Source organism: Streptomyces sp. GS7, assembly GCF_009834125.1.
Taxonomy (GTDB): Bacteria; Actinomycetota; Actinomycetes; order Streptomycetales; family Streptomycetaceae; genus Streptomyces.
In genome coordinates this window covers 7,107,700-7,157,500 of sequence record NZ_CP047146.1, presented here as the reverse complement: position 1 = coordinate 7,157,500, position 49,801 = coordinate 7,107,700, and the positions used below count along the sequence as shown (strand labels likewise).

Sequence of the window (49,801 nt, the reverse complement as noted above, 5' to 3'; positions counted from 1 at the left end):
AACTCTTGCGCCGATTGACTAAGGGTTCCTGGGTCAAGCTGATCTGCCCAGGGTAAGTCGGGACCTAAGGCGAGGCCGACAGGCGTAGTCGATGGACAACCGGTTGATATTCCGGTACCCGCTTTGGAGCGCCCAATACTGAATCAGGCGATGCTAAGTCCGTGAAGCCGCCCTGATCTCTTCGGAGTTGAGGGGAGTGGTGGAGCCGACGGACCAGACTTGTAGTAGGTAAGCGATGGGGTGACGCAGGAAGGTAGTCCAGCCCGGGCGGTGGTTGTCCCGGGGTAAGGGTGTAGCCCGAGAGATAGGCAAATCCGTCTCTCGCATAAGGGTGAGACCTGATGCCGAGCCGATTGTGGTGAAGTGGATGATCCTATGCTGTCGAGAAAAGCCTCTAGCGAGCTTCATGGCGGCCCGTACCCTAAACCGACTCAGGTGGTCAGGTAGAGAATACCGAGGCGTTCGGGTGAACTATGGTTAAGGAACTCGGCAAAATGCCCCCGTAACTTCGGGAGAAGGGGGGCCATTTCCGGTGAGGGAACTTGCTTCCTGAGCTGGGGGTGGCCGCAGAGACCAGCGAGAAGCGACTGTTTACTAAAAACACAGGTCCGTGCGAAGCCGTAAGGCGATGTATACGGACTGACGCCTGCCCGGTGCTGGAACGTTAAGGGGACCGGTTAGTCAATCTTCGGGTTGGCGAAGCTGAGAACTTAAGCGCCAGTAAACGGCGGTGGTAACTATAACCATCCTAAGGTAGCGAAATTCCTTGTCGGGTAAGTTCCGACCTGCACGAATGGCGTAACGACTTCTCGACTGTCTCAACCATAGGCCCGGTGAAATTGCATTACGAGTAAAGATGCTCGTTTCGCGCAGCAGGACGGAAAGACCCCGGGACCTTTACTATAGCTTGATATTGGTGTTCGGTTCGGCTTGTGTAGGATAGGTGGGAGACTTTGAAGCGCCAACGCCAGTTGGTGTGGAGTCGTTGTTGAAATACCACTCTGGTCGTGCTGGATGTCTAACCTGGGTCCGTGATCCGGATCAGGGACAGTGTCTGGTGGGTAGTTTAACTGGGGCGGTTGCCTCCTAAAGGGTAACGGAGGCGCCCAAAGGTTCCCTCAGCCTGGTTGGCAATCAGGTGTTGAGTGTAAGTGCACAAGGGAGCTTGACTGTGAGACTGACGGGTCGAGCAGGTACGAAAGTAGGGACTAGTGATCCGGCGGTGGCTTGTGGAAGCGCCGTCGCTCAACGGATAAAAGGTACCCCGGGGATAACAGGCTGATCTTCCCCAAGAGTCCATATCGACGGGATGGTTTGGCACCTCGATGTCGGCTCGTCGCATCCTGGGGCTGGAGTCGGTCCCAAGGGTTGGGCTGTTCGCCCATTAAAGCGGTACGCGAGCTGGGTTTAGAACGTCGTGAGACAGTTCGGTCCCTATCCGCTGTGCGCGTAGGAGTCTTGAGAAGGGCTGTCCCTAGTACGAGAGGACCGGGACGGACGAACCTCTGGTGTGCCAGTTGTCCTGCCAAGGGCATGGCTGGTTGGCTACGTTCGGAAAGGATAACCGCTGAAAGCATCTAAGCGGGAAGCCTGCTTCGAGATGAGGGCTCCCTCCCACTTGATGGGGTAAGGCTCCCAGTAGACGACTGGGTTGATAGGCCAGATATGGAAGCATCGTAAGGTGTGGAGTTGACTGGTACTAATAGGCCGAGGGCTTGTCCTCAGTTGCTCGCGTCCACTGTGTAGGTTCTGAAGTAACGAACTCGCCTTGTCGGCTGGAGTTTGTTTTCTTCATAGTGTTTCGGTGGTTATTGCGTTAGGGAAACGCCCGGTTACATTTCGAACCCGGAAGCTAAGCCTTTCAGCGCCGATGGTACTGCAGGGGGGACCCTGTGGGAGAGTAGGACGCCGCCGAACAATCATTCAGCTCCGGCCCCTGAACCTTCTGGTTCAGGGGCCGGAGCTTTTTTGTTCGGAAGGTGAGGTGACGGGCGTAACGTGCCGTTCAACTCCCGTGGACATGCTCCGCGGCATGGGGACAGTGGGAACGCTCAGGTCGGCCGGTGTCCGTGCAGGTGACGAGGTGGTGGTGCCGGCCTACGGCAACGCCGAAGTCGCCCAGGCCGTGGTGGAGTTGGGAGCGGTGCCGGTGTTCGCCGATGTGGATGCCGGGAGCTACTGTCTCGATCCGGCGGCCGTGTCGGATGTGGTGACCGGGCAGACGGCCGCGGTGGTGGCGATACACCGGTTCGGGCGGCAGGCGGATGCCGCGTGGATCCGTGAAGTCGGCCAGCGGTACGGGCTGTTGGTGCTGGTCGAGGACGAGCCCGGGGCGCGGCCGGACGGAGTGGAACAGCGGCGGGCGCATGCCACGTACCTCGACGGGCGGCTGAACGGGGTGGCGACGCCGACGCCCGCGGTGGGGCATACCTACCAGCAGTACGTGGTGCGGGTGCCGGGGAACGGGCGGCCGGACCGGGATGCGTTCGCGCGGGCGTTGCGGGCCAAGGGAGTTGCCTGCAAGGTGCCCGTACAGGCGCCGGTGTACCGGTTGCCGGGGCTGCGGCGGGACGTGTTCCTGCCGCAGACCGAGCGGGCCGTGGACGAGACCCTGGCGCTGCCGCTGCATGCCGCCATGACGCGGCGGGAGCTGCACCGGATGGTGGGGGCGTGCAATGCGCTCGGGGGATTGCTGCAGCCGGCCTTTTAGGCGGTGCGGGTGGGCGGTGTGGACGGTTCGGAAACGGCGCGGAGTTGGGGTAGTATTTATCTCGTTGCCGCGCCCCAATAGCTCAGTCGGCAGAGCGTCTCCATGGTAAGGAGAAGGTCTACGGTTCGATTCCGTATTGGGGCTCAGGAAAGGGAAAGTCCCCCACCAGATGGTGGGGGACTTTTTCGTATGTGGTGGGCGGGGGAGTGGTGGGGGCGGAGTGGTGTCTCCGCCCCCAACGGGGGCTAGTCGGCAGGGACTTCGGGGACGCGCATGGCGAGGATGGCCATGTCGTCGGAGGCCGGTTCGGCGGCGAAGCGCTCGACGGCGCGCAGCACGCGGGCGGCCACCGCGCCGGCGGTCAGGCCCGTACATGTCGTGAGAACGTCGGTGAGGCCGTCGTCGCCGAGCATGCGGGTGCCCTCGCGGCGTTCGGTGACGCCGTCGGTGACGCACAGCAGGACGTCACCGGGGTCGAGGGTGACGGTCTGTTCGTACAGTTCGAGGTCGTCCAGGACGCCGAGGAGGGGCTGGGGTTCGGCGGCCGGCTCGACGGAGCCGTCCTGGCGGAGGCGGAGCGGGAGGGGGTGGCCGGCGCAGACGACCTTGAGCCGCGCGCTGCCGTCCTCCTGCGGCCACAGCTCGCCGTAAAGGAGGGTCAGGAAGCGGCTGCGGGCGCCCTCGTCGAGGATGGCGGCGTTCAGGCGCTCCAGGACGGCGGGGCCGCCGAAGCCCTCGCGGGCGAGCAGGCGGAGCGCGTGCCGGGCGAGGCCGGTGACGGCGGCGGCCTCCGGGCCGGTGCCGCAGACGTCGCCGATGGCGAAGCCGTAGGCGCCGTCGCGGATCGGGAAGAGGTCGTAGAAGTCGCCGCCGACCTCGTTGCCCTCGCCGGCCGCGCGGTAGATGACCTCGACCTCGACGCCCGGGATGTCGGGCAGCTCCGGGGGCAGCAGGCTGCGCTGGAGGGACTGGCTGATGGCGGTGCGCTCGCTGTACAGGCGGGCGTTGTCCAGGGCGAGGGCGGCGCGGCGGGAGAGGTCCTCGGCGAGTTCGAGGATCTCCTGGCGGAAGTGCTCCTCGGTGGGTTTGCCCAGGGTGAGCATGCCGATGACGCGGTTGCGGGCGACCAGCGGGAGGACGACGGTCTCGCCGCCGACGGCGGAGGCGGTGGCGAGAGTGGCGCCGGGGCCCGTGGACGGGCGGGCGGACTCCTCCAGGCCCAGGCTGCGCAGGGAGGTGCGCAGCGCGGCGTCGTGGGCGGCGTCGGCGGGGGCGGTCCAGACGCGGGCGCCGGGGGTGGGCACCGGCTCGGGCGGGTCGACCTTCATCAGCAGGGTCTTGAGGCCGTCGATGCGGTCCTCGTCCTCATGGAGGACGTAGGAGAGTTCCGGTTCCGAGGCCTGGTCGGCGACGGTGTAGACGGCGCACCAGGTGGCGAGGGTGGGGACCGTCATCTGGGCCATCAGGGCCAGGGTCTGGTCGCGGTCGAGGGTGCCGGCGAGGAGGTCGGACGCCTCGACGAGGAAGGAGAGGGAGCCGCGGCGCAGCTTCTCCAGTTCGGTGAGGCGGGCGCGTTCGACGGCGAGGGCGATGCGGTCGGCGGCGAACTGGAGGCGCAGGGCCTCTTCGTTGGTGTAACGGGAGGGGCTCTCGGCGGCGACGCCCAGCGAACCGGTGAGCCGGCCCTCGACCTTGAGCGGGACGGTGACGACCGAGCGCATGCCCGTACCGGCGAGGAGCGGGACGGCGCCGGGGACGGCGGTGAGGTCTTCGTGGACGGCGGGCATCCGGGCGGAGCCGTAGCGTCCGGATCCGGCTTCCACGGGGACGCGGGCGAACCGCTGGCGGGCGGAGGGCAGGCCGGTGGAGGCGCGCACCTCCAGCTCGGTCTCGTCGTCGGTGGCCAGGAGCAGGTAGGCGGCGTCGCCGTCGAGCATGTCGCGGGCGCGTTCGACGGTGCGCTGGAGCAGTCCGTCGAGGTCGTCCGGTGCCGGGGAGCCGATGAAGACCTCGAACGGGTCGGACGGGCGGCCCTCGGGCGGGGTGGTGGCGTCGGCGGCGGGGGTGCGCTGCGGGCTCTGGAGGATGGCGCGTTCGTGGTCGCGGACCAGGAGGCAGACGGTGGACGCCTCGCCGTCGGCGTCGCGCACCCGCAGATGGGAGGCGTAGACGGGGATGACCCGGCCGTCGGCGCCCCTTATGCCGTAGGAGCCCTCCCAGCGGGAGAGCTGGAGCGCCTCGGCGATGCCGGTGCCGGTGCCGGGGGTGTGCGGCCAGGCGGCGAAGTCGGTGAGGGGCTTGCCGATGACCTGTTCGGCGTCGTACGCGAAGAGGTCCTGGGCGTCCTCGTTCCAGAAGCTGACGCAGCCGCCGCGGTCGATCTGGATCACCGCGACGCGGACCCGCGTGTCGGCGACCGGGAGGGCGTCCACGGGGAGGGCGGGGCCGGCCGCGCGGGTGCCGGCCGGGCGCTCGGGGAGTTCGAGGTGGAACCAGACGTGCTTCTGGGCGGCGGTGTACTCCACGCCCCAGCGGGCGGCCAGCGCGCCGCACAGCAGCAGGCCGCGTCCGCCCTCGCGGTCGGGGTGGACCATGGCCTGGCCGGCGCTCTGGAGTGGAATCTCGCGTTCGGGGTAGCGGTCGGCGACGGAGACGCGGACGCCGCCGTCGGTGCGCAGGCACAGCACATCGGCGGCGGTGCCGGCGTGCACCACGGCATTGGTGACCAGTTCGCTGGTGAGGACCACGGCGTCGTCGACGATGTCGACGCAGCCCCAACCCTGGAGAGTGTCCCTGACGAACGCACGGGCAGTGGCGACGGAGCGCCCGACCGGCTCGAAGGTGGCGGCGGCCCGCGCGGTGATCACAGCACTCCCCATTGGTCTTTCGTCGCTCCCCAGGGTCCTGTGCCCGTTTCTCGTGGCATCGATGCGCATGCCAGGCTAGACGGTCGACGCGAGCAGTGGGAACGAAGGCGTGCTTTCCGGCATGAGACGTACCTCGGCGGCCGTGCACATTCCCGTGAGGAACGTCCATGGCCGCCGGGTTATGGTCGGCAAGCGCTGCATCCCGTGTGTGGATGCTGCCGAACTGTTGTGACTCCGCCCCGTATCGGGGTTTCTCGCCGCCGCCAGGGGTGACGAAGGACAAGCCCTGCCCGTCTGCCTCAACGTATCTCCGGTGGTGTGGTTACGTTGCGACTCCTTGCCGCTTCCGTGCGGTGGGGTGAAACACTGGGCAGGCTCCGACAGAGAGCCCGGAGAGAACGGTCGACCCTGCGGGAGGGACACGGTGGAGTCTGGCGTAGCGGCGCGGGGCGCAAGCACGCGCGCGAAAGGCGGACGATCCCGGAGTAATGGGACGACCGAGGTCGATACGGCGGCGCTGAATCGCCTGCTGGTCGCTCTCGTCGCCATGCGGGACGGAAACTTCCGCAAGCGGCTCACGGTCTCCGGTGACGGCGTCATGTCGGAGATCGCGGCGGTGTTCAACGAGGTCGCGGACCGCAACCTGCATCTGACGGGTGAGCTGGCCCGGGTGCGCCGTGTCGTGGGGCGTGAGGGAAAACTCACGGAGCGGCTGGAGGTCGGCGCCGCCGAGGGCTCCTGGGCCGCGGCGATCGACGCCTCGAACGCGCTGGTGGACGACCTCGTGCGGCCGGTGTCCGAGGTGGGGCGGGTGCTGTCGGCGGTGTCCGAGGGCGACCTGGAACAGCGGATGGATCTGCGGTCGCGTAGTTCGGACAGTTCTTCGGAGCATCCCCTGCGGGGTGAGTTCCTGAAGGTGGGCCGGACGGTCAACGGGCTCGTGGACCAGCTCTCGGCCTTCACCGACGAGGTCACGCGGGTGGCCAGCGAGGTCGGTACGGAGGGCAAGCTCGGCGGTCAGGCGCGCGTGCGCGGAATGTCGGGTTCGTGGAAGGATCTGACGGAATCCGTCAATACGATGGCTTCCCGGCTGACGGCCCAGGTACGTGACATCGCTCTCGTCACCACCGCGGTGGCCAAGGGCGATCTGTCGCGCAAGGTGACGGTCCATGTCGCCGGCGAGATGCTGGAGCTGAAGAACACCGTCAACACGATGGTCGACCAGCTCTCCTCGTTCGCCTCCGAGGTGACGCGGGTGGCCCGCGAGGTCGGCACGGAGGGCGAACTCGGCGGTCAGGCGCAGGTCCCCGGTGTGGCCGGCGTGTGGAAGGACCTGACCGACTCGGTCAACCTGATGGCCGGCAACCTCACCGCGCAGGTGCGGGGGATCGCCCAGGTCACCACCGCCGTCGCGAACGGCGACCTGTCCCAGAAGGTCACGGTCAGCGCGCGCGGCGAGGTGGCGCAGCTGGCCGACACCATCAACACCATGACCGAGACGCTGCGCACCTTCGCGGACGAGGTGACGCGGGTCGCCAACGAGGTCGGCGCCGAGGGGCAGCTGGGCGGTCAGGCGCAGGTGCCGGGCGCGGCGGGTACGTGGAAGGACCTCACCGACTCGGTGAACAACGCCTTCCGCAACCTGACCGGGCAGGTGCGGGACATCGCCCAGGTGACCACCGCGGTCGCCAACGGCGACCTCTCGCAGAAGGTCACCGTCGATGTGGCCGGCGAGATGCTGGAGTTGAAGAACACCGTCAACACGATGGTGGACCAGCTCTCCTCGTTCGGTGCCGAAGTCACGCGGGTGGCGCGGGAGATCGGCGTCGAGGGCGAGCTGGGCGGCCAGGCCGCGGTGCCCGGCGCGGCGGGTACGTGGAAGGACCTGACGGACTCCGTCAACACCGCCTTCCGGAACCTGACCGGGCAGGTCCGCAACATCGCGCAGGTGACCACGGCGGTCGCCAACGGCGACCTGTCGCAGAAGGTCACCGTCGACGTCTCCGGCGAGATGCTCCAGCTGAAGAACACCGTGAACACCATGGTGGACCAGCTGTCGTCGTTCGCGGACCAGGTCACGCGGATGGCCAGGGACGTGGGCACGGAGGGCCGGCTGGGCGGCCAGGCGCGGGTGGACGGCGTCAGCGGTACGTGGAAGGAACTCACCGACTCCGTCAACTTCATGGCGGGGAACCTGACCTCGCAGGTGCGGCAGATCGCGCAGGTGACGACGGCGGTGGCGCGCGGCGACCTGTCGCAGAAGATCGACGTCGACGCGCGCGGCGAGATCCTGGAGCTGAAGAACACCATCAACACGATGGTCGACCAGCTGTCCGCGTTCGCCGAGCAGGTGACGCGGGTGGCCCGGGAGGTCGGTACGGACGGCCGGCTGGGCGGTCAGGCGCAGGTGCCCGGCGTCGCCGGCGTGTGGCGCGATCTGACCGACTCGGTGAACGGCATGGCCGGCAACCTGACGGCCCAGGTCCGCAACATCGCCCAGGTCGCGACCGCGGTCGCGCGCGGCGACCTGTCGCAGAAGATCGACGTGGACGCCCGGGGCGAGATCCTGGAGTTGAAGAACACCCTGAACACCATGGTCGACCAGCTCTCGTCCTTCGCGGAGCAGGTCACCCGGGTCGCCCGCGAGGTGGGCACCGAGGGCATCCTCGGGGGGCAGGCCGAGGTGCAGGGCGTCAGCGGTACGTGGAAGGACCTCACCCAGTCCGTCAACTTCATGGCGAACAACCTGACGTCGCAGGTGCGCAACATCGGCGAGGTGACCACCGCGGTCGCCCGCGGTGACCTCTCCAAGAAGATCACCGTCGACGCCAAGGGCGAGATCCTCGAACTCGTCACCACCGTGAACACGATGGTCGACCAGCTTTCGCTGTTCGCGGAGCAGGTGACGCGGGTCGCCCGCGAGGTCGGCACCGAAGGCCAACTGGGCGGCCAGGCACGGGTTCCGGGCGTCACCGGCATCTGGAAGGACCTCAGCGACAACGTCAACCTGATGGCCAACAACCTGACCATCCAGGTGCGGAACATCTCGCAGGTCTCGGCGGCGGTCGCCAACGGCGACCTGACGAAGAAGGTCACGGTCGAGGCGCGCGGCGAGGTCGCGCAGCTGGCCGACACCGTCAACACCATGGTCACCACGCTCTCGTCGTTCGCCGACGAGGTCACCCGCGTGGCCCGTGAGGTGGGCACCGACGGCATCCTGGGCGGCCAGGCCCGCGTTCCCGGCGTCGCCGGCACGTGGAAGGACCTCACCGAGTCGGTGAACTCCATGGCCAACAACCTCACCGGCCAGGTCCGCAACATCGCGATGGTCACCACCGCGGTCGCCAAGGGCGACCTGACCAAGAAGATCGACGTGGACGCGCGGGGCGAGATCCTGGCGCTGAAGACCACCATCAACACGATGGTCGACCAGCTGTCCTCGTTCGCCGAGCAGGTCACCAGGGTGGCCCGCGAGGTGGGAACGGAGGGCCAGCTCGGCGGTCAGGCGCAGGTGCGGGGCGTGGCCGGCACCTGGAAGGACCTGACGGAGTCGGTGAACGAGATGGCCGGCAACCTGACCCGTCAGGTGCGCGCCATCGCCGCGGTCGCCGCGGCCGTGACCCTCGGCGACCACAACGTCCGGATCGACGTGGACGCGGCCGGCGAGATCCTGGAACTCCAGGACAACGTCAACACCATGATCTCCACCCTCCGGGAGACCACCCTCGCCAACGAGGAACAGGACTGGCTCAAGGGCAACCTGGCCCGCATCTCCGGTCTGATGCAGGGCCGCCGCGACCTCAAGGACGTCGCCACCCTCATCATGAGCGAGCTGTCGCCCGCGGTCTCCGCGCAGCACGGCGCGTTCTTCCTCGCGGCGCAGCCCGACACCCGGGAGATCGGGGCGGACGGCGGCGAGCCGGGCGCGTACGAGCTGCGGCTGATGGGCTCGTACGGCTACGCCATGGGCGGCATGCCGACGACGTTCAAGCCCGGTGAGACGCTGATCGGGACGGCGGCGGAGGAGGGCCGCACGATCCTGGTGGAGAACGTGCCGTCCGGGTACCTCAAGATCGCCTCGGGTCTCGGGGAGGCGCCGCCGGCGAACATCATCGTGCTGCCGGTGCTCTTCGAGGACAAGGTGCTCGGTGTGATCGAGCTGGCGTCGTTCCAGCCGTTCACCCAGATCCAGAAGGACTTCCTCAGCCAGATCGCCGAGATGATCGCGACCAGCGTCAACACCATCTCGGTCAACACCAAGACCGAGGTGCTGCTCAAGCAGTCGCAGGAGCTGACCGAGCAACTGCGCGAGCGTTCCGCGGAGTTGGAGAGCCGGCAGAAGGCGCTGGAGCTGTCCAACTCCGAACTGGAGGAGAAGGCCGAGCAACTGCGGGCGCAGAACCGCGACATCGAGGTGAAGAACACCGAGATCGAGGAGGCGCGGCAGGTCCTGGAGGAGCGCGCCGAGCAGCTCGCGGTCTCGATGCGCTACAAGTCGGAGTTCCTGGCGAACATGTCGCACGAGCTGCGGACGCCGCTGAACTCGCTGCTGATCCTCGCCAAGCTGCTGGCCGACAACGCCGAGGGGAACCTCTCCCCGAAGCAGGTGGAGTTCGCCGAGACCATCCACGGCGCCGGCTCCGACCTGCTCCAGCTGATCAACGACATCCTCGACCTGTCCAAGGTGGAGGCCGGCAAGATGGACGTCAGCCCGACCCGCATCGCGTTGGTCCAGCTCGTCGACTACGTCGAGGCGACCTTCCGGCCGCTGACCGCCGAGAAGGGGCTGGACTTCTCCGTACGGGTCTCCCCGGAGCTGCCCGCGACGCTGCACACCGACGAGCAGCGGCTCCTCCAGGTGCTGCGCAACCTGCTGTCGAACGCGGTGAAGTTCACCGACAGCGGCGCCGTGGAGCTGGTGATCCGGCCGGCCGGCGCGGACGTCCCGGTGGCCATCCGCGAGCAGTTGCTGGAGCACGGCTCGCTGCGCGACCCGGATGCCGACATGATCGCGTTCTCGGTGACCGACACCGGCATCGGCATCGCGTCCAGCAAGATGCGGGTCATCTTCGAGGCGTTCAAGCAGGCGGACGGCACCACCAGCCGCAAGTACGGCGGTACCGGACTGGGCCTGTCCATCAGCCGGGAGATCGCCCGGCTGCTGGGTGGCGAGATCCACGCCCAGAGCGAGCCCAACCGCGGCTCCACCTTCACGCTGTACCTGCCGCACAACCCCGGCGGGCTGCCTCCGCAGGGCTACCCGCAGCTGGTCGCCGGGGGACTGGCGATGGACGCGGAGGCGCGGGAGACCGAGGCCGGGAGCCAGGACGGCGAGGAGCCGCAGCGCGACCGGGGCCACGGCGGCAGCCTGGGCAGGCGGCGGCGCCGGGCGGTGTCCGGTACGCCACGGCGGTTCGCGCTGCCCGGCCAGCCCTCGTCCGCGGGGCAGCAGCCGCACCAGACGGCGCCGCAGCCCGCCCAGCAGCCGGCCGAGGAGCCCTGGCTCGGCAACGGCCAGGACCTGGTCGACCCGGGCTTCGGTGGCGGCTTCCACGGCGAGAAGGTGCTGATCGTCGACGACGACATCCGCAACGTCTTCGCGCTCACCAGCGTCCTGGAGCAGCACGGGCTCTCGGTGCTGTACGCGGAGAACGGCCGCGAGGGCATCGAGGTGCTGGAGCAGCACGACGACATCGTGCTGGTCCTGATGGACATCATGATGCCGGAGATGGACGGCTATGCGACGACCGCCGCGATCCGGCGGATGCCGCAGTTCGCCGGGCTGCCGATCATCGCCCTGACCGCGAAGGCGATGAAGGGCGACCGGGAGAAGAGCATCGACTCCGGGGCCTCCGACTACGTGACCAAGCCGGTGGATACCGATCATCTGTTGTCGGTCATGGAGCAATGGATGCGCGCGAGGTGACGGGGCGTCCAGTATGGAGCCGGAAGAGGATCAACGCGTTGCTGACTGAGTGTGGCCGTAGACGTGTGGGACCGCGGGATTCGGGGAACCTTCTCGTCTCTCGCTGCGTTTCTGCTACGTGCACAGTGACATCGCGGTGACAGGGTGTGGCGACAGGCGGGGTGCAGCTACCATGACCGGCACAAGGACGGGCGGCGTGACGGAGCCGTCCCCTGGGGCGGCGTCCGGTTCGATGCCGGGGCGAGGAGGACGGGCCATGGTGCAGAAGGCCAAGATCCTCCTGGTCGATGACCGGCCGGAGAATCTGCTGGCGCTGGAGGCGATCCTCTCTGCGCTCGATCAGACACTGGTGCGGGCATCGTCCGGGGAGGAAGCGCTCAAGGCACTGCTCACCGACGACTTCGCGGTGATTCTGCTCGATGTGCAGATGCCGGGGATGGACGGATTCGAGACCGCCGCGCACATCAAGCGGCGGGAGCGCACCCGGGACATCCCGATCATCTTCCTCACGGCCATCAACCACGGTCCGCACCACACCTTCCGCGGCTATGCGGCCGGTGCGGTCGACTACATCTCCAAGCCGTTCGACCCGTGGGTGCTGCGCGCCAAGGTCTCGGTCTTCGTCGAGCTGTACATGAAGAACTGCCAACTCCGCGAGCAGGCTTCGCTGCTGAGGCTCCAGCTGGAGGGCGGCCGGCAGAGCGTCGGCGAGACCAAGGAGTCCGCGGGGCTGCTCGCCGAGCTCTCCGCGCGGCTGGCGGCCGTCGAGGAGCAGGCCGAGGCGCTCTCCAAACAGTTGGACGAGACCGCGGACGCCGCGGCGGTGGCCACCGCCGCACATCTGGAGCGCAAGCTGACCGGGCTGCGCCGGGCCCTGGACGCCCTGGAGCCGGGCTCGGGGGTGGCGGCGGGCTGACGGGCCGTACGGACGCGCTCTGACGGCCCTTCAGGAGACTGGCGCGCGACACGAATGGGTGAAGCGCCGTGCGCTCGTGCCACGCCGGTCGGCGCCTGTAACCTCGTCGCCATGGCCTCACGCACGTCCGGCAAGGGAACCCAGCGCACGGCAGGCCCCTCGAAGCCGCGCGCCGGACAGTCCGGGGGCGCCGCGAGGAAGACCGCCGCCAAGAAGGCATCCGCGAAGCAGCCGCCGGCCAGGAAGACCGCGGCGGCGAAGAAGGCCCCGGCCAGGAAGGCGCCCGCCAAGAAGGCCGCGCCGAGGCCGGCGCCGTCGCCGACCGGCGGTGTCTACCGCCTCGCCCGCGCCTGCTGGCTCGGTGCCGCGCACGGTGTCGGGGCGGTGTTCCGCGGCTTCGGGCGCGGCGCCAAGAACCTCGACCCGGCGCACCGCAAGGACGGGCTGGCGCTGCTGCTGCTCGGACTGGCGCTGGTCATCGCGGCCGGTACGTGGTCCAACCTCTCCGGGCCGGTCGGCCATCTCGTCGAGCTGCTGGTGACCGGCGCCTTCGGGCGGCTCGACCTGGTCGTACCGATCCTGCTCGGCGGCATCGCGGTACGGCTGATCCGCCATCCCGAGCGGCCGGAGGCCAACGGCCGGATCGTCATCGGGCTGTCCGCGCTGGTCATCGGCGTGCTCGGGCAGGTCGCGATGGCGTGCGGGTCCCCGGGGCGGGGCGACGGGCTCGCCGCCATACAGGACGCCGGCGGCTATGTCGGCTGGGCCGCGTCCAAGCCGCTGATCTTCACCGTCGGGCAGACCCTGGCGGTGGCGCTGCTGGTGCTGCTGACCGTCTTCGGGCTGCTGGTGGTGACCGCGACGCCGGTGAACGCCATTCCGCAGCGGCTGAAGGCGCTCGCCGTCCGGCTGGGCGTGCTGGAGACCGCGGACGGCGGGGAGGCCGGGCCGTACGGCGAGGAGCCGGCGGAGTACGCCGAGGAGTGGCGCGAGCAGCCGGCCCGCAAGCCGCGGCGCGGCGCCGCGGACGGCTCGCCGGACCCGGACGTCATGGAGGAGGCGGCGCTGGCCCGCCGCCGCCCGCGCCGGGCCGCCGCACCGCCCGCCGACCGGGAGCCGGACGCGGTGGACGTCGCCGCCGCGGCCGCCGCCGCGCTGGACGGCGCGGTGCTGCACGGTGTCCAGCCCTCGCCGCTGGTCGCGGACCTCAGCAGTGGGATCTCCGGCGAGCGCGGCACGGACACCGGCGCGGACAGCGGCTCGGTGCCGCCGGCGCGGGGCGCGGAGCCGTCCCCTTCCGAGGAGCCGGGACGGTACGTGCCGGACCTGACCAAGGCGCCGGTGGACTTCACGAAGGCCGCGCCGGAGCCGTCCGGCGATCTGCCGCCGCGCGCCGAACAGCTCCAGCTCTCCGGCGACATCACCTACTCCCTGCCGTCCCTCGACCTGCTGTCGCGGGGCGGCCCCGGCAAGACCCGCAGCGCCGCGAACGACGCGATAGTGGCCGCACTGACCAACGTCTTCCAGGAGTTCAAGGTCGACGCCTCGGTCACCGGCTTCACCCGCGGCCCGACGGTCACCCGCTACGAGGTCGAACTCGGCCCGGCCGTCAAGGTCGAGAAGATCACCGCGCTGGCCAAGAACATCGCGTACGCGGTGGCCAGTCCGGACGTCCGCATCATCAGCCCGATCCCCGGCAAGTCCGCGGTCGGCATCGAGATCCCCAACACCGACCGCGAGATGGTCAACCTCGGCGACGTGCTGCGGCTGGCCGACGCGGCGGGCGACGAGCACCCGATGCTGGTGGCGCTCGGCAAGGACGTCGAGGGCGGCTACGTCATGGCCAACATGGCGAAGATGCCGCACATCCTCGTCGCCGGTGCGACCGGTTCCGGCAAGTCCTCCTGCATCAACTGCCTGATCACCTCGGTCATGGTGCGGGCCACGCCGGAGGACGTGCGGATGGTGCTGGTCGACCCCAAGCGGGTCGAGCTGACCGCGTACGAGGGCATCCCGCACCTGATCACGCCGATCATCACCAACCCCAAGCGGGCCGCCGAGGCGCTCCAGTGGGTGGTGCGCGAGATGGACCTGCGCTACGACGACCTCGCCGCGTACGGCTACCGGCACATCGACGACTTCAACGAGGCGGTGCGCAACGGCAAGGTCAGCCCGCCCGCGGGCAGCGAGCGGGAGCTGGCGCCGTACCCGTACCTGCTGGTGATCGTGGACGAGCTGGCCGACCTGATGATGGTGGCGCCGCGCGACGTGGAGGACTCCATCGTCCGCATCACCCAGCTGGCGCGCGCGGCCGGTATCCATCTGGTGCTGGCCACCCAGCGCCCGTCCGTCGACGTCGTGACCGGCCTGATCAAAGCGAACGTGCCGTCCCGGCTGGCGTTCGCGACGTCCTCGCTCGCCGACAGCCGGGTCATCCTCGACCAGCCGGGCGCCGAGAAGCTGATCGGCAAGGGCGACGGGCTGTTCCTGCCGATGGGCGCCAACAAGCCGGTGCGGATGCAGGGCGCGTTCGTCACCGAGGCCGAGGTGTCGGCCATCGTCCAGCACTGCAAGGACCAGATGGCGCCGGTCTTCCGGGACGACGTCACCGTCGGCAGCGCGAAGAAGAAGGAGATCGACGAGGACATCGGCGACGACCTCGATCTGCTGTGCCAGGCCGCGGAGCTGGTGGTGTCCACCCAGTTCGGGTCGACGTCCATGCTCCAGCGCAAGCTGCGGGTGGGCTTCGCCAAGGCCGGGCGGCTGATGGACCTGATGGAGTCGCGGAACATCGTCGGCCCGAGCGAGGGCTCCAAGGCGCGCGACGTGTTGGTGAAGCCGGATGAATTGGACGGCGTGCTGGCGGTCATCCGCGGGGAGGCTACCGAGTAGCACGCGCGTACGGGTTCACCCGTACGTGGCGGCAGGCAACCGTTTCTTCTGCCGATACGTCAAGGTGAGGGAGGCGTGGGAACGATGCTTCATCCTCCGGCCCCGGGGCAGTGTGGCGGGGCGTTCTGATGGCGTACAAACCCGGCTCTCCCGCTTGCCCGACCCTTTCGCTCCACCCCTAGACTGAACTTCCAGCAGGTGGCTACACGCTCGAAAGGCGCCCCCGTGTCCATCGGCAACTCCCCCGAAGACGACCGGCCTTCCGCTGGTCCTCCCGAAGAGGACCGGCCGTCCGCCGGCCAGGACCGGCCTTCGGTCGGTCGAGCCCTCCAGCAGGCCCGTATCGGACTGGGACTGACCGTCGAAGAGGTCAGTACGACGACACGGGTGCGGATCCCCATCGTGCATGCGATCGAGCAGGACGACTTCTCGCGCTGCGGTGGTGACGTCTACGCACGCGGACACATCAGAACACTCGCCCGCGCCGTCTCCCTCGACCCCCAACCCCTGATCGCCCGCTACGACGCCGAGCACGGCGGCCGGCCCGCGCCGACGGCCGCCGCCCCGCTCTTCGAGGCGGAGCGGATCCGCTCGGAGCCACGGCGCCCCAACTGGACCGCCGCGATGGTCGCGGCGATCGTCGCCGTCGTCGGCTTCGTCGGCTTCACGCTCTTCAGCGGCGGCGACAAGCACGGCGGCGGTCCGATCGCGGCCGACACCGCCAAGGCCGACCGGCCCGGACCGTCGCGCACCATCCACCCCTCCCAGCCCCAGCCCGCGCGGCCCCGCCCGCAGCCGTCCGACAGCGCCATCGCCGGACTGCCCAAGGACCAGGTCACGATCAAGGTGACCGCCAAGGACGGCCAGAGCTGGATCTCCGCCAAGGACGCCGACGGCAACCTCCTGCAGGACGGGCTGCTCAAGCAGGGCGAGTCGAAGACGCTCACCGACAAGAAGCGGATCGATCTCGTCGTCGGCAACGCCGGGGCCGTACAGCTGTACGTCAACGGCAAGGAGGTCAAGAAGGTCGGCGACGAGGGCTCCGTGGAGCGTCTGAGCTACACACCGGGAGACCCGCAGGCAGGCTGAGGCCGACCGCACGCGGGGGTGTCCGCCGCACGGCCCGGGCGTCCGGTGCCGGCGGCGGAGACCTGCGCGCCATAGGGGTGGCCGGGACGAAGTAGGCTGAGCCCTATGCCCGAACGCCGTACCGTCGCCCTTGTCACTCTTGGCTGCGCCCGTAACGAGGTGGACTCGGAGGAGCTCGCAGGCCGCTTGGCAGCGGACGGCTGGGAGCTCGTCGAGGAAGCCGCCGACGCGGATGTGGCCGTCGTCAACACCTGCGGCTTCGTCGAGGCCGCCAAGAAGGACTCCGTCGACGCCCTGCTGGAAGCCAACGATCTCAAGGACCACGGCCGGACCCAGGCCGTCGTCGCCGTCGGCTGCATGGCCGAGCGTTACGGCAAGGAGCTCGCCGAGGCGCTGCCGGAGGCGGACGGCGTGCTCGGCTTCGACGACTACAGCAACATCTCCGACCGGCTCCAGACGATCCTCAGCGGCGGCGTCCACGCCGCGCACACCCCGCGCGACCGCCGCAAGCTGCTGCCGATCAGCCCGGCCGAGCGCCAGGACGCCGCCGGGGTCGCGCTGCCCGGCCACGCCCAGGCGGATGCCGAGGAGCCGGCGGCTCCGCCGCAGGACCTGCCCGAGGGCGTCGCGCCGGCCTCCGGGCCGCGGGCGCCGCTGCGCCGCAGGCTGGGCAGCGAGCCGGTCGCCTCGGTGAAGCTGGCCTCGGGCTGCGACCGGCGCTGCTCGTTCTGCGCGATCCCGTCCTTCCGCGGCTCGTTCATCTCCCGCCGGCCCTCCGACGTGCTCGGCGAGACCCGCTGGCTGGCTGAGCAGGGCGTCAAGGAGGTCATGCTGGTCTCCGAGAACAACACCTCGTACGGCAAGGACCTCGGCGACATCCGGCTGCTGGAGACGCTGCTGCCGGAGCTGGCCGCGGTGGACGGCATCGAGCGGATCCGGGTCAGCTACCTGCAGCCCGCCGAGATGCGGCCCGGTCTGATCGACGTGCTGACCGGCACCGACAAGGTGGCGCCCTACTTCGACCTGTCCTTCCAGCACTCGGCGCCCGGGGTGCTGCGCGCGATGCGCCGCTTCGGCGACACCGACCGCTTCCTGGAGCTGCTGGAGACCATCCGCACGAAGGCGCCGCAGGCCGGGGCCCGGTCCAACTTCATCGTCGGCTTCCCGGGCGAGTCCGAGAGCGACCTGGCGGAGCTGGAGCGGTTCCTCGGCGAGGCCCGGCTGGATGCCGTCGGCGTCTTCGGCTACTCCGACGAGGACGGCACCGAGGCCGCCTCCTACGAGGACAAGGTCGACCCGGACGTGGTCGCCGAGCGGCTGTCGCGGGTGTCCCGGCTCGCCGAGGAGCTGACCGCGCAGCGGGCGGCCGAGCGGGTCGGCGAGACGGTGCGGGTACTGGTGGACCGGATCGACGACGAGGACGACGGCGTCGTCGGGCGGGCCGCGCACCAGGCGCCGGAGACCGACGGGGTCACGCTGCTCACGGGCGGCCGGGACCTGCGGCCCGGTCGTATGGTCGAAGCAAAGGTGGTCGCGAGCGAGGGTGTGGACCTCGTGGCGGAGGTGCTGTCGGTGGACGGTACAGGGTGTACCGAGGAGGCGGGCAGATGAGCGGGGCCTCGGCTTCCGCCGCCGGGGGGCCGCGCACCGCGCCGGCCGTCCGGCAGGCCGGGCTGTGGAACATCGCCAACGTCCTGACGATGCTGCGGCTGCTGCTGGTCCCGGCGTTCGTCCTGCTGCTGGTGCACGACGGCGGCGCGAACCCGGCCTGGCGCGCGTTCGCCTGGGCGGCCTTCGCCATCGCCATGATCACCGATGTCTTCGACGGGCATCTGGCGCGCACGTACAACCTGGTCACGGACTTCGGCAAGATCGCCGACCCGATCGCGGACAAGGCGATCATGGGTGCGGCGCTGATCTGCCTCTCGGTGCTGGGGGACCTGTCCTGGTGGGTGACGGGCGTGATCCTCTTCCGGGAGCTGGGCATCACGCTGATGAGGTTCTGGGTGATCAAGCACGGTGTGATCCCGGCCAGCCGCGGCGGCAAGATCAAGACATTGGCGCAGGGCACGGCCGTGGGCATGTACGTCCTGGTGCTGACCGGTCCACTGGCGACCTTCCGCTGGTGGGTGATGGCGGTGGCCGTGGTGCTGACGGTCGTCACCGGGCTCGACTACGTACGGCAGGCCGTGGTGCTGCGCCGGGCCGGGCTGGCCAGGGAGCGGGCCGAGAGGGCCGAGCGGGCCGAGAGGAACACCGGGCGGTGAGCGGGCCGGGTTCTGTGGCGGCCGGGGCGCTGGAGGTGCTCGCCGGGCGGCGGCAGAGCCTGGCCGTGGCCGAATCGCTGACCGGCGGACTGGTCGCCGGCGAGCTGACCGCGGTGCCCGGGGCGTCGCGGGTGGTGCGCGGCTCGGTGACGGCGTACGCCACCGAGGTCAAGCGGGAGCTGCTGGGCGTGGACGGTGCGCTGCTGGCCGCGCGCGGAGCCGTGGACGGCGAGGTCGCGCGGCAGATGGCGCGCGGGGTGCGGCGGGTGCTCGGCGCCGACTGGGGCATCGCCACCACGGGCGTCGCCGGGCCCGAGCCCCAGGACGGGCAGCCCGTGGGCACGGTGTACGTAGCCGTTCAGGGGCCGGACGGTGACGGAGAGGTACGACGGCTGGCACTGGCGGGGGATCGCGACCGGATCCGTCGTGACAGTGTCCAAGCCGTGCTCGCACTGCTGTTGAGCGAACTCACAGAAAATGCGCGGGCACAGGATACGGAACAACACGGGGGGAATGGATGTTTGCAGCCCTGAGTGAACACGAACTCGCTCCCGGCACGGCCACGGCCCGAGGCGGTACGGTGGGGCGAGAAGGATCCGGATCCGAGGTCCGAGGAGGGAGCCAGCGATGATTCTGCTTCGTCGCCTGCTGGGTGACGTGCTGCGCCGACAGCGTCAGCGCCAAGGCCGCACCCTGCGCGAGGTCTCGTCCTCCGCCCGGGTGTCGCTCGGCTATTTGTCCGAGGTCGAGAGGGGGCAGAAGGAGGCGTCCTCCGAGCTGCTCTCGGCGATCTGTGACGCACTGGATGTGCGCATGTCCGAGCTCATGCGAGAGGTCAGCGACGAGCTGGCGCTCGCCGAGCTGGCGGCGTCCGCGGCTGCGAGTGACACGGTGCCGGCACCGGTGCGGCCGAAGCTCAACTCGGTGTCCGTCGCGTCCCTGGCCGGTGTGCCCGAGGAGCGCGTGACCATCAAGCCCCCGGCCGACGTCGTGGATGTCGTTGCGGCCTGACACCGCAGTTCGTACGTGATCGGAGCCCCGGCGGGCAGCGGCCCGCCGGGGCTCCGTGCTGTCCGGGCGGGCCGCTGCCGGGTGCCCGGGCGGACCCGCTGGGCTGCTCGGAGCAGCGGCTTGGCCCGTACGATGGGCTAAATCGGTTTTTTTCGGAACATTCGCCTGAATGTCGTTGAATGCGTCTGAAAAGGAGTAGCTGGATGTCTGTCGTCACGAGCACCCTCTCCGTCGAAGCCCGTACCGTCGTCGGGAACGCCCTCCAGGGAGCCCTGGTCGACCTGGTGGACCTCGGCCTCGTCGCCAAGCAGGTGCACTGGAACGTCGTCGGGCCGCGGTTCCGCCCCGTCCATCTTCAGCTCGACGAGGTCGTCGACACCGCGCGGCAGCACGCGGACACGGTGGCAGAGCGGGCCTCGGCGATCGGGGTGTCCCCGGACGGCCGGTCGGCCACGGTCTCCAAGACCAGCGGCATCGAGGAGGTCGGGGACGGCTGGATCAAGGACGGTGACGCGGTCCGGACGCTGGTGGACGCGCTCGGCGCGGTCATCGGGCGGATGCGGGAGCGGATCACCGCCACCGCCGAGCCCGACCCCGTCAGCCAGGACATTCTCATCGGGCTGACCGCCGACCTGGAGAAGCACCATTGGATGTTCCAGGCCGAGGCCCACTGACCTTGTCCGCCGTGGGTCGTGTCGTGCGCCCTGGGGCTTGCGGCACGGTGTGCGCGCCGGGCGCGCGACGGTGCGCTCTGCCGCCGGGCCGCGGGCCCGTCTAACGTCGGCCCCTGAGGAGGCAGGCATGGCGTGGCGCGACTTCATGGCGCGCGGACCGGACGGGCGGGTGCCGGCCCGCAGTCCGGGGCCGCGGTTCGCGCCGGGCCGCCGGATATCCGCGGCCCTCGTCGGGGGGCTGTGGTGGTGGGCGGCGGTCCGGCTGGCGCTGTGGCCGCACTCGGCCGGGCCGGTGGAGGGCGCCGTGGTCATGGGCGGCTGGGGGCTGAGCCTGCTGCCGGTGCACTGCGTGCCGTGGGCGGGACGGCGCGAGAGGGCGAAGCGGGGCCCGGGGGCGGACAGGGGGCGGATCACCAGGGCATGGCGACGCCGCTGTTGGGGCGGAGGATCTGGCCGGTCGTGAAGGACGAGGCGTCCGAAGCCGGGTGGAGCACGGCATGGGCGATCTCGTCGGGCTCGCCGAGCCTGCCCAGCGGGGACATCCGGGCCATGGGGGCCTCGGTCCGCTCCTGGTCCTCGGCGGTGTGGCGCTCGGTCATCGGCGTACGGATCCAGCCCGGGCAGGCGCGGCCGATGCCCCCGGCGGCGCCGGTGACGATCACGGTGCGGCCCGTGAGGTCGTATGCGGCGAGGGGCATGGGGTGAGGGTGGGGAAGCATCTGACGATGCGTCAATTGGCGTGCGGGGGCGGGCTGTCGGGTCGGTCGTAGGCTTCCGGGGGGATCGGCTGGCAGGTGGGGCACCAGTACGTGACGCGCTCCTCGGCGGTGCGGCCCTGTTCGGCGGTGCGGACCGGCGTACCGCAGCGCAGGCAGGGGCGGCCGGCGCGGCCGTAGACCCACAGGCGGCGGTCGGGGCGCGGGCTCGGGGTGGTGACCCGGGCCGGGCGGTGCTTGTTGGCTTCCAGGAGCTTCTTGGCGAGCGCCGGGGCGCGCTCGGGGTCGGCGAGGTCGCCGACCGGGAGCCAGGGCGAGGCGCGGAGCAGGAAGCAGAGTTCGGACTTGTAGACGTTGCCGATGCCGGCGAGGGTGCGCTGGTCCAGCAGCGCCTCGCCGAGGGGGCGTTCCGGCGCCGCGAGCAGCCGGCGCAGGGCTTCGGCGGGGTCCCAGTCGGGGCCGAGGAGGTCGGGGCCCAGATGGCCGGTGACCCGGGACTCGTCGGCGGTGCGCAGCAGGTCGAGGACGGGGAGGCGGTAGCCGACGGCGGTGTGCGCGGCGGTGCCGAGGACGGCCCGGATCTGGTGGGCGGGGCCGCCGCGCCAGCGTTCGGCGGGGGCGTAGATCTTCCAGGCGCCGTCCATCCGCAGATGGGAGTGCAGGGTGAGGCCGCCCTCGAAGCGGGTGAGCAGATGCTTGCCGCGGGGCACCACCTCCAGTACCTCGCGGCCGGTCAGATCCACCGTCGCGAGCCGGGGGACGCGCAGGTCGCAGCGGGTCAGCCGGCTGCCGGCCAGGGCCTCCTGGAGGCGCCGGGCCAGCCGCCAGACGGTGTCACCTTCGGGCATGGGGCCATCATGCACGCTGCGGCGGGAGGGCGGCGGCCCGCGCCCGGCCGCTGGGCCGCCGCGGGTCAGCCGCGCAGCCGCAGGCCGCGCGGGGTCGGGTGGAAGCCGGCGGCCTCCAATATCGGGGCGAAGGGGGAGGTGAGGGCGGCGGTGCCGTTGATGCGCTCGGTGGTGATCGTGCCGAGCGCGCCGGCCCGGGCCGCGTCGGTGAGGGCGGCGACGGCGGGCTGGAGGCGAGGGTCGGTGGCGGCGTCGGCCGGGTCGCCGAGCGGCCAGAGGAGCAGGGTCTTGCCGCCGCGCTCCATATAGAGCGCCAGCTCCCCGTCGACCAGCACGACCAGGGAACCCGCCTTGCGGCCCGGCTTGTGGGTGGAGCCCTCGGGCGGATCGGGCCAGGGCAGCGCGGCGCCGTACGCGTTGGCGGGGTCGGCGGCGGCCAGGACGAGGGCGCGCGGCGGGCCGTCGCGGCGGTCGGGCGCCGGTGCGCCGTCCGGGAGGGCGGCGTCGGCGGTGCGCTCCCGCCGGCTGCTGACCGCGCGCAGCCGGTCCACCGCACCGTCCATCGCGAACTGGGCGGCGCCCAGCCCCTCGACGACATAGCCGCGGCGGGCCTGCCCGGACTCCTCGAAGGCGGACAGGACGCGGTAGGCGGCGGAGAAGCCGCCCGCGACGCCCTCGGCGGCGACCGCGCCGCGGGTGACGATGCCGTGCCGGTCCAGGAGGGTACGGGCCAGGGCGTGGGCCCGGTGGGTGGGGTCGGGCTCGGGGGCGGGCAGCAGCGACCACCGGCCGCCGACCGTGGGCGGGCCGGAGCGGGAGGCGGTGGGCCGGCCGGCCGCCGCGGTCAGCGAACCGTACCGCCCCCGGGGGACGGCGCGGCGGGCGCGGTGGGCGGTGGAGCCCGCCGTGCGGCCGGAGCCGAGGAGGGCGCGGAGCGGGGCGAGGGTGTCGTTGGTGAGCCGCCCCGACCAGGCCAGGTCCCAGATGGCGTCGGCGAGTTGGGGATCCGTGGCGTCGGGGTGGGTGGTGGCACGGACCTGGTCGGCGATCTGCCGGAAGAACAGGCCGTAACCGGGGGCGAGGGCGGCCAGCACGGAGTCGTGCAGCGCGGTCGGCTCCAGGGGGAGCGGCGGCGGGAGCAACAGGGGCGCGGAGTCGGCGAGATGGAGGGAGAGCCAGCCGTCCTTGCCCGGGAGGGCGCCGACCCCGGCCCACAACACCTCGCCGGTGGCGGTGAGTTCGTCCAGCAGAGCCGGGGAATATCCGCCGACGCGGGACGGCAGCACCAGCTTCTCCAGGGCGGAGGCGGGCACCGGCGCGCCCTGGAGCTGCTCGACGGCGCGCACCAGGCCGTCGATACCGCGCAGGCCGTACGCACCGGCGGGCGCGGCGGCGGGCGCACCGGAGGCCGGTGCCGGGCGCGGCGGGCCGACCTGCTGCCACTGCGGGAGGAAGGCGGCGAGCGCGGCCGGCGGCACCGGCTCCAATTCCTCGCGCAGCGCGGCCAGCGAGCGGCGGCGCAGCCGGCGCAGCACCTGGGCGTCGCACCACTCCTGGCCGATGCCGGCGGGGTGGAACTCGCCCTGGACGACCCGGCCGGCGGCGGCGAGGCGGTGCAGCGCGCCGTCCGTGACGGCCGGGCCGAGGCCGAAGCGGGCGGCGGCCTGCTCGGACGTGAACGGGCCGTGGGTGCGGGCGTAACGGGACAGCAGATCGCCCAGCGGGTCCTTGACCGGCTCGGTGAAGGACTCCGGGACGCCGACCGGCAGCGCCGTGCCCAGCGCGTCCCGCAGCCGCCCGGCGTCCTCGACGGCGGCCCAGTGGTCGGCGCCGGCGATCCGCACCCGGATGGCGCGGCGGGCGGCGGCCAGCTCCCGCGGCCAGGCCGGATCCGCGCCGCGCTCGGCCAGCTCCCCGTCGGTCAGCGGCCCCAGCAGCCGCAGCAGGTCGGCGACGCCCTCGGCGTCCTTGGCGCGCCGGTCCTCCGTACGCCACTGCAGCTCGCGCTCCAGCTCGGCCAGCACCTCCGCGTCCAGCAGCTCGCGCAGCTCGGCCTGGCCCAGCAGCTCGGCCAGCAGCCGGGAATCCAGCGAGAGCGCGGCGGCGCGGCGCTCGGCCAGGGGGGAGTCGCCCTCGTACAGGAACTGGGCGACATAGCCGAAGAGCAGCGAGCGGGCGAACGGGGACGGCTCGGGGGTGGTCACCTCGACCAGGCGGACCCGGCGGGCCTCGATGTCGCCCATCAGCTCCGCCAGGCCCGGCACGTCGAAGACGTCCTGGAGGCATTCGCGGACCGCCTCCAGCACGATGGGGAAGGACCCGAACTCGCTTGCCACCTGGAGGAGCTGGGCGGCGCGCTGGCGCTGCTGCCACAGCGGCGTGCGCTTGCCGGGGCTGCGGCGGGGCAGCAGCAGGGCGCGTGCCGCGCACTCCCGGAAGCGGGAGGCGAACAGCGCGGAGCCGCCGACCTGGTCCGTGACGAGCTGGTCGACCTCGCCACGGTCGAAGACGACGTCGGCGGCCCCCACGGGGGACCGCTCCGGGTCGTACTCCGGGCGGTCGGCCGAACCGCCGAAGCCGGTGTCGCCGTCGAGGAGGTCGAGGCCCATCAGATCGGCGTCCGGCAGCCGCAGCACGATGCCGTCGTCGGCGTGCATCACCTGGGCGTCCATGCCGTGGCGCTCGGCGAGTCGGGCGCCGAGGGCCAGCGCCCACGGGGCGTGCACCTGCGCGCCGAAGGGGGAGTGGACGACGATCCGCCAGTCGCCCAGCTCGTCGCGGAAGCGCTCGACGACGATCGTGCGGTCGTCCGGGACATGGCCGCAGGACTGCCGCTGCTCGGCGAGATAGCCCAGGACGTTGGAGACAGCCCAGTCGTCGAGTCCGGCGGCGGCCAGCCGGGCGCCGGCGTCCTGTGGGGGCAGCGAGCCGATCTCCCGGAGGAACGCGCCCAGCGCACGGCCCAGTTCGAGCGGACGGCCGAGCTGGTCGCCCTTCCAGAAGGGCAGCCGGCCGGGGACTCCGGGAGCGGGGGTGACCAGGACCCGGTCGCGGGTGATGTCCTCGATGCGCCAGGACGTCGTGCCGAGCGTGAAGACGTCGCCGACGCGGGATTCGTAGACCATCTCCTCGTCCAGCTCGCCCACCCGTCGCCCGCCCCCCTTGGCGGAGCTCTCGCCCGCCAGGAAGACGCCGAACAGGCCGCGGTCGGGGATCGTGCCGCCGGACGTCACGGCCAGGCGCTGGGCGCCGGGGCGGCCGGTGACCGTCTGCGCGACGCGGTCCCAGACGACGCGCGGGCGCAACTCGGCGAAGGCGTCGGAGGGATAGCGTCCGGCGAGCATGTCCAGGACGGCGGTGAACGCGGACTCCGGGAGGGACGCGAACGGGGCCGCCCGGCGGATCACGGCCAGCAGCTCCCCGACATCCCAGGTGTCCATCGCGGCCATCGCGACCAGCTGCTGGGCCAGCACGTCCAGCGGATTGGCGGGCACCCGCAGCGCCTCGATGGCGCCCGTGCGCATCCGCTCCGTCACCACGGCCGCCTGGACCAGATCGCCCCGGTACTTGGGGAAGACGATGCCCGTCGACACCGCGCCGACCTGGTGGCCGGCCCGGCCGACCCGCTGGAGCCCGGAGGCGACCGACGGCGGCGACTCCACCTGGACGACCAGATCGACCGCGCCCATGTCGATGCCCAGCTCCAGACTGGAGGTGGCGACCACGGCCGGCAGCCGGCCGGCCTTCAAGTCCTCCTCCACCTGGGCGCGTTGCTCCTTGGAGACGGAACCGTGGTGGGCGCGGGCCAGCAGGGGCGGCGCGCCCTTGGCGGCACCGGACTCGGCCATCAGCTCCGCGGGGGAGTGGTGCTCGGGCAGCGCCGCTCCGACCGTGCGCTCGTACGCGATCTCGTTGAGGCGGTTGCACAGCCGCTCGGCCAGGCGGCGGGAGTTGGCGAAGACGATCGTGGAGCGGTGCGCCTGGACAAGGTCGGCGATCCGCTCCTCCACCTGGGGCCAGATGGACGGCTTCTCGCCCGTGTCGCCCTCCTGGACGGGGGAGCCGCCCAGCTCTCCCATGTCCTCCACCGGGACGACCACGGACAGGTCGAACCGCTTCCCGGACGGCGGCTGGACGATCTCCACCCGGCGCCGCGGGGAGAGATAGCGGGCCACCTCCTGCACCGGGCGGACCGTCGCCGACAGCCCGATCCGGCGGGCCGGGCGGGCGAGCAGCTCGTCCAGCCGCTCCAGGGAGAGCGCCAGATGCGCACCGCGCTTCGTGCCGGCGACGGCGTGCACCTCGTCCAGGATGACCGTCTCGACGCCGGCCAGCGCCTCCCGGGCCGAGGAGGTCAGCATCAGGAACAGCGACTCGGGGGTCGTGATGAGGATGTCCGGCGGGCGGCTCGCCAGCGAGCGCCGCTCGGCGGGCGGGGTGTCCCCGGAGCGGATGCCCACCCGGATGTCCGGCTCCGGCAGCCCGAGGCGGACCGACTCCTGGCGGATCCCGGTCAGCGGGCTGCGCAGATTGCGCTCCACGTCGACGGCGAGTGCCTTGAGGGGGGAGACGTACAGCACCCGGCAGCGCTTCTTGGGCTCGGCGGGCGGCGGGCTGCTCGCCAGCGCGTCCAGCGACGCGAGGAAGGCGGCGAGGGTCTTGCCGGAGCCCGTCGGCGCCACCACGAGGACGTCGGAGCCGGCGCCGATCGCCTGCCAGGCGCCCTCCTGCGCGGGGGTGGGCGCGCTGAAGGCCCCGGTGAACCATCCGCGGGTCGCCGGCGAGAACGAATCGAGCGCTGCCTCGGTCATGTCCCCCATCGTGCACCGGACCACTGACAATCCGGTCCGGCGCCCGCCGCGGACGGCCCGCCCGGGTTGCGCCGCCGCACCGTGTCCGCCCGCTCCCGCCGCAGTCCGTCCGCGGCCGCCGCCGCCCGTCGCCGCCCGTCCACGGTGCGGACGCCCCGGTCCGCGGCGGCCCGGCGGGCGCAGAATGGGGTGCATGGCCATGATCAACGGGGGCGGGGCGGGCGCCGGGGCCGTCCCCCGCTGCGCGGCCGGGGCGCGGGCGGTGCCGCGGGCCCGCGGCGAATGGGCGCGCCACTGGCGCTACGCCGGACTGCCCGGCCTCGACCTGCTGCGCGCCCGCTATGTGGAGCACTCCTTCCCCCGGCATGCCCACGACGGCTATGTGATCTGCGTGGTCACCTCCGGGATCGAGGAGGTCGGTCTCCAGGACGGCGCGGTCCGGGCCGGGCACGGCGGCATCGTGATGATCAATCCGGAGGTGCCGCACACCGCGCGGGCCGGCGCCCCCGAAGGCTGGACCTACGCCACGCTCTACCCGTCGGCGGACCTCGTCGCCGGTATCGCCCGGGAGACCACCGCCCTGCGCGGCACCGCGGGCTTCGTCCGCACCGTCGCCGACGAACCGCGCATCGGCCGCATGATCGCCGGGATACACGGGGCGGCCGAGGCCGGCAACGCACTGGCCGCCGACAGCCTGCTGCGGGTCGCCCTCGCCCACCTGCTGAGCCGCCACGGAGGCCCGCTGCCGCCCCTGGCACCCCGTACGGCGGGCGCCCGCACCGCCGCCCGCGCCCGCGCCGTCCTGGAGGAGCGGATGGCCGACCCGCCCACCCTGGAACAGCTCGCCCGGGAACTGGACACCGGACCGTTCGCGCTGCTGCGGGCCTTCAAGAGCACCTACGGCATGCCGCCGCACACCTGGCTGACCGATGCCCGGGTCCGCCGCGCCCGCCGGCTCCTGGAGGAGGGCCGGGCGCCCGCCGAGACGGCGGTGGCGGTCGGCTTCACCGACCAGCCCCATCTGAACCGGCACTTCACCCGGATCGTCGGGGTCCCACCGGGCGCCTACCGCCGGGAGCACGCGGCGGCGGACCGGCCGGACGGCGGCGGCACCCCCGCGTGACCACGGCGCGGCCGCGGGCGTACGGGCGCGGGAGCGCCGCGTCCGTGGGCGCAAGAACGTACAAGACCGCCCGGGACGCGTCCTCTTAGGGTCCGGGACGTGGCAGACCAGGCAGAACACACAGCGCGGGCGGCAGGGCGGGAACCGGCGGTACCCGCGGGGACAGCGGGGGAATCCGGGGCGGCAGCGGCCGCAGGGGCGGCATCGGCACCCGCCACCGGACCGGCCGCGCCGCCGGCCCAACCGGCCGCGGACCGGCCCCACTCCGCCGTCGTCAGGGACGCGCTGGGGGTCGGCGTCGCCGTCGGCCTCTCCGGCTTCGCGTTCGGGGTGACCGCCGCCGGCGCCGGGCTCGACGTCTGGCAGACCTGCGCGCTGAGCCTGCTGGTCTTCACGGGGGCCTCGCAGTTCGCGCTGGTCGGTGCCCTCGCCGCGGGCGGCAATCCGCTCACCGCCGCCGCCGGGGCGTTCTTCCTCGGCGTCCGCAACGCCTTCTACGGGCTGCGGCTGTCCGCCCTCCTCGGCTACCGGGGCGCGGTCCGGCCGCTCGCCGCCCACTGGGTCATCGACGAGACCTCGGCCGTCGCCCTCGCCCAGCCCGACCGGCATCGCGCCCGGCTCGGCTTCACCGTCACCGGACTGACCCTGTACGTCCTGTGGAACCTCACCACCCTCGGCGGCGCCCTGGGGGCCGAGGCACTCGGAGACACCGCCGCCTGGGGCCTGGACGCGGCCGGCCCCGCGGTCTTCCTGGCGCTGCTCGCGCCGATGCTGAAGACCGCCGTCGAACGGGCCGCGGCCGGCGTCGCCGTCCTGCTGCTGATGGCGACGCTCCCGGTACTGCCCGCGGGCGTGCCGGTGCTGCTGTCGGCGCTGGCCGCGCCCGCCGTCCTCGCCGTCCAGGGGTGGCGCGGGCGCGCGGCCACCGGCCGACACGGCACCGCGCACCACCGCACCACCGGGGAGGACCGGGCATGAACATCTGGATCGCGATCGGCGTCACCGCCGCCGGCTGCTACCTGGTCAAGCTCCTCGGCCTGTCGGCGCCCGCCGGCGTCCTGGAACGCCCGCTGGTGCGGCGGCTGGCCGCGCTGCTCCCGGTGGCGCTGCTGGCCGCCCTCACCGCTCAGCAGACCTTCGGCGACGGGCAGCACCTGGTGCTCGACGCCAGGGCCGCCGGGGTGGCCGCGGCGGCCGTCGCGCTCGTCCTGCGGGCGCCGTTCCTGCTCGTCGTCGGCGTGGCGGTCGCAGTGACCGCCGGGGTGCGGGCGCTCGGCGGGTGACCGCACCCCGGTGCACGCCCGGCGCCTCAGGCCGTCGGCCGCCCGTATGCCCGGAGGGTGTGCAGCGCCTCCAGCGTCACCATCGGGCGGCCCTCCAGGGCCGTACACGGCGCCCACACCCGCCAGTTGACGGGCCAGCCGCCGTCCTCCTCCTGGAGGGAGACGAGGTGGTCCAGCGCCACGTCCATCTCCTTGTCGGTGAACCAGCCGCGGGCCAGCGAGCCGGGAGAGGGGGCGAAGTGGTACGCGAAGTGGTGCTCCCCGGGGGCGTACCCCGCCGCCACCGGGACGTCCGCCGCCCGCTCCGGATCCAGCAGGACCAGTCCCTGCTCCCGGACGATCCGGCCCAGCCGCCGTGCCGCCGCCGCGGCCCGGGGCCGGTCCGGGGCGCCGTCCAGGAAGGCCACCGCCGCCTCGGCCTCGTAGGGGTGCGTCTCCTCCAGGGACTCCACGGCCGCCCAGCAGTAGTCGGTGGCCCGGAACAGCCAGGCGTGCCACACCTGATTGCGGTGCAGCACCCCCACCACCGGGCCGGTCGCCAGCAGTGCGCTCGGCGGATCGTCCACCACCGGGATCCACGGCGCGGCCGGATAGCCGCGCAACGAGGGATGCACCGCCGGCAGCGCTCCGTCCGCCGTCGAGATCCGGGTCAGATAGCGGCAGATCCGCTCCACCTGGCGGCCGTCGCAGCGCCCGATGCGGTCGAGGACCTTCAGCGCGTGCGCCGTGTGCAGCGGCTGGCTCACCGGGCCGCGCAGATCGGGCTCCAGGGCGTGGCCGTAGCCGTCGTCGTCGTTGCGGTAGGCGGCGAGCGCGGTCTCGACCGGGTCCGCGGCGCCGCCGAGGAAGTGGTATGCGAAGAGCCGCTGCTCCAGCACCCGGGCGGTCAGCCAGACGAAGCGCTCGGCGCGCGCCAGGAGGGTCGATGAGGGGCTTACATTTTCGGCCATGGCCTGACCGTAGGGCTGAATTCCTCCGCTGGCACGGGCCCGCGGCCCGCTGCCCTCCGAGGGCGGGATCCTCAGGGCATGCGGTTGACGGTGATCCGGCCGCTCCAGGGTGTCTCCAGGGGTGGGACGGGGATTGCGGGTTGCCGGCGAGCGTGCTGCAATGCGGCGCGTGATGGGCCAACTCCCGCTCCGCAGACGCCTCTTCCCGGACCTCGCGCGGATCGCCTCCGCGGTGTGTCGTCCGGCGGGCAGCTGACCCCGCGTCATATCGCCCTTTTCCGCGCGATTTCCCGCTTTCCGGCGCCGCCTCGCACGCCGAGTGCCGGCGCAGCCCTCGTGCCCCCGCGTGTGCGCCGTCCCGCCCGCGCTCCCGTTTGCGCATTCCCGCTTCCGACTCCTGGAGCCGACCCGTGCCCGCTCGCAGAACCCGCGCACTCGCCCTCGCCGCCGCCCTGGCCGCCGTCCTCGGCACCGCGGCCGCGGCACAGGCCGCGCCGCCGCCCGCCAACCCCTATCTGGCCGCCGGCGGCGCGGGGGCCATGCACGGCGACAGCGCCTCGTCGGACACCACACCCCGGGTCGGTCCGGGCACCGGCGGGGTCGCCACTCACCGCACGGCACTGCGATCCGCCTGCCCGACCGTGGTGGCGGGCTCCGACGGCTATCCGGTGGCGGTCTGCACCGGCATGTTCGACCGGGCGCCGCACGTGCATCTGCTCGACCCCGCGACCGGCGCCTCGCTGACCGAGCTGACACTCGCCAAGTCGAGCATCCTGGGCGGCATTTACAGCTACCTGGACGAACGGGACCGGCTGGTCGTCGCCGACGGCTCCGGCGACCTGCTGCGGATCGCCCACGTCCGTACCGCGGGTGGCGGCCGGCAGCTCAAGGTGGTCGAGCGGACGCCGCTGGCCGGGGCCGTGGCCGCCGGGGACAGCGTCGTGGGGCTCGCGCCGGACTGGCGGGGCCGGGTGTGGTTCGCGACCGCGCACGGCGTCGTGGGCACGGTGGACACCGCGACGAAGGCGGTCCGCACCGCGAACCTCGGCGAGGGCGTGGCCAACTCCATCTCCACCGCGCCCGAGGGCACCGCGGTGGCCACCGACCATGCGCTGTACCTGCTGCGCGCGGGCGCGGACGGGACGCCGCGGACCACCTGGCGGCGGGCGTACGACCGCGGGCCGGCCCGCAAGCCGGGGCAGCTCAGCCACGGTACGGGCGCCACGCCGACGTTCTTCGGGCCGCGCACCGGCTCCGAATACCTGGCGATCACCGACAACGCCGCCCCGCAGGAGAACCTGATCGTGGTGTCCACGAAGGACGACCGCACGGTCTGCCGCATACCGGTGCTGGACCCCAACGGCAGCGGGACGGAGAACTCGCCCATCGGGGCGGGCGACAGCGTCTACGTGGCGAGCACCTACGGCTACCCCTACCCGGCGGTCCCGGACGGCGCCGGCCCCGCCGTACCCGCCACCGCCCCCTTCAACGGGGGACTGACCCGCGTCGACGTCGACCGCGGCGGCAGCGGCTGCGCGGTCCGCTGGGACGCCCGGATCCGCTCCGCGGCGGTGCCCAAGCTGTCCGTGGCCGACGGGAAGATCTACACCGTCGAGCGCACCGGCGTCCTGGACCCGGCGAAGACCGGCATCCTGGACCGCTACGACTTCCTGGCGGTGGACGCGGAGACCGGCCGGGTGGCGAGCCGCCGCCACCTGGGCACCGGCTTCCTCTTCGACACGCTCCAGATGGCGGGCAACGCCACGCCCGGCGGCGTCTGGTGGCAGGGCACCCTCACCGGCGTCGTACGGATCGCGCCGAAGTGAGCCGCGGGTGAGCGGCCGGCCGGGCGCTCACCCGGAACGCGCCGGCGCCCGGCCGCCCGCCGAGGGGCGGGGCCGGGCGCCGGGGGAACGGTCACGGGGACCGGCGGGTCACTCGTACCCGTCGCCGTACTCGTCGCCCTCGTAGATGTAGTTGTTGACGACCTCGACCTGGGGCTCGTCGTCGCTGAAGGCTTCGTTGAGCAGCGCACCGCCCACCAGGCCGGCCGCACCGGCACCGAGGAGCGCGCCGGTGCCGAAGCGCCGGCCGCCCTGCTGGGGGCCTCCCTGCTGCGGGTAGCCCTGCTGCGGGTACCCCTGCGGGGCGGCCTGCTGGGGGTAGCCCTGCTGAGCCGCCTGAGGGTAGCCCTGCTGCGCCGGGGTGTAGAACGGCGGGGTGGTGGTCTGGATCCGCTGCGCGCAGCCGCCGCAGGTCTGGATCTGACGGGCCACGCCCCACTGCGGGGACCACATCACGGGCGTCATACCCGGGCCGTGGTTGGGGTCGAAGAAGCAGGTCATGTCGGAACTTCCTGTCGATTGCGGTGATGAGGCGGCGGTGAGGCCGGATCCGGACGGCTCCGCGCCGACGGCGGACGCCACGGGAAGGGACGCCACGGTGGGCGCGGGCGTTCCCGCGGGGGCGGACCGTCCGGAAGCTGGGGGATGCGCGGGGCCGGCTCCGGCCGCCGGGGCGGGGCGCAGGACGTCGACGCCGAAGTCCTGGGCGATCCCGGCGAGCCCGGAGGCGTAGCCCTGGCCGATGGCGCGGAACTTCCAGTCCGCGCCGTGGCGGTAGAGCTCGCCGAAGACCATGGCGGTCTCCGTGGCGGCCTCGCCGGCCAGGTCGTAGCGGGCGAGCTCGGTGCCGCTGTCCTGGTCGAGCACCCGGATGTACGCGCTGCGGAGCTGGCCGAAACTGTGCCGGCGCTGCTCGGCTTCGTAGAGGGAGACCGGGAAGACGATCCTGGCGACCTCGGGCGGGACCGAGGCGAGGCGGACCTCGATCTGCTCGTTGTCACCGCCGTCGGCCGGGCCGTTGCCGGAGTGCCGCACCGAACCGTCGGGGCTGGTGAGGTTGTTGAAGAAGACGAAGTGCCGGTCCGAGAGGACCTTGCCGGAGGCGTCGCACAGCAGCGCGCTGGCGTCCAGGTCGTGGTCGACCCCGGCGGCGGTGCCCACCTGCCAGCCCAGCCCCACCTTCACGGCGGTCAGACCGGGAGCCTGCTTGCTGAGCGACATATTGCCGCCCTTGGTGAGGGCCACGCCCATGAGCTTCCTCCACAACTGTCCCGGCTTCCGGCGTCCTTCGGCTACAACGCGAGGGCGATCGGCGGGGTTCCCCGCCTTGCGCAATGCCTAAAGTATGCGGCTGAGCCCGCATCAGACGATCGCCGCCACCCTGTTTTGGCGCACCGCCTACGCGACCGGGGGCCGCCGAGGGACCCGGACCTGGGCATACGGGCCCCGCACCGGCACCGGGCCGCCGTCACGGTGCGACGGCCTTCCCCGCCTTGTCCCAGTTGTCGTGCAGCCGGTCCAGATAGGACTGCGCCTGGCTCCCCGGCGGCACACCGCGGGCGAACGCGAGCATGTTGCCCGCCCCGGCGTTGTACCCGAGCGCCAGCAACTCGTCCCGGGAGTACGAGGCGGACCAGTGGCCCGGCAACTGCCTCGCCAGATCGTGCAGATACCACGCCGCAGCCTCGATGGCGAGGTTCCGGTCATCGGGCAGTTCGTCCCACTTCCGGCCGGCGAAGTCGCGCCCCCGCCTGACCTCGTCGAAGGTGGCCCGGTGCATGTTCGCGATGCCGAAGGCGGCATCGGCCTTGTACCGCTGCCAGGCGCGCTCGAAGGCGGGATCGTGCGGCTTGTACGCCTCGTTGTAGAGGATCGCCATCACCAGCCGCGGTGCCACACCGGCCTGGGCCGCGTACCTGCGCACCGCCGCCGCGCAGTCCGCCGGGTCGTACGCCGGGCCGGGCCGTGTCGTGGCCGGACCGCCGCCGGGCGGCGGCGACGGTGCGGCGCTCGGCGGCGCCGCCGGGGTCGGCGCGGAGCCCTGGGGGGAACCGCGGTCGGTGTGCGCCATGGCCCATACGGCCAGGGCGACGCCCGGCAGGACGAGCCATCGCCACCGCACCCGGGAATCAGCCATACCTCACTCTCTCAGGTACGGGGAGCAGGCCGGGCGCCGTGCCTCAGCCGACGTTCACCCCGAAGTCCTGGGCGATCCCGCGCAGGCCCGAGGCGTAGCCCTGGCCGATGGCGCGGAACTTCCACTCCGGGCCGTGGCGGTAGACCTCGCCGAAGACCATGGCGGTCTCCGTCGACGCGTCCTCCGTGAGGTCGTAGCGGGCTATCTCCTGGCCGTTGGCGTGGTTGACCACCCGGATGAAGGCGTTGCGGACCTGGCCGAAGCTCTGGCCGCGCTGTTCGGCGTCGTAGATGGAGACCGGGAAGACGATCTTGGCGACCTCGGCCGGGACCGAGCCGAGGTTGATCTCGATCTGCTCGTCGTCGCCGTGGCTGCCGCCGGTGAGGTTGTCGCCGGAGTGCACCACGGAACCGTCGGGGCTGCTGAGGTTGTTGAAGAAGACGAAGTGCTGGTCGGAGACGACCTTGCCCGACTGCGCGCAGAGCAGTGCGGAGGCGTCCAGGTCGTAGTCCGCGCCCGTGGTGGTGCGGACGGCCCAGCCCAGGCCGATCGTCACGGCGCTGAGGCCCGGGGCCTCCTTGCTGAGCGAAACATTGCCGCCCTTGGACAGGGTCACACCCATGAAAAACCCTCCAGCAGTCCTGTGCCTGTGTGCTGTCGTTGCTGAGAACGAGAGGGAACCCCTCCTTGGTTCCATGATTGCGCAACCACTAAAATGACTCGACGGCAGGCGGCGCACCGTGGGCGCGACGGGATCGGGCAGGGAGCGGCAGGATGTTCTTCGGTATGAGCACCCCCGATCTACTGGTGATCGGTCTGATCGCGGTGCTGCTCTTCGGCCCGGACAAACTGCCGGAGTTCATCCGGAGCGCCACCGGATTCCTGCGCAAGGTACGGGAGTACTCGGAGAGCGCGAAACAGGAAGTGCGCTCCGAACTCGGCCCGGAATTCAAGGACTTCGAGTTCGAGGACCTGCACCCCAAGAACTTCGTCCGCAAGCAGCTGCTCCAGGGCGACGACCTCGGGCTCGGCGAACTCCGCGACGCCCTCGACCTGCAGCGGGAGCCGGCCGCGGCGGAGCGCGGTGCGCGCGACACCGGTGCCGCCCCGGTCGGGGCGGACCTCAAGAAGGGGGACGGCGCGGACGCGCCCCGCGGGGAACGCCCGCCCTTCGACGCCGACGCGACCTGACGGCCGCCCGTAAGGGGGGCTCAGGCGCCGATGTGCCGCAGACGGGCCGGCGATTCCTGCCCCGGGCGGGCGGCCAGCTGCCGGAACAGGAGCCGCACCACCGCCACCGCGTCGGGGTCGTCGACGAGGTAGACCACGCGCCGGCCCTCGCGGCGCGAGCGCACCAGTCCGGCCAGTTTCAGCTTGGACAGGTGCTGGCTCACCGCCGGCAGGGCGCCGCCGACCCGCTCGGCGAGCCCGCTGACGTCGCTCTCGCCCTGGGCCAGTGCCCAGACGATGCGCAGGCGCGGGGGAGAGGCCAGCAGCCCGAACATCGCCGCCGCCTCGGCCAGCACCTCGGCGGACGGATCGGCGACGGAGCCCGGACCACTGCCCACGCGTTCGACGCTCTTCACCACTGCGGCTCTCCCCCTGTCATGGCCCCCGGACCGCCCAGTCTAGGCGCCGCGCCGTACGGCCTTCCGGTCGCGGACGGACGTATGCCCCCATAGTGGATCAAAGGGGTCATTAGCTGATGCGGCGTCAGATATGGACGTCGGAAGCGGATGCCGGACAGGGCCTCCGCCGCGGCCGGCGGGACGCGGACTCCCGCCCCACCGGCCGCACCGGGTGCGTCAGTTGACGCAGGGGATGCCGCCCTCCTTGACGGATTCGCCCGCGAAGGCATTCGACGGGACCTGGGACGCCGCGCCGCCCGAGTCCTTGCTGTCGTCGGAGCTCCCGGAGCCCCCGGAGGAGCTGTCCGAGCCGGTCGAGGGCGGTCCGGTGTAGTCCTTGCCGAGGACGACATGGACGTGTCCGGCGGGGACGGCCGACGAGGAGACGGCCGAGCCCGTGCCCAGCTTCGAGGCGATCTGCTGCCCGGCCTCCTGGGCGCCCGCGCCGTAGACCACGGCGGTCTTCTGCCGGGGCGCGAAGTTGATCGCCTTGCCCGCCGTGTAGCCCATGTCGGTCAGCGCCTTGAGCTCCTCGGCCGCGCCGCCGGTCTTGCCGGAACCGTTGAGGACGTCGACGGTGCCCGCCGCGGCCTTCGCCGACGGGGACGGCTTGGCGCCGTCCGAGCCGCCCGAGGACCCGGACTTGCCGCCGATCATCGACTGCACGATGGCCTGGATCTTCGGGACGTCGACGAGGTTGACGGACTCGCGGTTGCGGGTGCCGAAGCCGGCGATGGGCAGGGTGTGGAACTCGACGTTCCCGCCCGTGAGGTTGGTGGCCTGCTGCGCGAAGTCCAGGACGTCGAACTTGCTGTCGATGACCAGGTCCTTCTTCACCACGTCGAACAGCCCCTGGAGCTTGCCCAGGTCGCCGAACACCCCCTCGCTCTTCAGCTTGTGGGTCACCGACGAGATGAACGCCTGCTGGCGGTGGGTACGGTCCAGGTCGCCGCCGTCGAGGCCGTGCCGCTGCCGTACGAACGCGAGCGCCTGCTTGGGGTTGAGCTGCTGGTGGCCCGCGGGGAAGTCGGCGCCGGAGTAGTGGTCCTTGACCGGGTGCTTGAGGCACACCTCGATCGGCTGGAGCACCTTGGCGATGTCGTAGAAGCCGAGCAGGTTGACCTCGGCGAAGTGGTCGATCGGCACCTGGAGGAAGTTCTGGACGGTCGCCAGCGTCGCCTCCCGGCCGGCCTCCCGGCTCTTGCCCTCCAGGTCGGCGCCCTTCACACCCTGCGCGGAGAGCTTGTCGTGGGCGACCGTGTAGGCGTTGCCGTACGCCTCCTTGATCTTGAAGTGCCCCTGGGAGCTGCCGTCGCCGTTGAACGTCTGCACATAGTCGTCACGCGGAACGGAGAACGCGGTGACCTTCCCGCCGTCCGCGGGAATGTGCATCAGGATCAGGGTGTTGGTGTTGTAGTACCCGATGTCGCTGGAGCCGGCGTGCAGCTGGTCCTTGACGAACTCCCGCGGCAGGTCGTTGCCGTTCATGTCCTTGCGGGAATCCAGGCCGATCAGCAGCAGGTTGACCGAGTTGTCCAGGTGCTTGGGTGCGTTCTTGCCGCCGATGGCGCTGAGCGCGTCGGAGGTGTTCAGCCCGCTGCTCACCCAGTTGTACGCCGCCCAGGACACCCCGCTCGCCAGCAGGATGAGCCCCGAGGAGAGCGCGAGCGCGGTCCGTCCCACGACGACCAGCGGCGAGCGCCGCGGTCCGCGGCGCGCCGCACCGCCGGCCGACTGGCGCCGGGCGGCCCGCCCGCCCGTTCCGCCGCGCTCCTCGGGCTCCTGCCCGTAGGGGCTCGACCCGTACGGACTCCGCCCGTACGGATTCTGCTCGTCACGCACCGCTGCTCCTCCTGCTCCCGTTCCGCCCGCTTCGCCGCCTGGTCCCGACGAGCCGTACCACCAGCACGACGATCAGTGCGACCTCCGCCGCCGCCATGGCGGGGAAGCCGTCCACGGCCCAGCGCACCGCGGCGGTTGTCAGTCCCTTGCCCTGCGCGGTGGTGGTCCCCGCGACCTGCTCGCAGGTCACTGTGATCAACGCCACCACCAGCGGGGGAGCGGATATCAGCCACCAGGCGCCCGGGCGCGTGCACGCCTTCGCCGCCAGGGCCGCCCCGATCGCCGCGGCGATGGCGAACACCCATCCCGGCCGCGAGCCGATCGCCGTGTCAACCAGTGCACCCGCGACCGCCAGCACCAGCGCCACCAGCGCCGCTCTGCCCCCTCGGCCCTTTCTGGCCGCTCTGTCCGTCCGCGACGAACGGGTGCCGTCCTGGCCGGCGTACCGGCCGTCATCCGGTCCCGGGTACTGCGTTCCCCGGCGTCGTGGGCCCGGGACCTGGCGTGAAGCCTGTCTCGGGTCTCGCGCCAGGTCGTCGTACCCGTTAGGGGTCTCGGTGCGCTGACCTGTCATTCGCATCCCTCATACGGCCGACCGACGTGTCGGTCGCGTGTGCCTCCTGCCGCGGTGGCAGAAGATGGCGATTCCGGCGGGAAAGACGCTGGACGCGCCGGGCCGGTTGCTATTTTGACTGCTTAATTGCGCAATCTAGCAAGTGTGGAGTCCGGCCTGAAAAGGTACCTGACCACGAGCCGCCCGCCTCCGGTGCCCGTCGGCCGCCCGCTCCGACCGGCGGAGAGGCGGTGCCGGACCCCGGTGGGAACCGGGCGTACGGACCGGGTGAGCGGCGCCGGGCAGAGCCCATACCGCACCTCCTTCCGTCCCGCGGTCTGTCCGGTGTACCCGGTCAACCTGTGAGGACGGTCGAGCACGGGTCAAGAAACCCGTGCAGGATCGTAGAGATACCCGACCTGGCGCACGGTGGCAATGGCCGCGCGGTATGCCGGGCCCAGCTTCCGCCGCAACCGGGCGATATGGACGTCCACGGTCCGTATGTCGCCGACCGCCGGCTGTCGCCACACCTGCACCATCAGCTGCCGGCGGCTGTGCACCTGCCGGGGATGCGCGGCCAGGTGGGCCAGGAGCTCGAACTCCAGATACGTCAGCTTGAGGGGCCGCCCGTCGACCGAGGCGGTCCGCAGGTCGCGGTCGACCGTCAGACCGCCCCCGGCCCGGGGCGCGGCAGGGGGCTGGGGGCAGAGGGTGCGGAGTGCGATGGCCCTGGGGTAGCGCACGGGCATGGATCTGCTCCTTGGGTTCGGCGGCTGCGGCGGTGCGCGCGCTCACTGCGCGAGCGCAACCTGAACGATCTTGACGACGACCAGGACCATCGCGATGAGCAGATACGTCCGCAGGGCACCCATACCGATCCTGCGGGCGGAGGACATCACCGGCCTGCTCAGCGTCTCCAGCGGCGGCATCCGCCAACTGTCCCGGCCCGTACGGTCGATGGGGTCCTCCTTGGTGCCCGTACGGCGCCTGGTGAACGCGTACCCGGCGACCAGCACCCCGGCGATGCCGCAGGCGGCCATGATGTCGAGGATCGCGGTGGCGCTGATGTCCGGGAAGAGGACGGAGGCGGTCAGGATGATCGAGAGGGTGACCAGGACGCCGACGACGGTGGCGGTGAAGGCGTTGGTTTTGGGGCCGTTGGTCCAGGGGCCGAGGACGGTGCGGTCGTTGCAGAGCAGGAGGAGGAAGACGGTGGCGGAGGGGAGGAGGACGCCGGCGAGGGTCTGGACGCCTTCGGTGAGCAGGCCGAGGGGGGAGCCGGGGATCAGGACGATGGTGGCGGCGACGGCCACCACTCCGGCGTAGATGGCGTAGAAGCCCTTGGCGCCTTTGATGCCGCGGTGGAGGGAGTGCTTGATGCCGAAGACGTCGCCGATGGCGTAGGCGGTGGAGAGGGAGACGGCGAAGGCGCCGATGATGGAGGCGTCGAGGAGGGCGATGGCGAAGAGGATGCCGGCGAGTTTGCCGGCGTGGGCTTCGAGGCCGGTGGCGATGCCTGCCGCGTCGGTGAAGTTGCCGAAGCCTTTGGTTGCGGTGAAGGCGGTGGCGGTGAAGCCCATGATGGCGGCGGCGCCGATGACGACGATGGCGATGCCGATCCACAGGTCGGCCTTCTCGTAGCGCATGAAGCGGGGGGTGATGCGCTTGTCGATGACGTAGGACTGCTGGAAGAACAGCTGCCAGGGGGCGACGGTGGTGCCGACGATGCCGATGATCAGCAGCATGACGGTGGCCAGCTGACCCGATCCGCCGGGCATGGTGGGTACGACGAAGTCGTGGGCCATCTGCGAGGTCTTGGGGTGGATCATGAAGTACAGCGGGATGAGCAGCAGTGAACCCGCGCACAGGAAGATGGCCACGCGCTCGAACCGGCGGAAGGAGCCGGTGAAGGCGGCGGAGACGATGACCACGGCGGCCAGGATCACCGAACCGGCCTTGGGCAGCCCCAGGTAGCCGGCGGCGAGGGTGATGCCGATGAACTCGGTGACCAGGGTGAGGGCGTTGAGGAGGAAGAGGTCGATGACGGAGAAGGCGCCCCAGAATTTGCCGAAGCGTTCGAGGATGAGGCGGGCGTGGCCGACGCCGGTGACGGCGCCGAGGCGCAGGACCATTTCCTGGTTGACGTAGAGGACGGGGATGAGCAGGAGGAGGGTCCACAGCAGGTGGGTGCTGTAGTTCTGGCCGGCTTGGCCGTAGGTGGCGAAGGCGCCGGCGTCGTTGTCGCCGACCATGACGATCAGGCCGGGGCCGACGATGGCCAGGAGGGTCTTGAGCTTGGCTGACAGGCCGGTGCGGGGTGCGGTGTCGTCGAGCTTGATGGTGCCCAGTGCACCGCGGATGTCGCCTACGTGCGCGTCATCGAGAACGGCGGTGCGCGACGCGGTGGCCGCGGAGCTGCCGTTGAGTGTGGTGTGGGTCATGGCGTACCTCCCAAGTCCCCCCGGAGGGAGAGGTATTGGGGGCACGCGGCAGTCATCCCCCCTGCGCGGGAGCGCAGCACGGCGACCCGTCACGGCTCGGGGCCGTGCGGGCGCGGGGAGCGGCGGGGAAGCCGCGCAGGGGAGGTGGTTACCGCGTGCCGGAAGAGTGCGAGGACAGGCGGACGGCGGGCCGATGATGGCCCGGACTACTGCAACTGCAATCCATGTCTCTCGCCTCCTTCCGGTCGGGACGCGAACGGTGCGCGTCAGCAACGACTCGGCAAGGAGCAGGCCGGACCGGAATACCCGGGCGGCTCACCCCAACTCGTCAGAGCTTTGGCACTCCACGGCGTAATCCCCTTACCGGGGAAGCCACTTGGGGTCACCCCTTAGGTCGGGGAGACCTGTCCTGATCCGGAGCGTCTCTCGACGGGTGGGATCAGTGGCCTGTGTCCGTGAAGACGCCTCACCGAACGAGGTGCCTCTTCAAACCTCTAAGAGTCTAGCCCCGCGCCAGGACCCCGATTCGCGTTCTTGGCAGAGACTTAACCGAGCGGGTGACGGACGCCACACGGCGGCGTGCGGGAGAGGTCCCGTGGGAGAGCCGGGGAGTCGGGGAGCGGTGCGCGGGCCGGTCGGCAGGCGGGACAATGGCACCCTGGCCGTAAGGCCGGGGAGCGGCGTGAGCCGGAGGCGGATCAGAGTGGGTGCGGAGCGGGAATCATGCGGTTGACGGTGTTCTGGCAGCGGATGGCGGACCACTTCGGCGCGGGCTACGCCGACTCGTTCGCGCGCGATCACGTGATGTCCGAGCTCGGCGGCCGTACCGTCCATGAGGCGCTGGACGCGGGTTGGAGCGCCAAAGAGGTCTGGCGGGCGGTCTGCGTCGCGGTGGACGTGCCGTCCGACAAGCAATGAGCGGCGGCCCCCCGCTGCCCTCCGTGGCCGGCCGCCGACGGCCCCCGGCCGCTGTGCACGCTGCGCTCGCTCCTGCCGCCGCGACCGTGCGGGACGCGGCGACCGACGGCTGCCGGTGCGGTGTCGTGGTGTGCTTGACACCAAAATCGAACATCCATTCTCATGGGGATCCGGCCGCGTGACCCGCGCTCGACCCGGGGTGGTTCCCGGGCATTTCGCGGGGTTATCCACAGGCCGGAGCCGGGTCCGGGCGCATTGTCAGTGGCAGGCGTTAGCGTCATGGACGTGAAGCGATCGACTCAAGCAAACCGGGTGGAACCCATGGCAGGCACCGACCGCGAGAAGGCGCTGGACGCCGCGCTCGCACAGATTGAACGGCAATTCGGCAAGGGCGCCGTGATGCGCATGGGGGAGCGGCCCAACGAACCCATCGAGGTCATCCCCACCGGATCGACCGCCCTCGACGTCGCGCTCGGCGTCGGCGGCATCCCGCGCGGCCGGGTCGTCGAGGTCTACGGCCCGGAGTCCTCCGGTAAGACGACCCTGACCCTGCACGCCGTGGCGAACGCCCAGAAGGCCGGCGGCTCCGTCGCGTTCATCGACGCCGAGCACGCCCTCGACCCCGAGTACGCCAGGAAGCTCGGCGTGGACACCGACGCCCTGATCCTCTCCCAGCCGGACAACGGCGAGCAGGCCCTGGAGATCACGGACATGCTGGTCCGCTCCGGTGCGCTCGACCTGATCGTGATCGACTCCGTCGCCGCCCTGGTGCCGCGGGCCGAGATCGAGGGTGAGATGGGCGACTCGCACGTCGGCCTCCAGGCCCGGCTGATGAGCCAGGCGCTGCGCAAGATCACCAGCGCGCTCAACCAGTCCAAGACCACCGCCATCTTCATCAATCAGCTCCGCGAGAAGATCGGCGTGATGTTCGGCTCGCCGGAGACCACGACCGGTGGCCGCGCGCTGAAGTTCTACGCCTCGGTCCGGATCGACATCCGCCGGATCGAGACCCTGAAGGACGGCACCGAGGCGGTCGGCAACCGCACCCGCTGCAAGGTCGTCAAGAACAAGGTCGCGCCGCCCTTCAAGCAGGCCGAGTTCGACATCCTCTACGGCCAGGGCATCAGCCGCGAGGGCGGTCTGATCGACATGGGCGTCGAGCACGGCTTTATCCGCAAGTCCGGCGCCTGGTACACCTACGAGGGCGACCAGCTCGGCCAGGGCAAGGAGAACGCCCGCAACTTCCTCAAGGACAACCCGGACCTGGCCAACGAGATCGAGAAGAAGATCAAGGAGAAGCTGGGCATCGGCGTGAAGCCGGAGGACGTGGCGGCGGAGCCCGGCGCGGACGCGGCGGGCGCGGCGGAGGCGCCGGCCAAGGCCGCTCCGGCTGCGGCCCCCAAGGCCGCCAAGGGCACCAAGGCCGCGGCGGCCAAGAGCTAGCCCGCGATGACACGGCGAACGGACTGGCCGAGCAGCGAGGACTCCTTCCGCAGCGCTGCCGGCGACCCCGAGGACCGTAACGGCCGGGCGGGCCGCGCCACTCGCCGGCGTGGTGCCGCCCATGAGGCCGGCGCCGCCCGCGAGGACGGCGCGGCCGGAAGGGACGGCGGTGGTTCCCTCTCGTCGAGGGCCGAGTCGGGACCGCCGCGTACGCCCGAGGAGCAGGCGCGGGCGATCTGCCTGCGCCTGCTCACCGGGAGCCCGCGTACCCGAAAGCAGCTCGGGGACGCCCTGCGGGAGCGGGGCATCCCCGAGGAGGCCGCGGAGGAGGTGCTGTCCCGCTTCGAGGAGGTCGGGCTGATCGACGACGCGGCGTTCGCCGGCGCCTGGGTGGAATCCCGGCACCACGGCCGCGGCCTGGCCCGCCGTGCGCTGGCCCGCGAGCTGCGCACCAAGGGCGTGGACTCCGCCGTGATCGACGAGGCCGTCGGCCGTCTCGCCCCGGACCAGGAGGAGTCCACCGCCCGCGAGTTGGTGGACCGCAAGCTGCGGGCCACCCGCGGCCTGGACCGCGAGAAGCGGCTGCGCCGGCTGGCCGGCATGCTGGCGCGCAAGGGCTATTCCGAGGGCCTCGCCCTCCGCGTCGTACGCCGGGCGCTGGAGGAGGAGGGCGAGGACCCCGAACTGCTGGAGCAGCACATACCGGAGGACTGAAGGGCGGCCGCGGCGGCGGACGACGGGCCCTCCCGTCACCGCTCCACCGGCAGGCCCGCCTCTCGCCACGCCTGGAAGCCGCCGATCAGATCCGTCGCGCGGTGCAGGCCCAACTCGCGCAGGGAGACCGCGGCGAGGCTGGAGGCGTAGCCCTCGTTGCAGATCACCACGACGGGCAGATCGCGATGGGTCGCCTCGGGGGCACGGTGCTCGCCCGTCGGGTCGAGTCGCCATTCCAGCTCGTTGCGCTCGACGACCAGCGCACCGGGAATGGTGCCGTCCCGCTCCCGCAGCTGCGCATAGCGGATGTCCACGAGCAGCCCCCCGGTGTCCTGGAGCGCGGCGGCCTCACGCGGACCGACCCGAGTCAGCGTCCGCCGCGCCCGTGCCAGCAACTCGTCGACCGCGCTCATGCCGATACCTCGCTCCGCTCGGCCCCGCATTCGCGCGGCGCGCACCTTTCCATGACTCTCCCCCAGCCTCCGGCCGGGGGGACCCCCATGCTGCGCACGCTCATGCCCACTCCTCCGGACGCTCGACCTCTTCCAGCCGCAGCACCGGACCGGTCCGGCTGTAGCGGCGCATCAGTGGCAGCGGCGGGTAGTAGGCGTGCACGGACACCGCGTGGGTGTCCGCGGAGGTGTTGAGCACCTGATGGACATGGTGCGGGCCGAACGCCCGACCGCGGCCGTCGCGGAGCGTGCGCTCCCGGTCGACGCCGTCGGCGAGTTCCAGCGTTTTCCAGCCGTCGGTGGGGAGTTGGACGGCGAGCGACTGCTCCGTCAGCACGCCGGCCGCCGTCGCGAACGCGCCCCGGGAGCCGCCGTGGTCGTGCCAGCCGGTGCCGGTCCCGGGCGGCCAGCCGATCAGCCACGCCTCGCTGCCGCCCGGTCCGTCCAGCCGGATCCAGGTACGGCCTTCGGGGTCGAGCGGCAGTGAGGTGACGAGCGCGGTGTCGGCGGCGGTGCGGTGGGCGAAGTCGAGGAGTTCGGAGGCGCTGGGGCCACCGCCCTGGGCGGCGGCACGCGGGCGCGCGGAAGTCTGTAGGTCGGGCACGGGATACCGTCCTGAGTGATCGCGAAGAGGCGCGGCCGGGCAACGCCGAACGGCCGCGCGGGCAAGGGAATTCCGGAGAACCGCGGATCAACAGGACGGACGACACATGCAGCCCGCATAGCGGACCAGGTCCAGATGGACCCTCCGCCAGAATCGCGAGCTGTGATCAGTCACTCTCGGAGTGAAGCACGGTGCTTCCCGGAGGGTCAACAGGGGACGTGCCCGCGGTGTCGCCGGAGGCGCCGTCCGCGGCTCCCTCGGCCGTGCCCCCGGAGCCGTTCCCCGGGGCGCCGCCCGGCCCGTCCGCTCCACCGGCGCCACCGGCTCCGGCGGTCTCCCCGGCCCCCCGCGCGCCGGAGGTCTCCGCGCGCTCCCCGGCCTCCCGTCCGTACGCCCCGCCGCGGACCGCGTCCGCACAGGCGGACAGCCCGCCCGGTCGGACCCCGGACAGCGCCGTGACCAGATGGCCGTCGGGTCGGACGACCAGCACGGTGTGCGCGGTGGCGCCCGGATACGCCTCGGTGACCAGGATCTCGGCGCGCATCGGCAGCGCGCCGACGGCGCTGGTCAGCCGGGGCATCAGCCCCGCCGACTGCCAGTGCCGCCGGTCCCAGACTCCGGTACCGGGCGCCACCAGCACCACCAGCAGCCCCTGCCCGAGGCGCTCGCGCAGCGGCACCACCGACCCGTCGGAGGCGGTCACCACCACATCCGCGACCGGCCCGCCGGGAACCGTGTCGACCGCCGTCTCACCGGGCAGCCCGGCAGCCGGTGCCAGCGGCGTACGGGCGTACGTGGGCGCGGCGCCCAGCGGTCCGCGGCCCAGATGGCCGTCGGTCAGCAGGGTGCTGCGGCCCCGGGCCGCGCCCGGCAGAACGGTCCGCCAGCGGACCGCGCCGCCGTCCCGCAGCAGCGGCAGCGCCGAGTCCGCGGCCCGCAGCCGGGCCGCTACCGCGCCCCGGCGCTCGGCCTGGTAGCTGTCCAGCAGCGTCTCGGAGGCGCCGTGGTGCCAGGCCAGGCCCAGCTTCCAGGCGAGGTTCTCGGCGTCCCGCAACCCCTCGTCCAGGCCCTGGGTGCCGAGCGCGCCCAGCAGATGGGCGGCGTCCCCGGCGAGGAAGGCGCGGCCCTGCCGCCAGGTCCGCGCCAGCCGGTGGTGGACGGTGTGCACGCCGGTGTCGAGGAGTTCGTACGGCGGGACGAGCGGGCCCTGGCCGCGCGCGTACCCGCCGGCGCCGTCGTCGCCGGGCTCCGCCGCCGAGTCCGCCGTCCAGCCGGCCAGCGAGTCGCGGATCCGCGCCACCAGGGCGTCCGGCGTGACCAGTTCGCGTCCCGGTGGCAGCAGCCAGTCCAGCCGCCAGACGCCGCCGGCCAGTGGGCGGGCGGAGACCTCGGCGACCGGGCCGCCGCCGTGCCGGGCCGGTGAGCGGTGCAGCAGGGCCTCGCCGGGCCAGGGGAGTTCGGTGCGCAGCGCGGCCACCGCGTACCGCTCGACGGCCGTCCGGCCCGGGAAGCGGATGTCCAGCAGCTTGCGGACGGTGGACCGCGGGCCGTCGCAGCCGACCAGGTAACTCCCGCGCCACGACGTCCCGTCGGGGTCGCGGGTGTGCGCGGTGACGCCGTGCTCGTCCTGCTCGATGCCGGCCAGCCGGCTGTCGGTGGCGACCTCGGCGAGCGGCTCATCGGCCAGCGCGGCGCGCAGCGCGCGGGTCAGCGCGTGCTGGGGGAGGTGGACCGGGGACGCGGCGGCCGCCGGGGCCGCGGCACCGGATGCACCGGCGGCGCCGGACGGGGCGAAGGCGACACGTTCCAGCAGCCGGCGGCGGCGCATGGTGCGCCAGGCCGACCAGCGGGTGCCGGCGCTCTCCAGGGTGGCGACGCAGCCGAGCCGGCCGACGAACGCCGCGGTGTCCGGGCGCAGCACCGCGGTGCGGGCGGGCCGGGTGTCGTCCTGGCCGCCGGTCTCGTCGAGGACCACGACCGGGACGCCGAGCCGGGTGAGCGCGAGCGCGACCGAGAGGCCGACCGGACCGGCCCCGACGACGATCACCGGGTCCACGGCGCGGCTCCCTCGGTCCGGCGGTACGTACGGGACGTGCGGGAACTGGCAGTTGGAGCCCGGTGCGTGATCACACAGCGTATGCAACCCATTGCGACCGCTCGCGTCAAGTGACGGAGGCGGTGGCGCCGTTGCCACCGCCTCCGGACGGTCCGGTATCAGCCGGGGAGTGGCTGACCGTCCCGTCAGCCCTTGGTGCCCGCCGCGCCGTCCGGGGCCGCGCCGGCGGCCTCCATCGGGTCGGTGGCGGTGACCGGTTCGGCGGCCGCGGCCATGCCGATGCCGGTCCTGGCCCGGCGCCCGCGCCGCTCGATCCAGTTGGCGAGCGCGGACAGGGCCAGGCACATCGCGACGTAGATGCTGCCGACGACGATGATCACCGGGATGTAGGTGTCGTTCCCGTTGACGATGATGTTGCTGCTCATCAGGCGGGCGGTGTAGAGCAGTTCCTCGAAGGTGATGATGTAGCCCAGCGAGGTGTCCTTGAGGGTCACCACGAGCTGGCTGATGATCGTCGGCAGCATCGCCCGGACGGCCTGCGGCATCAGCACCGTCGTCATGACCTGCGTCTTGCTCATGCCCAGCGCGTACGCGGCCTCCTTCTGGCCCTTGGGCACGGAGTTGATGCCGGCCCGCAGCACCTCGGCCTGCACCGAGCCGTTGTAGACCGTCAGTCCGGCGACCAGCGCCCAGAACTGCGGCTGGCTGCCGGTGAGTCCCAGCGCGTCGCGGTTGGTGAGCAGCACGACCCACAGCGCGTAGATCGTGATCAGCAGCGGTACCGCGCGGAACAGTTCGACGAAGCCGGTCGCCAGCCAGCGGACGGGCTTGTGGTCCGACAGCCGGGCCACCGCGAGCAGTACGCCCAGGAGCAGCGACAGCACCGCCGCGACCGCGAAGACCTGAAGGGTCGTCAGTACGCCGTCGCGGATGCTGGTGCGCACCCCGGCGTAGTTGAAGATCCGCCACACCGCCGGGTCCAACTGGCCCTTGGAGGCCAGCCGCAGTACGGCGAAGGCCAGCAGGCCGAGCACCGCCAGCGCGCCGATGACGCTGTAGACGCGGTTGCGTGCCCTGGCCTTCGGCCCCGGCGCGTCGTAGAGAACGCTGGCCCCACTCATGCCCATACCTCGCTTCGTTCCGCCCCGCCTGCGCGTGGCACCTGCGTCGTGCTGGTCCTCCCCCAGCCGTTGGCCGGGGGGACCCCCATGCCGTGACCACTCATCGGGCCACCCCCAACCGGCGCTCCAGCAGCCGGAAGAGGCCGCTGATGGCGAAGGTGATGACGAGGTAGGCGAGCGCGATCCACAGGAAGATCCAGGCGATCGGGTAGCCCCTGTCGTTGAGCAGCTTGGAGACGTTGAACAGCTCGGTGACGCTGAACGCGCCGGCGATCGCCGAGTTCTTCGTCAGTGCGATGAAGATGCTGCTCAGCGGGGGGATGACGGTACGCGTCGCCTGCGGCAGCACGATCAGCCGCAGCGTCTGGGAGAAGGTCATCCCGAGGCTGCGGGCGGCCTCCGCCTGCCCCAGCGGCACGGTGCCGATGCCGGACCGGACCGCCTCGCACACGAACGAGGAGGTGTAGAAGCCGAGCGCCAGGGTGGCGAGCACGTACGGGCTCGCGCCCTGGAAGAGGATCTGCGGTACGACGAAGAACGCGACCAGGAAGAGCAGCGTCAGCGGCGTGTTGCGCAGCACCGTGACCCAGGCCGTTCCGAAGGCGCGCAGCGGCGGTATCGGAGAGACCCGGAAACCGGCTATGAGCACGCCGAGTACCAGGGCGAGCAGCGCGCTGGACGCGGTGATCGCCAGGGTTCCGAGGAACCCGTCCCGGAACTCGGGCAGATAATCGAGGAGTACGTTCATGGGGGTCTCCGCGGTAGCGGTCGGGCCGGCGACGGGGAAGAGGGGCGGCTCAGGAGCGAGAAGGAGCGCGCGGGGCTCGGGAGGGGGCGCGGGAGACACCGCGCCCCGTACACCCGCCGCGGCGGGCGTACGGGGCGGCGCGGTCCGGTGTGCGGCGGGCGGCCTCAGTACCGCGGCAGCGGGGTCTCCGGCGCGACGTAGGCGGAGCCGGACTTGCCGAGCGTGCCCTCGTACGCCTTTTGGTAGTCACCGTTCTTGATGTGGTGCTCCAGCGCGGTGGTGATCGCGTCGCGCAGGGCCTTGTCGTCCTTGCCCAGGCCGACGCCGTAGGGCTCCTTGGTGAAGGGCTGGCCGACGACCTTGAGCTTCTCGGGGCGCTGGGCGGCGTAGCCCTTGAGGATGGCGTCGTCGGTGGTGACCGCGTCGACCGAGCCGTCCAGCAGGGACTTCACGCAGTCCGAGTACTTGGACTGCTCGACGGTCTGCGCACCGTACTTGGGCTTCTTGATCTCCTGGAGCGGGGTGGACCCGACGATCGAGCAGACCTTCTTGCCCTGCAGGGAGTCCGGGCCGGTGATGGCCTTGTCGTCCTTGCGCACCAGGAGGTCGGCGCCGGCGGTGTAGTACGGGCCCGCGAAGCTGACCTGCTTCTTGCGCTCGTCGTTGATGGTGTACGTGCCGACGTAGTAATCGACCTGGCCCTTGGAGATGGTGGTCTCACGGACGTTGGAGTCGATGGTGTCGAACTTTATCTGGTCCGCGGAGAAGCCCAGGTCGGCCGCGACCATCTTGGCGATCTCGATGTCGAAGCCGGAGTACTTGCCGGTGGCCGGGTCCTTGAAGCCGAGGAACGGCTGGTCGGCCTTGACACCGATGGTGAGGTGACCGGCCTTCTGCGCCTTCTTGAACGTCGCCGAGTCGACGTTCACGCCCTTGGCGACCGTGTACGTGCCGCTGTAGACATCACCGCCGGCCGGCTTGTCGCCCGCCGTACCCGACTGGCCTCCGCACGCCGTCGCCGTCGCCGCCAGCGCGAGCACCACCGCACCCGCCGCAGCCGTCTTACGCATCCTCATGGTGAACATCCTTTGGTTCAACAGGTGTTGGCATTCATGGTGGCCCAACCGCGGGCTCAGTGGTGGAGGATCTTCGACAGGAAGTCCTTCGCCCGGTCGCTGCGCGGGTTGGTGAAGAACTGGTTCGGCTCGGCCTCTTCG

Annotated in this window: 38 protein-coding genes, 1 tRNA gene, 2 rRNA genes, 1 pseudogene and 1 riboswitch (2 of these 43 running past the window's edge); of the genes and pseudogenes, 21 read left to right on the top strand and 21 right to left on the bottom strand. The window is 71.7% G+C overall.

Going from position 1 to position 49,801, the window contains the following annotated elements; translation table 11 throughout:
- The 4 genes from GR130_RS31020 to GR130_RS31005 all read left to right on the top strand — a co-directional run.
- A 23S ribosomal RNA gene (locus tag GR130_RS31020) occupies positions 1-1,723 on the top strand; it begins 1,401 nt to the left of the window's first position.
- A 77-nt stretch (positions 1,724-1,800) separates the two neighbouring features.
- Positions 1,801-1,917, top strand: a 5S ribosomal RNA gene (gene rrf / locus GR130_RS31015).
- Positions 1,918-2,032: 115 nt separating this feature from the next.
- Positions 2,033-2,710 carry a DegT/DnrJ/EryC1/StrS family aminotransferase gene (locus GR130_RS31010; RefSeq protein ID WP_159507765.1) on the top strand — a complete coding sequence of 226 codons (678 nt, stop codon included), beginning with the start codon at positions 2,033-2,035 and terminating at the stop codon, positions 2,708-2,710.
- A 71-nt stretch (positions 2,711-2,781) separates the two neighbouring features.
- Positions 2,782-2,854: transfer RNA gene (locus tag GR130_RS31005), tRNA-Thr, on the top strand.
- A 101-nt stretch (positions 2,855-2,955) separates the two neighbouring features.
- Here GR130_RS31005 and GR130_RS31000 read toward each other — a convergent pair.
- On the bottom strand, positions 2,956-5,577 hold the full coding sequence (locus GR130_RS31000) for a SpoIIE family protein phosphatase (protein WP_159510330.1): 2,622 nt from the start codon (positions 5,575-5,577) through the stop codon (positions 2,956-2,958).
- Positions 5,578-6,001: 424 nt separating this feature from the next.
- Here GR130_RS31000 and GR130_RS30995 point away from each other — a divergent pair, with 424 nt between their 5' ends.
- The 9 genes from GR130_RS30995 to GR130_RS30955 all read left to right on the top strand — a co-directional run bounded on the left by GR130_RS30995 (position 6,002) and on the right by GR130_RS30955 (position 20,352).
- Positions 6,002-11,503, top strand: coding sequence for a HAMP domain-containing protein (locus GR130_RS30995; RefSeq protein ID WP_159507764.1), 5,502 nt, complete (start codon positions 6,002-6,004; stop codon positions 11,501-11,503).
- A 256-nt stretch (positions 11,504-11,759) separates the two neighbouring features.
- Positions 11,760-12,419: a response regulator gene (locus tag GR130_RS30990; RefSeq protein WP_159507763.1), complete on the top strand. Its 660-nt coding sequence runs from the start codon at positions 11,760-11,762 to the stop codon at positions 12,417-12,419.
- A gap of 111 nt (positions 12,420-12,530) precedes the next feature.
- On the top strand, positions 12,531-15,311 hold the full coding sequence (locus GR130_RS30985) for a DNA translocase FtsK (RefSeq protein WP_159507762.1): 2,781 nt from the start codon (positions 12,531-12,533) through the stop codon (positions 15,309-15,311).
- Positions 15,312-15,536: 225 nt separating this feature from the next.
- Entirely contained in the window at positions 15,537-16,400 is an 864-nt protein-coding gene (locus GR130_RS30980) for a helix-turn-helix domain-containing protein (protein WP_159507761.1), read from the top strand.
- Between the two features lie 105 nt (positions 16,401-16,505).
- On the top strand, positions 16,506-18,011 hold the full coding sequence (gene rimO, locus GR130_RS30975; protein ID WP_159507760.1) for a 30S ribosomal protein S12 methylthiotransferase RimO: 1,506 nt from the start codon (positions 16,506-16,508) through the stop codon (positions 18,009-18,011).
- Positions 18,008-18,667: a CDP-diacylglycerol--glycerol-3-phosphate 3-phosphatidyltransferase gene (gene pgsA, locus GR130_RS30970; protein WP_159507759.1), complete on the top strand. Its 660-nt coding sequence runs from the start codon at positions 18,008-18,010 to the stop codon at positions 18,665-18,667. Before rimO ends, pgsA begins: the two co-directional genes overlap by 4 nt.
- Positions 18,664-19,200 (top strand): CinA family protein, encoded by a 537-nt coding sequence (locus GR130_RS30965; RefSeq protein ID WP_159507758.1) that lies wholly within the window; start codon positions 18,664-18,666, stop codon positions 19,198-19,200. The genes pgsA and GR130_RS30965 overlap by 4 nt, the downstream gene beginning before the upstream one ends.
- Before the next feature lie 94 nt (positions 19,201-19,294).
- Complete coding sequence (locus GR130_RS30960) at positions 19,295-19,678, top strand: helix-turn-helix domain-containing protein (protein ID WP_159507757.1); 384 nt, start codon at positions 19,295-19,297, stop codon at positions 19,676-19,678.
- Positions 19,679-19,881: 203 nt separating this feature from the next.
- Positions 19,882-20,352 (top strand): Dps family protein, encoded by a 471-nt coding sequence (locus tag GR130_RS30955; RefSeq protein ID WP_159507756.1) that lies wholly within the window; start codon positions 19,882-19,884, stop codon positions 20,350-20,352.
- Between the two features lie 410 nt (positions 20,353-20,762).
- On the opposite strand, the pseudogene GR130_RS30950 reads toward GR130_RS30955, so the two are convergent.
- From GR130_RS30950 to GR130_RS30940, 3 genes and pseudogenes are all read right to left on the bottom strand, one after another.
- A pseudogene (locus GR130_RS30950) lies at positions 20,763-20,975 on the bottom strand (SDR family oxidoreductase); the annotation flags it as partial.
- Positions 20,976-21,082: 107 nt separating this feature from the next.
- Entirely contained in the window at positions 21,083-21,916 is an 834-nt protein-coding gene (locus tag GR130_RS30945) for an Fpg/Nei family DNA glycosylase (protein ID WP_159507755.1), read from the bottom strand.
- Positions 21,917-21,981: 65 nt separating this feature from the next.
- Positions 21,982-26,727 carry an ATP-dependent helicase gene (locus GR130_RS30940; protein WP_159507754.1) on the bottom strand — a complete coding sequence of 1,582 codons (4,746 nt, stop codon included), beginning with the start codon at positions 26,725-26,727 and terminating at the stop codon, positions 21,982-21,984.
- A gap of 193 nt (positions 26,728-26,920) precedes the next feature.
- Here GR130_RS30940 and GR130_RS30935 point away from each other — a divergent pair, with 193 nt between their 5' ends.
- The 3 genes from GR130_RS30935 (at position 26,921) to GR130_RS30925 (ending at position 29,133) form a co-directional block, all read left to right on the top strand.
- Complete coding sequence (locus GR130_RS30935) at positions 26,921-27,850, top strand: AraC family transcriptional regulator (protein WP_236573697.1); 930 nt, start codon at positions 26,921-26,923, stop codon at positions 27,848-27,850.
- Between the two features lie 285 nt (positions 27,851-28,135).
- The gene (locus tag GR130_RS30930; RefSeq protein ID WP_236574041.1) at positions 28,136-28,828 is read left to right on the top strand and encodes an AzlC family ABC transporter permease; all 693 of its coding nucleotides are present in this window, start codon (positions 28,136-28,138) and stop codon (positions 28,826-28,828) included.
- The gene (locus tag GR130_RS30925; RefSeq protein ID WP_159507752.1) at positions 28,825-29,133 is read left to right on the top strand and encodes an AzlD domain-containing protein; all 309 of its coding nucleotides are present in this window, start codon (positions 28,825-28,827) and stop codon (positions 29,131-29,133) included. The genes GR130_RS30930 and GR130_RS30925 overlap by 4 nt, the downstream gene beginning before the upstream one ends.
- A gap of 26 nt (positions 29,134-29,159) precedes the next feature.
- Here GR130_RS30925 and GR130_RS30920 read toward each other — a convergent pair whose 3' ends face one another.
- Complete coding sequence (locus GR130_RS30920; protein ID WP_159507751.1) at positions 29,160-30,083, bottom strand: hypothetical protein; 924 nt, start codon at positions 30,081-30,083, stop codon at positions 29,160-29,162.
- Between the two features lie 410 nt (positions 30,084-30,493).
- On the opposite strand from GR130_RS30920, the gene GR130_RS30915 reads away from it, so the two are divergent.
- Complete coding sequence (locus GR130_RS30915) at positions 30,494-31,909, top strand: hypothetical protein (RefSeq protein WP_159507750.1); 1,416 nt, start codon at positions 30,494-30,496, stop codon at positions 31,907-31,909.
- A 108-nt stretch (positions 31,910-32,017) separates the two neighbouring features.
- Here GR130_RS30915 and GR130_RS41695 read toward each other — a convergent pair whose 3' ends face one another.
- The 3 genes from GR130_RS41695 to GR130_RS30900 all read right to left on the bottom strand — a co-directional run bounded on the left by GR130_RS41695 (position 32,018) and on the right by GR130_RS30900 (position 34,686).
- Positions 32,018-33,178 carry a TerD family protein gene (locus GR130_RS41695; protein WP_159507749.1) on the bottom strand — a complete coding sequence of 387 codons (1,161 nt, stop codon included), beginning with the start codon at positions 33,176-33,178 and terminating at the stop codon, positions 32,018-32,020.
- Positions 33,179-33,395: 217 nt separating this feature from the next.
- A complete protein-coding gene (locus GR130_RS30905; protein ID WP_159507748.1) occupies positions 33,396-34,064 on the bottom strand; it encodes a transglycosylase SLT domain-containing protein in 669 nt (222 codons plus the stop codon).
- A gap of 43 nt (positions 34,065-34,107) precedes the next feature.
- Positions 34,108-34,686, bottom strand: coding sequence for a TerD family protein (locus GR130_RS30900; RefSeq protein WP_159507747.1), 579 nt, complete (start codon positions 34,684-34,686; stop codon positions 34,108-34,110).
- A gap of 152 nt (positions 34,687-34,838) precedes the next feature.
- Between GR130_RS30900 and GR130_RS30895 the strand changes: the two genes are divergently transcribed.
- On the top strand, positions 34,839-35,255 hold the full coding sequence (locus GR130_RS30895) for a sec-independent translocase (protein WP_159507746.1): 417 nt from the start codon (positions 34,839-34,841) through the stop codon (positions 35,253-35,255).
- A 20-nt stretch (positions 35,256-35,275) separates the two neighbouring features.
- Here the strand turns inward: GR130_RS30895 and GR130_RS30890 are convergent, their stop codons facing one another.
- The 5 genes from GR130_RS30890 to GR130_RS30870 all read right to left on the bottom strand — a co-directional run bounded on the left by GR130_RS30890 (position 35,276) and on the right by GR130_RS30870 (position 40,528).
- Positions 35,276-35,569: an ArsR/SmtB family transcription factor gene (locus GR130_RS30890; RefSeq protein ID WP_159510328.1), complete on the bottom strand. Its 294-nt coding sequence runs from the start codon at positions 35,567-35,569 to the stop codon at positions 35,276-35,278.
- Positions 35,570-35,869: 300 nt separating this feature from the next.
- On the bottom strand, positions 35,870-37,534 hold the full coding sequence (locus GR130_RS30885) for an LCP family protein (RefSeq protein WP_159507745.1): 1,665 nt from the start codon (positions 37,532-37,534) through the stop codon (positions 35,870-35,872).
- Positions 37,527-37,901, bottom strand: a complete 375-nt coding sequence (locus tag GR130_RS41080) for a DUF6542 domain-containing protein (RefSeq protein ID WP_236573695.1) — start codon at positions 37,899-37,901, stop codon at positions 37,527-37,529. The genes GR130_RS30885 and GR130_RS41080 overlap by 8 nt, the downstream gene beginning before the upstream one ends.
- A 569-nt stretch (positions 37,902-38,470) precedes the next feature.
- Entirely contained in the window at positions 38,471-38,836 is a 366-nt protein-coding gene (locus GR130_RS30875; RefSeq protein WP_159507743.1) for a winged helix-turn-helix domain-containing protein, read from the bottom strand.
- A gap of 42 nt (positions 38,837-38,878) precedes the next feature.
- A complete protein-coding gene (locus GR130_RS30870; protein ID WP_159507742.1) occupies positions 38,879-40,528 on the bottom strand; it encodes an NRAMP family divalent metal transporter in 1,650 nt (549 codons plus the stop codon).
- Between the two features lie 312 nt (positions 40,529-40,840).
- Positions 40,841-41,013: riboswitch (M-box (ykoK) riboswitch) on the bottom strand.
- A 238-nt stretch (positions 41,014-41,251) separates the two neighbouring features.
- Here GR130_RS30870 and GR130_RS30865 point away from each other — a divergent pair.
- From GR130_RS30865 to recX, 3 genes are all read left to right on the top strand, one after another.
- Complete coding sequence (locus tag GR130_RS30865) at positions 41,252-41,446, top strand: DUF3046 domain-containing protein (RefSeq protein WP_159507741.1); 195 nt, start codon at positions 41,252-41,254, stop codon at positions 41,444-41,446.
- Between the two features lie 321 nt (positions 41,447-41,767).
- The gene (recA, locus tag GR130_RS30860) at positions 41,768-42,889 is read left to right on the top strand and encodes a recombinase RecA (protein ID WP_159507740.1); all 1,122 of its coding nucleotides are present in this window, start codon (positions 41,768-41,770) and stop codon (positions 42,887-42,889) included.
- Between the two features lie 6 nt (positions 42,890-42,895).
- Positions 42,896-43,603 carry a recombination regulator RecX gene (gene recX / locus GR130_RS30855; RefSeq protein ID WP_159507739.1) on the top strand — a complete coding sequence of 236 codons (708 nt, stop codon included), beginning with the start codon at positions 42,896-42,898 and terminating at the stop codon, positions 43,601-43,603.
- 35 nt (positions 43,604-43,638) lie between these two features.
- Here the strand turns inward: recX and GR130_RS30850 are convergent, their stop codons facing one another.
- The 8 genes from GR130_RS30850 to GR130_RS30820 all read right to left on the bottom strand — a co-directional run.
- The gene (locus GR130_RS30850) at positions 43,639-44,016 is read right to left on the bottom strand and encodes a rhodanese-like domain-containing protein (protein WP_159507738.1); all 378 of its coding nucleotides are present in this window, start codon (positions 44,014-44,016) and stop codon (positions 43,639-43,641) included.
- 100 nt (positions 44,017-44,116) lie between these two features.
- Positions 44,117-44,659, bottom strand: a complete 543-nt coding sequence (locus GR130_RS30845; RefSeq protein WP_159507737.1) for a cysteine dioxygenase — start codon at positions 44,657-44,659, stop codon at positions 44,117-44,119.
- A gap of 87 nt (positions 44,660-44,746) precedes the next feature.
- The gene (locus GR130_RS41690; protein WP_311044721.1) at positions 44,747-44,833 is read right to left on the bottom strand and encodes a putative leader peptide; all 87 of its coding nucleotides are present in this window, start codon (positions 44,831-44,833) and stop codon (positions 44,747-44,749) included.
- Complete coding sequence (locus GR130_RS30840) at positions 44,826-46,715, bottom strand: FAD-dependent monooxygenase (RefSeq protein WP_159507736.1); 1,890 nt, start codon at positions 46,713-46,715, stop codon at positions 44,826-44,828. The genes GR130_RS41690 and GR130_RS30840 overlap by 8 nt, the downstream gene beginning before the upstream one ends.
- 185 nt (positions 46,716-46,900) lie before the next feature.
- Positions 46,901-47,836 (bottom strand): amino acid ABC transporter permease, encoded by a 936-nt coding sequence (locus GR130_RS30835; protein ID WP_159507735.1) that lies wholly within the window; start codon positions 47,834-47,836, stop codon positions 46,901-46,903.
- A 100-nt stretch (positions 47,837-47,936) separates the two neighbouring features.
- On the bottom strand, positions 47,937-48,584 hold the full coding sequence (locus GR130_RS30830) for an amino acid ABC transporter permease (protein ID WP_159507734.1): 648 nt from the start codon (positions 48,582-48,584) through the stop codon (positions 47,937-47,939).
- 164 nt (positions 48,585-48,748) lie between these two features.
- Positions 48,749-49,660 carry a glutamate ABC transporter substrate-binding protein gene (locus GR130_RS30825; RefSeq protein ID WP_159507733.1) on the bottom strand — a complete coding sequence of 304 codons (912 nt, stop codon included), beginning with the start codon at positions 49,658-49,660 and terminating at the stop codon, positions 48,749-48,751.
- Positions 49,661-49,716: 56 nt separating this feature from the next.
- Positions 49,717-49,801, bottom strand: the final stretch of a protein-coding gene (locus tag GR130_RS30820; protein ID WP_159507732.1) for an amino acid ABC transporter ATP-binding protein. 701 nt of this gene lie beyond the right edge of the window; the window shows 85 of its 786 coding nt (coding positions 702-786); its start codon lies off the right edge, out of view — the gene reads right to left on this strand; the stop codon is at positions 49,717-49,719.

Coding starts and splice junctions, on each gene's coding strand:
- GR130_RS30925 (WP_159507752.1), top strand. CDS start 28,825: ATGAACATCTGGATCGCGATCGGCGTCACCGCCGCCGGCTGCTACCTG.
- GR130_RS30985 (WP_159507762.1), top strand. CDS start 12,531: ATGGCCTCACGCACGTCCGGCAAGGGAACCCAGCGCACGGCAGGCCCC.
- GR130_RS30900 (WP_159507747.1), bottom strand. CDS start 34,686: ATGGGTGTGACCCTGTCCAAGGGCGGCAATGTTTCGCTCAGCAAGGAG.
- GR130_RS30825 (WP_159507733.1), bottom strand. CDS start 49,660: ATGAGGATGCGTAAGACGGCTGCGGCGGGTGCGGTGGTGCTCGCGCTG.
- GR130_RS30875 (WP_159507743.1), bottom strand. CDS start 38,836: ATGCCCGTGCGCTACCCCAGGGCCATCGCACTCCGCACCCTCTGCCCC.
- GR130_RS30945 (WP_159507755.1), bottom strand. CDS start 21,916: ATGCCCGAAGGTGACACCGTCTGGCGGCTGGCCCGGCGCCTCCAGGAG.
- rimO (WP_159507760.1), top strand. CDS start 16,506: ATGCCCGAACGCCGTACCGTCGCCCTTGTCACTCTTGGCTGCGCCCGT.
- GR130_RS30890 (WP_159510328.1), bottom strand. CDS start 35,569: ATGTTCGGGCTGCTGGCCTCTCCCCCGCGCCTGCGCATCGTCTGGGCA.
- GR130_RS30940 (WP_159507754.1), bottom strand. CDS start 26,727: ATGACCGAGGCAGCGCTCGATTCGTTCTCGCCGGCGACCCGCGGATGG.
- GR130_RS30865 (WP_159507741.1), top strand. CDS start 41,252: ATGCGGTTGACGGTGTTCTGGCAGCGGATGGCGGACCACTTCGGCGCG.
- GR130_RS30870 (WP_159507742.1), bottom strand. CDS start 40,528: ATGACCCACACCACACTCAACGGCAGCTCCGCGGCCACCGCGTCGCGC.
- GR130_RS30905 (WP_159507748.1), bottom strand. CDS start 34,064: ATGGCTGATTCCCGGGTGCGGTGGCGATGGCTCGTCCTGCCGGGCGTC.
- GR130_RS41695 (WP_159507749.1), bottom strand. CDS start 33,178: ATGGGCGTGGCCCTCACCAAGGGCGGCAATATGTCGCTCAGCAAGCAG.
- GR130_RS30895 (WP_159507746.1), top strand. CDS start 34,839: ATGTTCTTCGGTATGAGCACCCCCGATCTACTGGTGATCGGTCTGATC.
- pgsA (WP_159507759.1), top strand. CDS start 18,008: ATGAGCGGGGCCTCGGCTTCCGCCGCCGGGGGGCCGCGCACCGCGCCG.
- recX (WP_159507739.1), top strand. CDS start 42,896: ATGACACGGCGAACGGACTGGCCGAGCAGCGAGGACTCCTTCCGCAGC.
- GR130_RS30835 (WP_159507735.1), bottom strand. CDS start 47,836: ATGAGTGGGGCCAGCGTTCTCTACGACGCGCCGGGGCCGAAGGCCAGG.
- GR130_RS30935 (WP_236573697.1), top strand. CDS start 26,921: ATGGCCATGATCAACGGGGGCGGGGCGGGCGCCGGGGCCGTCCCCCGC.
- GR130_RS30960 (WP_159507757.1), top strand. CDS start 19,295: ATGATTCTGCTTCGTCGCCTGCTGGGTGACGTGCTGCGCCGACAGCGT.
- GR130_RS31010 (WP_159507765.1), top strand. CDS start 2,033: ATGGGGACAGTGGGAACGCTCAGGTCGGCCGGTGTCCGTGCAGGTGAC.
- GR130_RS30990 (WP_159507763.1), top strand. CDS start 11,760: ATGGTGCAGAAGGCCAAGATCCTCCTGGTCGATGACCGGCCGGAGAAT.
- recA (WP_159507740.1), top strand. CDS start 41,768: ATGGCAGGCACCGACCGCGAGAAGGCGCTGGACGCCGCGCTCGCACAG.
- GR130_RS30955 (WP_159507756.1), top strand. CDS start 19,882: ATGTCTGTCGTCACGAGCACCCTCTCCGTCGAAGCCCGTACCGTCGTC.
- GR130_RS30830 (WP_159507734.1), bottom strand. CDS start 48,584: ATGAACGTACTCCTCGATTATCTGCCCGAGTTCCGGGACGGGTTCCTC.
- GR130_RS30920 (WP_159507751.1), bottom strand. CDS start 30,083: ATGGCCGAAAATGTAAGCCCCTCATCGACCCTCCTGGCGCGCGCCGAG.
- GR130_RS30850 (WP_159507738.1), bottom strand. CDS start 44,016: ATGAGCGCGGTCGACGAGTTGCTGGCACGGGCGCGGCGGACGCTGACT.